At 57.2% G+C, this 57,671-nt stretch carries 48 protein-coding genes and 7 pseudogenes (2 of these 55 cut by a window edge); 24 read left to right on the top strand and 31 right to left on the bottom strand.

The features are described 5' to 3' along the window. A protein-coding gene (locus C484_RS01445; RefSeq protein ID WP_006824201.1) for a sugar phosphate isomerase/epimerase family protein crosses the window boundary here: on the top strand, positions 1–159 show its final stretch. Its footprint begins 591 nt before the window's first position; only the last 159 of its 750 coding nucleotides appear in the window; its start codon lies off the left edge, out of view; its stop codon occupies positions 157–159. Between the two features lie 159 nt (positions 160–318). Here the strand turns inward: C484_RS01445 and C484_RS01440 are convergent, their stop codons facing one another. Next, the gene (locus tag C484_RS01440; protein WP_006824200.1) at positions 319–2,079 is read right to left on the bottom strand and encodes a hypothetical protein; all 1,761 of its coding nucleotides are present in this window, start codon (positions 2,077–2,079) and stop codon (positions 319–321) included. A 481-nt stretch (positions 2,080–2,560) separates the two neighbouring features. Here C484_RS01440 and folP point away from each other — a divergent pair, with 481 nt between their 5' ends. From folP to C484_RS01415, 5 genes and pseudogenes are all read left to right on the top strand, one after another. Then, positions 2,561–3,403: a dihydropteroate synthase gene (gene folP / locus C484_RS01435; RefSeq protein ID WP_049914960.1), complete on the top strand. Its 843-nt coding sequence runs from the start codon at positions 2,561–2,563 to the stop codon at positions 3,401–3,403. Positions 3,404–3,807: 404 nt separating this feature from the next. Then, positions 3,808–4,848, top strand: a complete 1,041-nt coding sequence (locus C484_RS01430; protein WP_006824198.1) for a daunorubicin resistance protein DrrA family ABC transporter ATP-binding protein — start codon at positions 3,808–3,810, stop codon at positions 4,846–4,848. Continuing rightward, the gene (locus tag C484_RS01425) at positions 4,845–5,615 is read left to right on the top strand and encodes an ABC transporter permease (protein ID WP_006824197.1); all 771 of its coding nucleotides are present in this window, start codon (positions 4,845–4,847) and stop codon (positions 5,613–5,615) included. Before C484_RS01430 ends, C484_RS01425 begins: the two co-directional genes overlap by 4 nt. 194 nt (positions 5,616–5,809) lie before the next feature. Then, entirely contained in the window at positions 5,810–6,448 is a 639-nt protein-coding gene (locus C484_RS01420) for a hypothetical protein (protein WP_006824196.1), read from the top strand. A 2-nt stretch (positions 6,449–6,450) separates the two neighbouring features. Further along, positions 6,451–7,074 (top strand): annotated as a pseudogene (locus tag C484_RS01415) (DUF1616 domain-containing protein); the annotation flags it as partial. 44 nt (positions 7,075–7,118) lie between these two features. On the opposite strand, the gene C484_RS24755 reads toward C484_RS01415, so the two are convergent. From C484_RS24755 to C484_RS01350, 13 genes and pseudogenes are all read right to left on the bottom strand, one after another. After that, positions 7,119–7,688: a DUF4350 domain-containing protein gene (locus C484_RS24755; RefSeq protein ID WP_338041825.1), complete on the bottom strand. Its 570-nt coding sequence runs from the start codon at positions 7,686–7,688 to the stop codon at positions 7,119–7,121. Positions 7,689–7,804: 116 nt separating this feature from the next. After that, entirely contained in the window at positions 7,805–8,110 is a 306-nt protein-coding gene (locus C484_RS01405) for a hypothetical protein (protein WP_006824193.1), read from the bottom strand. A gap of 627 nt (positions 8,111–8,737) precedes the next feature. Next, positions 8,738–9,916 (bottom strand): ABC transporter substrate-binding protein, encoded by a 1,179-nt coding sequence (locus tag C484_RS01400; RefSeq protein ID WP_049914958.1) that lies wholly within the window; start codon positions 9,914–9,916, stop codon positions 8,738–8,740. 1 nt (position 9,917) lies between these two features. Continuing rightward, a complete protein-coding gene (locus tag C484_RS01395) occupies positions 9,918–11,081 on the bottom strand; it encodes an ABC transporter substrate-binding protein (RefSeq protein WP_049914957.1) in 1,164 nt (387 codons plus the stop codon). Between the two features lie 62 nt (positions 11,082–11,143). Next, a complete protein-coding gene (locus tag C484_RS01390) occupies positions 11,144–12,151 on the bottom strand; it encodes a HEAT repeat domain-containing protein (RefSeq protein ID WP_006824190.1) in 1,008 nt (335 codons plus the stop codon). A gap of 531 nt (positions 12,152–12,682) precedes the next feature. After that, positions 12,683–13,837, bottom strand: a complete 1,155-nt coding sequence (locus C484_RS01385; protein ID WP_006824189.1) for a cobalamin-independent methionine synthase II family protein — start codon at positions 13,835–13,837, stop codon at positions 12,683–12,685. 288 nt (positions 13,838–14,125) lie between these two features. Beyond that, complete coding sequence (locus C484_RS01380) at positions 14,126–14,551, bottom strand: hypothetical protein (protein WP_006824188.1); 426 nt, start codon at positions 14,549–14,551, stop codon at positions 14,126–14,128. Positions 14,552–14,554: 3 nt separating this feature from the next. Further along, positions 14,555–16,081 (bottom strand): aldehyde dehydrogenase family protein, encoded by a 1,527-nt coding sequence (locus tag C484_RS01375; RefSeq protein WP_006824187.1) that lies wholly within the window; start codon positions 16,079–16,081, stop codon positions 14,555–14,557. 193 nt (positions 16,082–16,274) lie between these two features. Next, positions 16,275–16,694 (bottom strand): annotated as a pseudogene (locus C484_RS01370) (IS6 family transposase); the annotation flags it as partial. Between the two features lie 245 nt (positions 16,695–16,939). After that, entirely contained in the window at positions 16,940–18,115 is a 1,176-nt protein-coding gene (locus C484_RS01365; protein WP_006824185.1) for a mandelate racemase family protein, read from the bottom strand. Between the two features lie 1,101 nt (positions 18,116–19,216). After that, positions 19,217–19,888, bottom strand: coding sequence for a fumarylacetoacetate hydrolase family protein (locus C484_RS01360; RefSeq protein ID WP_006824184.1), 672 nt, complete (start codon positions 19,886–19,888; stop codon positions 19,217–19,219). 174 nt (positions 19,889–20,062) lie between these two features. Continuing rightward, a complete protein-coding gene (locus tag C484_RS01355) occupies positions 20,063–20,245 on the bottom strand; it encodes a hypothetical protein (protein ID WP_006824183.1) in 183 nt (60 codons plus the stop codon). Between the two features lie 448 nt (positions 20,246–20,693). After that, positions 20,694–20,873, bottom strand: a pseudogene (locus tag C484_RS01350) (F420-dependent oxidoreductase); the annotation flags it as partial. Between the two features lie 883 nt (positions 20,874–21,756). Between C484_RS01350 and C484_RS24110 the strand changes: the two are divergent. Further along, positions 21,757–21,993 (top strand): annotated as a pseudogene (locus C484_RS24110) (IS6 family transposase); the annotation flags it as partial. 569 nt (positions 21,994–22,562) lie between these two features. Here C484_RS24110 and C484_RS01345 read toward each other — a convergent pair. The 6 genes from C484_RS01345 to arsD form a co-directional block, all read right to left on the bottom strand. Further along, entirely contained in the window at positions 22,563–22,985 is a 423-nt protein-coding gene (locus C484_RS01345; RefSeq protein ID WP_006824181.1) for a CoA-binding protein, read from the bottom strand. 371 nt (positions 22,986–23,356) lie between these two features. Continuing rightward, entirely contained in the window at positions 23,357–23,725 is a 369-nt protein-coding gene (locus tag C484_RS01340; RefSeq protein WP_006824180.1) for a cupin domain-containing protein, read from the bottom strand. A gap of 191 nt (positions 23,726–23,916) precedes the next feature. Beyond that, positions 23,917–24,099 carry a halo-CC-star protein HcsS gene (hcsS, locus tag C484_RS01335; protein ID WP_006824179.1) on the bottom strand — a complete coding sequence of 61 codons (183 nt, stop codon included), beginning with the start codon at positions 24,097–24,099 and terminating at the stop codon, positions 23,917–23,919. After that, positions 24,090–24,458, bottom strand: a complete 369-nt coding sequence (hcsL, locus tag C484_RS01330) for a halo-CC-star protein HcsL (protein WP_006824178.1) — start codon at positions 24,456–24,458, stop codon at positions 24,090–24,092. The genes hcsS and hcsL overlap by 10 nt, the downstream gene beginning before the upstream one ends. Next, the gene (arsA, locus tag C484_RS01325; protein WP_006824177.1) at positions 24,455–26,380 is read right to left on the bottom strand and encodes an arsenical pump-driving ATPase; all 1,926 of its coding nucleotides are present in this window, start codon (positions 26,378–26,380) and stop codon (positions 24,455–24,457) included. The genes hcsL and arsA overlap by 4 nt, the downstream gene beginning before the upstream one ends. 3 nt (positions 26,381–26,383) lie before the next feature. Then, on the bottom strand, positions 26,384–26,713 hold the full coding sequence (gene arsD, locus C484_RS01320; RefSeq protein WP_006824176.1) for an arsenite efflux transporter metallochaperone ArsD: 330 nt from the start codon (positions 26,711–26,713) through the stop codon (positions 26,384–26,386). A 254-nt stretch (positions 26,714–26,967) separates the two neighbouring features. Between arsD and C484_RS01315 the strand changes: the two genes are divergently transcribed. The 7 genes and pseudogenes from C484_RS01315 to C484_RS21920 form a co-directional block, all read left to right on the top strand. Beyond that, positions 26,968–27,369, top strand: a complete 402-nt coding sequence (locus tag C484_RS01315) for an ArsR/SmtB family transcription factor (protein ID WP_006824175.1) — start codon at positions 26,968–26,970, stop codon at positions 27,367–27,369. Beyond that, a complete protein-coding gene (gene arsB, locus C484_RS01310) occupies positions 27,362–28,522 on the top strand; it encodes an ACR3 family arsenite efflux transporter (RefSeq protein ID WP_006824174.1) in 1,161 nt (386 codons plus the stop codon). Before C484_RS01315 ends, arsB begins: the two co-directional genes overlap by 8 nt. A gap of 13 nt (positions 28,523–28,535) precedes the next feature. Next, positions 28,536–28,982 (top strand): low molecular weight phosphatase family protein, encoded by a 447-nt coding sequence (locus tag C484_RS01305; protein ID WP_006824173.1) that lies wholly within the window; start codon positions 28,536–28,538, stop codon positions 28,980–28,982. A gap of 441 nt (positions 28,983–29,423) precedes the next feature. Continuing rightward, positions 29,424–30,344 (top strand): ABC transporter substrate-binding protein, encoded by a 921-nt coding sequence (locus C484_RS01300; RefSeq protein ID WP_006824172.1) that lies wholly within the window; start codon positions 29,424–29,426, stop codon positions 30,342–30,344. Beyond that, on the top strand, positions 30,341–31,183 hold the full coding sequence (locus tag C484_RS01295) for an ABC transporter permease (RefSeq protein WP_006824171.1): 843 nt from the start codon (positions 30,341–30,343) through the stop codon (positions 31,181–31,183). Before C484_RS01300 ends, C484_RS01295 begins: the two co-directional genes overlap by 4 nt. After that, positions 31,174–31,962, top strand: coding sequence for an ABC transporter ATP-binding protein (locus C484_RS01290; RefSeq protein ID WP_006824170.1), 789 nt, complete (start codon positions 31,174–31,176; stop codon positions 31,960–31,962). Before C484_RS01295 ends, C484_RS01290 begins: the two co-directional genes overlap by 10 nt. 187 nt (positions 31,963–32,149) lie before the next feature. Beyond that, positions 32,150–32,314, top strand: a pseudogene (locus C484_RS21920) (IS5/IS1182 family transposase); the annotation flags it as partial. A gap of 232 nt (positions 32,315–32,546) precedes the next feature. On the opposite strand, the gene C484_RS01285 reads toward C484_RS21920, so the two are convergent. Next, positions 32,547–33,587, bottom strand: a complete 1,041-nt coding sequence (locus C484_RS01285) for a S8 family peptidase (protein WP_006824168.1) — start codon at positions 33,585–33,587, stop codon at positions 32,547–32,549. A gap of 593 nt (positions 33,588–34,180) precedes the next feature. Continuing rightward, positions 34,181–34,612, bottom strand: coding sequence for a HalOD1 output domain-containing protein (locus tag C484_RS01280; protein ID WP_083867270.1), 432 nt, complete (start codon positions 34,610–34,612; stop codon positions 34,181–34,183). A gap of 294 nt (positions 34,613–34,906) precedes the next feature. Here C484_RS01280 and C484_RS01275 point away from each other — a divergent pair. Both C484_RS01275 and C484_RS01270 read left to right on the top strand, forming a co-directional pair. Next, a pseudogene (locus tag C484_RS01275) lies at positions 34,907–35,585 on the top strand (class I SAM-dependent methyltransferase). Between the two features lie 167 nt (positions 35,586–35,752). Beyond that, positions 35,753–36,166: a VOC family protein gene (locus C484_RS01270; RefSeq protein WP_006824165.1), complete on the top strand. Its 414-nt coding sequence runs from the start codon at positions 35,753–35,755 to the stop codon at positions 36,164–36,166. 46 nt (positions 36,167–36,212) lie between these two features. Here C484_RS01270 and C484_RS21915 read toward each other — a convergent pair whose 3' ends face one another. From C484_RS21915 to C484_RS01245, 4 genes are all read right to left on the bottom strand, one after another. Next, the gene (locus C484_RS21915; protein WP_152422643.1) at positions 36,213–36,656 is read right to left on the bottom strand and encodes a VOC family protein; all 444 of its coding nucleotides are present in this window, start codon (positions 36,654–36,656) and stop codon (positions 36,213–36,215) included. 677 nt (positions 36,657–37,333) lie between these two features. Beyond that, positions 37,334–38,272, bottom strand: coding sequence for a 1,4-dihydroxy-2-naphthoate polyprenyltransferase (locus tag C484_RS01255; RefSeq protein WP_049914953.1), 939 nt, complete (start codon positions 38,270–38,272; stop codon positions 37,334–37,336). 238 nt (positions 38,273–38,510) lie between these two features. Next, positions 38,511–39,752, bottom strand: a complete 1,242-nt coding sequence (locus C484_RS01250; RefSeq protein WP_006824162.1) for a S8 family peptidase — start codon at positions 39,750–39,752, stop codon at positions 38,511–38,513. A 630-nt stretch (positions 39,753–40,382) separates the two neighbouring features. Beyond that, positions 40,383–41,321, bottom strand: coding sequence for a PrsW family intramembrane metalloprotease (locus C484_RS01245; RefSeq protein ID WP_049914952.1), 939 nt, complete (start codon positions 41,319–41,321; stop codon positions 40,383–40,385). 232 nt (positions 41,322–41,553) lie between these two features. Between C484_RS01245 and C484_RS21905 the strand changes: the two are divergent. The 3 genes and pseudogenes from C484_RS21905 to C484_RS01225 all read left to right on the top strand — a co-directional run bounded on the left by C484_RS21905 (position 41,554) and on the right by C484_RS01225 (position 45,006). Then, positions 41,554–42,323: pseudogene (locus C484_RS21905) on the top strand (IS6 family transposase). A 137-nt stretch (positions 42,324–42,460) separates the two neighbouring features. Continuing rightward, positions 42,461–43,210 carry a rod-determining factor RdfA gene (rdfA, locus tag C484_RS01230; RefSeq protein WP_006824158.1) on the top strand — a complete coding sequence of 250 codons (750 nt, stop codon included), beginning with the start codon at positions 42,461–42,463 and terminating at the stop codon, positions 43,208–43,210. A 2-nt stretch (positions 43,211–43,212) separates the two neighbouring features. After that, positions 43,213–45,006: an archaea-specific SMC-related protein gene (locus C484_RS01225; RefSeq protein WP_006824157.1), complete on the top strand. Its 1,794-nt coding sequence runs from the start codon at positions 43,213–43,215 to the stop codon at positions 45,004–45,006. 161 nt (positions 45,007–45,167) lie between these two features. On the opposite strand, the gene C484_RS01220 is transcribed toward C484_RS01225, so the two are convergent. Both C484_RS01220 and C484_RS01215 read right to left on the bottom strand, forming a co-directional pair. Continuing rightward, positions 45,168–45,395, bottom strand: coding sequence for a DUF7860 family protein (locus C484_RS01220; RefSeq protein ID WP_049914951.1), 228 nt, complete (start codon positions 45,393–45,395; stop codon positions 45,168–45,170). A gap of 71 nt (positions 45,396–45,466) precedes the next feature. Beyond that, a complete protein-coding gene (locus C484_RS01215) occupies positions 45,467–46,684 on the bottom strand; it encodes an inorganic phosphate transporter (protein ID WP_006824155.1) in 1,218 nt (405 codons plus the stop codon). 393 nt (positions 46,685–47,077) lie between these two features. On the opposite strand from C484_RS01215, the gene C484_RS01210 reads away from it, so the two are divergent. From C484_RS01210 to secY, 3 genes are all read left to right on the top strand, one after another. Continuing rightward, positions 47,078–47,977 carry a DUF106 domain-containing protein gene (locus C484_RS01210; protein WP_006824154.1) on the top strand — a complete coding sequence of 300 codons (900 nt, stop codon included), beginning with the start codon at positions 47,078–47,080 and terminating at the stop codon, positions 47,975–47,977. A gap of 344 nt (positions 47,978–48,321) precedes the next feature. Then, positions 48,322–49,011 (top strand): hypothetical protein, encoded by a 690-nt coding sequence (locus C484_RS24855; protein WP_394295292.1) that lies wholly within the window; start codon positions 48,322–48,324, stop codon positions 49,009–49,011. 206 nt (positions 49,012–49,217) lie between these two features. Further along, positions 49,218–50,684 (top strand): preprotein translocase subunit SecY, encoded by a 1,467-nt coding sequence (gene secY / locus C484_RS01200; protein WP_006824152.1) that lies wholly within the window; start codon positions 49,218–49,220, stop codon positions 50,682–50,684. A gap of 750 nt (positions 50,685–51,434) precedes the next feature. Here secY and C484_RS01195 read toward each other — a convergent pair. Further along, complete coding sequence (locus C484_RS01195) at positions 51,435–52,025, bottom strand: TetR/AcrR family transcriptional regulator (RefSeq protein ID WP_006824151.1); 591 nt, start codon at positions 52,023–52,025, stop codon at positions 51,435–51,437. 371 nt (positions 52,026–52,396) lie between these two features. Here C484_RS01195 and C484_RS01190 point away from each other — a divergent pair, with 371 nt between their 5' ends. Continuing rightward, the gene (locus tag C484_RS01190) at positions 52,397–53,170 is read left to right on the top strand and encodes an SDR family NAD(P)-dependent oxidoreductase (RefSeq protein WP_049914950.1); all 774 of its coding nucleotides are present in this window, start codon (positions 52,397–52,399) and stop codon (positions 53,168–53,170) included. A gap of 97 nt (positions 53,171–53,267) precedes the next feature. On the opposite strand, the gene C484_RS01185 is transcribed toward C484_RS01190, so the two are convergent. Further along, on the bottom strand, positions 53,268–54,497 hold the full coding sequence (locus C484_RS01185; RefSeq protein ID WP_049914949.1) for a cytochrome P450: 1,230 nt from the start codon (positions 54,495–54,497) through the stop codon (positions 53,268–53,270). Positions 54,498–55,152: 655 nt separating this feature from the next. Here C484_RS01185 and C484_RS01180 point away from each other — a divergent pair. Further along, on the top strand, positions 55,153–56,898 hold the full coding sequence (locus C484_RS01180; RefSeq protein WP_006824148.1) for an L-lactate permease: 1,746 nt from the start codon (positions 55,153–55,155) through the stop codon (positions 56,896–56,898). Between the two features lie 271 nt (positions 56,899–57,169). Here the strand turns inward: C484_RS01180 and C484_RS01175 are convergent, their stop codons facing one another. Then, positions 57,170–57,671, bottom strand: partial view of an FAD-binding and (Fe-S)-binding domain-containing protein gene (locus C484_RS01175; RefSeq protein WP_006824147.1) — the 3' end only. The gene runs 2,495 nt beyond the window's last position; the window shows 502 of its 2,997 coding nt (coding positions 2,496–2,997); its start codon lies off the right edge, out of view — the gene reads right to left on this strand; it ends in the stop codon at positions 57,170–57,172.

Here is a 57,671-nt window from a genome sequence, read left to right as displayed (position 1 = left end):
CCGGTCGAACTCGGCGAGGGGGAGGTCGACCTCGAAGCGTGCGTGACGGCCGCCTGCGACGCTGGGGCCGAATGGATAATCTACGAGCACGACGAGCCCGCGGATCCTGTCGCCTCGCTCGAACGCGGTGCGGAAGTGCTCGAATCGCTGCGTCCCTGATACGGTCTGCCGTGCCGATTTCCCGGCACGATCCGGACAGTCGCGGGTGCGCCGGAACTGACTGACGGCTGCTGTACGAGTCGTCGCTGGGCCGAGGTTACCACCGGGTCCGATCGTCCCGTAAACCGGGTGGAAACGCAGGGACCGTTGTGGCCCGGCTCAGGGGGAGAGCGAAAGCGTCTTCGAACCGGTTGTGGAGTTCCCGTCATCCAGGTAGTAGTCGATCGTCAACGCGACCGTTTCACCGACCATGTCTACGGGGGAACCGTCGTTTTCGAACTGGTAGAGATTTAGTTCGCCTGTCGACCCTGGCGAGAACACGGCCCACCGGCGGTCGCTGTCGTCGTGTCCGTCGTTTCGCAGGTCGATCGAGCCGGGAAGCGAAAGGCCGTTGTTGATATCGGCGGCGCTGTCCTGAATGTCGGCGTCGACGTACAGTTCGCTTTGCCACATTCCCTCTTCCATCGAGTGATCCGAGAGTTCACCGATGGCTGCGTTCGCCGGCTCGATCGTCACGTCGGTGATGTTCAGTTTCGAGTCGAAGTTGTTCGTGACGCTGAGTTGCAGTCCGGACCGTTCGTTGTGCGAGTCAACCGGCGCGTTGACGGCGGTCACGTCGTCGTTGTACTCGAAGTCCGGCGTTCCACCACCGCCTCCACCGCCGTTCCCAGTACGCGGCGCGCCGATGTCCGCGGCCGGTTCCTCGGGACCGAACGCGTTGTTCGATTCGTACATGTTCGTCCACGAGGAGACACCCGTCTGGGTGTACGCGTACTGATCGCCGCCGGTGGTTCCGGCCGGCGGTTTCTCCTTGTGTTGGAACCAGTTGTTGTCGATATCGCACCGATCGTCGGGCGCTTCCCGTATCTTGATGTACTCCTGCGGGCCGCCATCGCGATACTCGTCCGGCTCGCCCTCTACTTCGTTCGCGTACCGGAACGTGTTGTGGTGAATGGAAATCGTGCTCCCCGCCACGTTGCGATCGCCGCGATTCGTCGCCCAGTTGTGCATATCGAAGGCGTGGCTCACCGTCCTGTCGTCGACGATGTTGTACCGGGCCTCGTAGCCGTTTTCCGGGTTTCCGAACCCGTCGATACAGTGACGATTGAGGTCGAAGTAACAGTACTCGATCAGGTGTTGGTCGCCGTTCAGCAGGTCCACGCCGTATCCGAGGTGTTCCATCGCGTTCGTGTGGATCGAACAGTGGTGGACGTGCGTCCCGGTCGGGCAACTCGTGCCGCCGTTCGCGTTCGCGCCGAGACGAACCGCACCGCTCGTCCACCCCCAGAGGTGGCAGTTGTCGATCTCGACGGTCCTGCTCGATTCGGTGTTGTACACGAAGATTCCGGCGGACTCTTTCTCGGTGTATCCCGGTTCGTCCGGATCTTCCGGCGGATCGAAGTAACCGCCGGGGAACGGGCCGCGAAGCTGTATCCCCGTGACGCGAACGCCCGTTTCGTAGGAACACCGGAACAGCGATTCGCCGTTCATGCCGCTATCGACGTGCAAGAGCGCCCCCTGTGAGCCGTCGATTCCGCGCCCGCTTGCCAGGGTTACGCCCGAGGGAATCTCGATGTTCGACTCCCCGGTCATATCGATCGTCGCACCGCTGTCGACCCAGACCACATCGCCTGCACTCGCGTTCTGCAACGCGGTTTTCAGTCCGGAGCCGGTGCCGACCGTCGTCGTCGCATCGTTTTCGGTAACATCAGTGGAGTACGCCGCCCCACCGCCGATTTCCGAGTCGGCTGGTGATGGATCGGCCGTCGAAACCGCGCCAGCGGACCCGGTATCGGTATACTCGTCTACCGCTGTGAGCGTCCCGACACCGACGGTCGCAACGGCACCCAGGCGGAGGTATCCACGCCGCGAGACGGTACTTCGAGCTGACTTCTCGGGATGGCGGTCTTCCGATGCCATGGATGATCGCAATACAATCTCGAACTTCACAGTTTCTGTTCCATTGAAAGTAAAATATTTACGTGGTTTATATATTTTGTATAGCGGACACAACGGTGAGAATATGGCCATTCGTTTCGCCTCTCGTATACTGTGAACACCGAAGTCACTCGTCATCCCGGACCGAGACCGTTTTCGACAACCGGTATCTACTCCGAGGCAGAGACGAGTTCACGCCGCTGCTCTCGAAGCAATCGCCTGTGACGGGACGGATCGTCGCAGCGAAGCGCCGACCGGCACACGGCGCAAGCGGTCATCGACAGCTGAACTCGTACTGGAGAAGGAGGGCGAATGCCGCGAGTGAGCCGTCGGTTGAACGCTTCTCTCAATAATAGTACTACCAGCGATATGAATATGGGACTGACAATTTTGTTGTTATCGCGACGGATACGAGCGAATCCACCGCACTTATCCACGTCAATCATCGAGGGACAGTATCGACATGACTTCGACGCAGGCAGTGGGTCGGACGCCCAAAACGCAGGTGATGGGTATTCTGAACGTAACGCCGGATTCGTTCTCCGATGGAGGCAACTATACTGCGGTTTCGGACGCGATCGCACGCGCCCGAGAAATCGACGAAGCGGGAGCAGCTATCATCGACATCGGTGGCGAAAGCACTCGTCCTGGTGCCGATCCTGTTTCGATTGACGAGGAACTCTCGCGCGTCGTTCCCGTCGTCGAGCGGATTGCCGACGATCCCGATATCGAGGCGATGATCTCCGTCGATACGTACAAACCGGCGGTCGCCGAGGCGGTCCTCGACGCCGGTGCCGACATCATCAACGACCAGAACGGACTCGATGATCCCGATATGCGATCACTCGTCGCGTCCCGGGATTGTGCGGTCATTCTCATGGATGCGGTCAATATCCCCGTCGAGCCCGAGTTCACCCCAACCGCCGCCGATATCGTTGCTGCGGTTTGCGAGCGGCTGGAGGAACGCGTCGAACGTGCTCGGAACGCTGGTGTTTCCGACGATCAGTTCGTTCTCGATCCCGGTGTCGGGTTCGCGACGGGCCCGGGTGACGATCTCGAACTCATCGCTCGAACCGACGAGTTCAGCGCGCTCGGCTATCCGGTTCTCGTTGGCGCGTCACGCAAGTCGTTCACGAAAGAGATCGTCGATCAGCCGCCACAGGAGCGGGTTGCACCGAGTCTCGCTGCTCACCTCGTCGCTGCGAAACACGGTGCTGATATTGTTCGCGTTCACGATGTCGCGGAAACAGTGTCCGCCCTCCGCACGGCGGAAGCACTGTGGGAGCATCGACCTCGCACTCGCTGAGCCGATATGATGTGTTTGAAACGCGGTAAGTGGCCCAACCACTAACGAGTCGTTCACTTCTTCACTTTTTCACTTCAGCCGAACTCGTCGGGGCTCGCCGGAACTCGGTTTCTTCCCATCCGCACCTGTCGACGTGTGCTGGTCGGATGTTGTTTCCACCGATTTTCACAGGAAAACAGGACGAATACCTCGGCCTGCGCCGCCTGTAGATCATCTTCTCTCTCTCTTTGCGCACTACGGGGGCAACTTTCCTCTAAACTCTCCAATGGATACTTANCCTCGGCCTGCGCCGCCTGTAGATCATCTTCTCTCTCTCTTTGCGCACTACGGGGGCAACTTTCCTCTAAACTCTCCAATGGATACTTATGTATTGAACGGCTAATTAGGAGTACTAACATACTATCATGGTTGCGATACAGGTCGATGGCTTGTCCAAGACGTTCGGGGAGACGACTGCGGTCGACGACCTCTCCTTTCGCGTCGAAGACGGTGAACTGTTCGGGTTGCTCGGTCCGAACGGCGCAGGGAAGTCGACGCTCATCAACATGCTTGTCACCCTCCTTCGTCCGTCATCGGGGACCGCAACCGTCAACGGCCACGATATCATCGAAGAGACCGCGGCCGTTCGCAACAGCCTCGGGATCGTCTTTCAGGAACCGGCGTTGGACGAGGAGCTGACCGGTGAGGAGAACCTGACGTTCCACGCACAACTGTATGGACAGCACAAGGCCGACCGCGACGAGCGCATCGACGAGGTGTTTGAACTCGTCGGCCTGGAGGCGGAACGCGACGACCCCGTCGGATCTTACTCTGGGGGGATGAAACGCCGTCTCGAAATCGGACGCGGACTGTTGCACGAACCGTCGGTACTCTTCCTCGACGAGCCGACGGTCGGACTCGACGCGCGGACGCGGAGAGACACGTGGGAGTACATCCAGCGAATGAACGACGAGGCTGGGGTTTCCATCGTCCTGACGTCCCACTATATCGAAGAAGCGGAACAGCTCTGTGACCGCGTCGCCATCGTCGATGACGGTGAAATCGCGGCCATCGATACGCCCGCCGCTCTCAAGGACTCGCTCGGTGGTGATGTCGTGATCTTGGAGGTCGACGGATCACTGTCATCGTTTTGCAGTCGATTGGATGCCTGTCCGTGGGTCATGGAGTACACCACCAGTCCAACTCAGGTACGGATCACGGTAGAGCACGGCGAGACTCGCATTGCCGATCTCGTTCGACTGGCCGATGAGACCGGTGTTGCGATCGCGTCCGTCGATATTCACAAACCGAACCTCGAAACCGTCTTTCTTTCGCTGACCGGTGCAACGATTGCGGAACGCGAGTCGAACTCGTCCGGTGATGCGAACGATAGCGCTCTTGAGGGTATTCACCCGTCTACGACGGCTGATCGACACGCGTCGACGACACCGGAGGATGACGAATGAACCTCATCGACCCGCGTAGCATTTATGCGCTCTGGCGACGCGATGTCACGCGATTCGTACGGACACCCTCTCGAATCATTGGGTCCATCTCGATGCCGCTTTTGTTCCTCGTGTTTTTGGGATTCGGCTTTAGCGATGCCGCTATTCCCGGGTTGCCGGCGGATGTCGACTATCTCCAGTATCTCGTCCCTGGAATGGTGGGGTTTACGATGCTATTTGGCTCGTCGTTCGCCGGGCTTTCGATCCTCTCCGATCAGGACGTTGGCTTCCTGAAGGAGATTCTGGTCGCCCCTGTGAGTCGCACGTCCATCGTTCTCGGACGGATCGCCGGTGGATCCACGACGGCTCTCGTACAGGCGGTGCTCATTCTCGTCCTGTCGGTTCCACTCGGATTTCGATTCGACAGTTTACTCTTGTTGCCGCTCGCGGCGGTTTTTCTCGTGCTCATCGCGGTGACGTTCGTCGGATTCGGGGTGGCGCTCGCCTCGCAGTTTAGCGATAGTGAGGGATTCGGACTGATCATCCAGTTCGTCATCTTTCCACTCTTCTTCCTTTCGGGCGCGCTCTACCCGGTCGAGAGCCTTCCGGACCCGATTCGAATACTCGCGTTCATGAATCCGCTGACCTATGGTGTCGACGGATTGCGAGCGGTGTTAGTCGGCTCCGCAGCGTATCCGCTTTTCCTCGATTTCGGCGCACTCGTCGTTTCGTCGGTGCTGATGGTCGCCATCGGAACGTATCTCTTCGAACGCGTCGAAGCAGTCTGAGTTACGTCTTATCCGTTTGGTGCCGCGTATCGCTCAACCGGTAGTCACGACCCGCTTACGACCTGACCTTCCGCCGGTATTCAGACCATAGTATCCACACGTGTCGTTGTACGAGACTGTTTCGTCGTCCCACTGATAATCACTATCGAAAACGAAAACAATAGCTTTTAGGTATCAGCGTAGAGGATACGGGCGTGAGTCGTCTCGATACGCGCATTCTCCTCTGTGGCTTTCTCGTGATCGGGTTCACAATCGGTCCCTCCAGCCTTACTGGAGCAACGATCACCGGTCACGCAGACGCACAGACGGCCTCGATAGGACCCGCCTCGCAGGCACAGTTTGCACAGATCGAGGCCGACAGTGCGGATAACGACACGGTCCGCCACGAAAACCCCGACGAGTACAGGGAGTCCGGAAACCCGGCGACACTCGAAACGTGGCTGATGGATCGGATGGTCGAAAACATCGACGAAAGCGCCGTCCAACTCGAGGACGGAAACTACGACCGCGCCGGCCGATACGTCGGGGACGACTACGATGCGTACCTCGACGTTGCCGCCCAAACGGAGGGCGAGGACCACGCCGAACTGTTCGAGGCCATACGCGAAGACCAAACTCGGGTCACCGATGCGGCACAACGGTATCAGGAGCTCAGAGACGAGTACGAGCGAGCACGAGACGCCGGTGACGAGGCTCGCGCTCGCGAACTCGCACGTGAACTCGACAGCGTCGCAACCACTGCGACCGAGACGGGGACGCAGTTGCGCGACCAGTACGACGAACTCGAGGAGTCGACCGACGCGACCCTCTCGGAGTCAGAGCGCTCGCGCTGAGTGTGTCGGTCGTGTCGCTGGTCGGGCTGGTCTTGTACTTCGGCTTGGGAACGGTGGCCGCCCAACCGCTCGTCGGTACGCTCAGTGCGATTACGCTCGTCGCGACGCTTATTGGGGCCAAGCGACGGCACGCGCTCCCTCCAGCCGAGCGTTTTCAGCCCCCCGTCGAACGGTGGATCGCTGCCGTTCGCGCCCCAGCATCCGCCGCGGAATCGCGGCCCGCCGCGGCGATCCACATCTCCGTTGCGATCGTCCTCCTTCTGGCCGTAAGCAGCATCGGGTACGCCGTCGTGGGTCCCCAAACGGGCGAGCAGTTCTCGGAAGTGTCCATCCTCACGGAGACGAACGACGGCGAACTCGTCGCCGGTAACTACCCGACGACGTTCGATGATGGAGAGAGTCATGAACTCGTATTCACCGTCGAGAACCGGGAGCGACGGACCGTCGGCTACACCGTGGTCGTCATCGAACAAGCCGTCGAGAACGACTCGGTCGCCGAACAGCGCGAACTGAAGCGGTTCGAAACGGAACTCGAACACGGGCGGACGTGGAACCACGCTCACGACGTACAGCCGACCGTGTCCGGGGAGACCGTTCGTCTCGCCTGGCTCGTCTATCTCGACGGAGACGTGCCTGAATCGCCATCGCTCGAGAACGCCGACTATTCGACTCATCGGTGGGTCGAGGTGTCGGCTCCGGCGGAACCCGAGGAAGGGGACGGAGGGTTTCCGGTATCGCCACCATCACCCTCGAGAGACGCGATACTGCTCGTCGTGACGAGTTCGGTCGTCTCGTTTGATCCGGGATTCACTGCCGTTCCGTGGTTCAACGTCAACTGCTCGACGTCGGCGGTTATCGAATGGTTCGCGACGCCGGTCGCGATCGGCATCTTCGGGCCGCGATAGTAGTGTTGTTCGTCGCGAAGCAGCCGTCCATCGACCCGAGCGTCGGCGTCGACGGCTTCAAGCAGGGCGTTCCCCTCGGCTCCAACGTTTTCGAAGACGACGAGCGTTCCGCCCTCGTCGACGAACGACCGAACTCGCTTTGCGTCCGCGCCGGTGTACGGCTCGTCAGGTGCGATGACGATCGCAACCGTTTCGTCCGGATCTTCCGTCTCGTACGAGTTCGTGTCGCGAACCAATTCGCTCTCTACATCGGGATCGGATTCGAGGTGGTTTCGGAGGTCTGCCGTCCCGTTCCATGAGGGGTTGAACGGATCGAACGCCGCCGTCGATGTCACGGCGGCTAGCAGCAGCGTGCCGCCTACCGCGACTCCGAGGGCCCACGCAAGGAGCGTCAGCCACTCGAACCGTCGATCGAACACTGCTGGTCCGGATGTCGATCGCCCAGCATCGTTCACCACGGTATCACCTCCGGCGGCAGAACTTCGACGAACCGGTAACCGACGGCGAGGATGAAGGCGACGAAACCGATGAGAACGACCCACATCAGTCGTCGTCTCCACCGGGGCCGGACAGTGACCGGCGCAGTCAGTTCGACGATGAGCAGAAGCCCGAGTAGCGACCCGACAAAGAACAATTCGTACGAGAACAGGCTAACGGCCGACAGGGCGATGACGAGTGCCAGCATCCACGCGAGCTGTCCGCGAACGAACTGTAGTCGACGGTGTGCCACTGGTACTTCGAACTGATAGCGCATCATATCTAAACCTATGGGTCGTCACTCCGGTAACAGCGTCCTATCATCGTCGGACCGCTGGGGAACCTCCCGATACAGGCGTCGCCTACGAGTGCCGACGAACCACCACTGAAATCACCAGCTACCGTCCAGTATCCACTAGGTATTACCACTGGACCAAACCGGTGTTCGCTCTGATGGCCTCGAATTCGACGGCCAGTCTACTGTCTCCGCGTCGGTTGTTTTACGCCCGAATTTATAACATATGATAATTGTATTTCTATTTTTGTAATGGTGTGCGAGTACGGCTACAGCGGAGTCACTCCACGAAGTAATCACGGCTACTATCGCACACCACGGTATCGCGCCGGATTCTTACCGCGATTTTGACGGACTCTTTCCTACTGATTTTCCCTCAGAAGACCGGTTTGTGGCGAAAGACACCGCTCTCAAACGACCGCGGCCGCGAGCTGACTCACTCCAACACCCGACAATTACACGCACTGAACTCGTCGAACGACTAGTGCTGGCGTTCACGACATTTACGGTAGTACGTATGTAAATATCTGAGCGGCAGAACGAACCTGAATCGGCTGTAACCGGCGATCTCGATAGCGATCGCGGTCACACCCGGCCGTTCCCACAGATCGGTTATGTATCACCCGTAATGATGTCTGCAACCCGCTGGCGATCGAAGAGTTGTTCGTCGTCCGGGATTTCGGGATACGCTCCCGCTTCGTAGGTTGGCCAGTCTCCAAACTGGTCGGGATACAGCTGTTTCGCCGTCATCTCTATCTGAAAGAGATTCAGAATCGGCCCCTGGTAGCGCGCGCCCTGTGCATACACGCGGTTGTTCTCGACTGCAGCGAGTTCTTGGCCAACTGCGTGCTCGCGCAGTTCAGTTCGTAACGTCGCCATATCCGTATCCGGAACCATCCCGCCGAGTGTGAAGATCACGTCGGGGTCAGCGTCCAACATCGCTTCCATATCCACCTGGTCGCCGGAGCCGATGGACGCATCGAACGCGTCCAACGGATCGAACGGCCGCAGATGTGCGGTTAGAAATCCGGGCGCATCGGTGGTATAGACGTAGGGGCTCTCGATTTCGCTCAGTCCAATCAGCGCGACGGTCGGACGGGCCCCATCCGATGGAAGACCCGCCTCGATCGTGTCGAGCAATTCCCGCCGTATCGTTGCCAGTTCCCGATACCGCGCTTGCTCCTGGAAGGCTTCGGCGACGATTTCGAACTGCTCCCACAATCCGTAATACTGGTAGCCGTCCGCCCACTCTCCAGCCGGTTCTTGATGACGATCGCTAAGCGAATTTCCGAACCACGGCGCGATGTTCGCGGCAATCTCGTCGACGTCGTCACGAGTCCAGCTACTGAGTTGCGTGATCCCCGCAACATCAGCGAGGTGGATATCACTGTCCAGTTCGTACAACGTCTCCTTGTCGGGCTCCCACGAGGAGTACAGTCCCGTCCAATCGAGTGACACACCCGGAAGGCGCTCGACGAACTGATTCCACAGTGCATCGTAATACTCGGGCGAGTGCATCGCGTTAACGGTATTCCCATGCCCGAGTGCAAACGCCATTCCAGCATGGTGTGTCAACCGAGTGAAAACGGTTTCCGGCGGTGAGTCGAAGGAAACTTCTCCCACAGGCGATATTTCGACGGTATAGCCCGTCTCTCCTGCCCCCTCCGATTGGACCGGCCCACTATTGAGGCACCCGGCGAGTACCCCAGCCCCAACGACTGCACCGCCATATCTCATGACATCTCGTCGCGTCGACTGTCTCGTCGTTTCCGGATCACTATCGGCCGTCATGTTAGAACTCCCCGTTGATGATAGCCGAAACACGCTGTCGGTCGAAGAGTTCTGTCTCGTCGGTTACGTCACCGAACTCGTCGGGATAGAGTTGTTTTGCAGCGCGCTCCGTCAGAAACAGGTTGTGAATCGGTCCCTGATGTAGATATCCACCACGATATACTCGGCCGTTCTGGACGGCTGTGAGTTCGCTTCCGACGGGGTGGTCCTCCATGTAAGCGAGGACAGTGTCGCGAAACGCTGTCGGCGATTTTTGCTCGTGACCTCGAATGAGAATTACGTCCGGATCGACCTCCAGAAGGTTCTCGTAGTCGAGTTTACCGCGGTTCGTCGTACTGAGGTTCTCGATAGCCGTCCCGGCAAGCGCGTCCGCAACGCCGAGATCGCGCCACTGTTTCTTGCTCGTCCCTGCGTCGGTGAGTCGATACGGGGAAAACGTCGTGGGCTCCTCCATGCCCGCGAAGGTAAGAAGCACGTCGGGACGGTCCTCGACGGGTGGGAGACGAGAGCGAATCGAAGCGATGAACTCGTCGTGGAGTGTTGCAAACGCTTCGAATCGCTCCTCGCGTTGGAACACACGGGCGATCATTTCGAAGGCTTCATAGAGCGTGTAATACCGGTAGTCGTGCCACGAATCGGATCGGCGAAAGATCAGATTGCCGAAGAACGGAGCAACGTTCGAAGCGATTTCCTCGACATCCGAACCGTTCCACCCGTACCAGTTAATTAGCATCTCCGGATCGTACAGATGGATATCTGCGTTGAGTTCGTAGAACTCTTCTTTCGTCCGAACTTCCGGATGTGATTCGATGATACTTCGATCGATATCGACGCCTGGAACGTCATCGTAGACGGACGTGTAATACCGGTCCGCACCACCGAGACCACGTAGCCCATCGGCTTTCCCGAGGGCAACGGCCATATCTGCATACCCGCCGTCGTAGGCGACAAACCGATCCGGTACCCGATCGAAGGTGACGTCGCCAACCGGTTCCATCGAAACGGTGTACGAGTCCGTCGAATCAGTTGAATCGCTCGACCCGTCCCCCATGTTTCCCGTTCCGCCGGTACAGCCGGCGAGAACCCCGCCGACCGCAACTGTCCCACCGTACATCACGTACTCCCGCCGCGTCGGCCCCTCACATGCCGCGTTGATGCTTGACATACTATTTAGGCTAACCTAAAATATAATAACTGCTTCGTTTTTGGCCTGCCTAAACATCTGGCTCAATATGGCGTCCCGCAGCGCGGGCACATCGGCGGCCCACTCTCGGGAAGTGAACACCCACACTGAGTACATTCACCGTCAGGTGCCGCGATTGCGTCGGCAATTTCATCCACCTGATCGCGGATCGATTCGAGTGAGGCGATCCCGTCACCGGAGTCGACTGAACTCTCGCTCTCGAGACGAGCAAGCGCAAACCGTGTGCGATCGGTCACAAACGGTTCGTCACTCGCCGACCCGACGGTGACAAGCCGTTCCTCTGGAACTATCGACGTGTCCGAAGTAGCACCCGCGAGCAACCCAAGTGCTTCGGCCGCACGTCCACAGACGTACGGACACTCGTCGTCGAGACGGGAACCGAGTTCGCCGACACTGTCGGACAGTGCAGCGGGTTGCTCACAGCCGACTGCCACAATCGCCGTGCTAAGGTAATAGCGGACGAGTTCGTCCTCGGCATCGAGATGGGCTGCGAGATCCGAAATCCAGTAGCACAATCGACGGGGGTTGCCGAGTGCGACGTAGGCGAGCGCTTTCGCCAGTTTTTCTTTTACCTCCGGCTCGTCGAACGAGAGGCCAGTCCGGAGATCTGCGAGCAGGTCCGGTGTTGTGGCTTTCTCGGGATACTCGACTGCAACGTACCCAAGTGTCTCGGCCAAGCGCGCCCGGACGTAGTAGAACTCTGACTTGTCAGCGAGTCGAGCAGCTAGTGCGTCGGCAGTATCGACCATTGCGTCGGGTCTCGTCTTCGATAGGGAAACGAATAGCTTCGCGGTCGTCAGTCGAACCGATCGTTCTTCAGCAGTGAGAAATGGGAGCAGTTCGGGAACGAACGGAGTGAGTACAGCCGGCTGCTCGACTGCGATCGATTGCAACGCTCGAAGGAGTTCTTTCTGTGTGTCGGCATTTGCCTCGCGGTACCCCTCGAGTCGATCACAAACCTGCTCGCGGCTACTCCCTCGAAGTTGTTGGATCAGTTCGTCACTTGGTGGTTGGTCAAGGAATTCATCCATTGTCAATCGATACGTGTTACAAACACGTACAGAGTAACACAGGAAAAACGTTCTGACAGTTCGGCTGAAGCAGCAATCGTGACCGCTTCAGGAAATCCTCGTAGTTGTCCGCAATCAACCGCGACCCCGTGGATATCTCCGGTTTCGAGTTCGTCGTTCGATGGTGTCGTTCGATTTTAATTGGTTCATCTTCACGACCGGTGTCGATCACGATTATCCTTTCATCTAGTATTTTCGTGATCTGGTATTTCGAACCCAATTTCCGTCTGTGGAGGCGGATACCATAACGACGACTGACTCGTTCTACTGTCCGCGACGTCCAACTGAACTCGCATTCGTGGGTAGTATCTATAGACGGCAACTGCCGCTATGATCGCCTTCAAATGATCTTGTGACTATTGACGAAGCGAACGGGCAAGACAGTACCTCTGAAGGAATGTGAGTAAAGACGAATGCGTCTTATTGCCTCGGTGTAAATACGTGTACTTCGAACTATTACGAATCATAAATACTGAATGATATAGGCTTCTGTCAGTAGATACGTTCGGTCGCGATCTCGGCACCTTCGACGAGCGCCTCGAGTTTCGCCCACGCGATTTCGGGGTGGACCATGCCGAGTCCAGCCTGCGTCCCAAAGCCGCAATCGGGTGCGGCGACCAGCGGCGTCTCGTCGTCGACCGCATCGGCGGCGCGTTCGAGACGGTCCGCGATCGTCTCAGGGTGGTCGATGATGTTCGTCTTCACATCGACAACACCTGGTAGCAGCGTCCAACCGTCTGGAAGTGGATGTTCCGCAAATGCACGGTACTCGTGCTGGTGGCGAGGGTTTGCCTGTTCGATACTTAGTCCCGTAATGTCGGCATCGTAGATTTCTGGAAGGAGGTCAACGAGATCCGTATCGAGATGGTGTGGGCCCTCGTAGCTTCCCCAGCAGGTGTGAAGGCGAACCTGCTCGGCAGGGACGTTCTCCAATGCCTTGTTGAGCGCCTCGACGTGAAGGCGAGTAGCGTCCCTGATTTCTTCGAGGGATTCGTCCGCATAGGCCGACGTTTGGCCGATGGTGAGCAGTTCGGGTGCGTCGAGTTGAAGGGTCATTCCGGTCTCGGCAATCAGTTCGTACTCCTTTTGCATCGCATCCGCGACGGCGAAAAGGAACTCCTCGTACGAGTCATAATACTCGTCGACGTGTGTGGTTGCGACGATACTCGGCGATGCCGAGGTTACGAACGTTCCATCGAAGTCGGTGTCAGCGGCTTCGAGCGCGTCGCGGAATCCGTCGAGTTCAGCTTCGGCCTCCTTGTGGCCGGTATACTCGACGGGACCGGTGACGACAGGCTGCATCGCGAGGTCGATGATATCAGTCTCGAACGTCTCCTCGGCGTACTCCGGAAACGCTTGCAGGTCGGCCCAGAGATCCTGCTCGCGCGTGCCGTCAATGCCACTGAGTCGGTCCGCGACATACCAGTTGAACGAGACTCGCGGCTGTTCGCCGTTATTGACGACATCGAGGCCGACCTCGGCCTGTCGTTCGAGGACAGCATTCGTGGCGGCTGCGACGGTTGTGGTCCACTCGTCTTCGTCGATGTCTTCCCCGTCCTGGTGGGCTTTAAGCAGTTCCAGCAGTTCTGGCGGCCGCGGGAGACTACCGATATGAGTCGTGTGGATCCGATCTGTGGTCTTCGTCATTGTACTCACTAGAGTAATAATTCCATCTAATAATATAACTGTTGGTATTACTCTATCGACGGAACGCGTGGCGGCTGCGCTGAACCGATGGTGCTGAAGGAACCGCAGATTGTCGTTCCGTCACTGCTGGCACAACATCGTGCAGTTTGCTCAAAACGATGGCCAGTGGTACACCCGTTCGCCGGGTTCGAGCCAGTTCTCCGTCAGCGGGAGCATACTCCTACCGATTCGAGTACGTACATGTCGGGTTATACGCTCGATTGAACTCGAGGATTCAGCCGACCGGTATTAGTTCCCGTCTCCCAATGAAACCGGCACGCGATCTCCGATACCGGGAAGGGATAGTTCGGGGATCGTGCACGTCCGTACCTCCCCGGACGGATGGAGTGCGACGGCGATCGATCCGGCCTCGTGCATTTGAGCGAACGTTCGGACGAGTTCAGTGTCGTCGAATCCGTCGGGGGCGTCGACGTTGACTCGATCGATCAGCTGATCGCTCTGGAGTTGCACCCAGCCCGCAAGCGCGAGTTCGACCTTCGTTCCGATCGGCCCGTCGAACTGCGCTCCGATAGCCGAGTTCCCAACGACGAGTTGATGCAAGCGCTCGTGGGCTCCCGACGGGACGACGTAAACACTGCCGTCAGGTGCAACGGTGAGATGACGGGCGTGCTCGCCGTCCCATTCGGGAAATGGGACCGAGACCGGATCACGCATCGCCTACTCCAACGCGACGTTGATGGTTTTCGTCTGCGTATAGTGGTCGGCGAGCGCTTCGTACCCGATCTCACGACCGATACCGGACTCTTTGTAGCCGCCGAAGGGTTGCCCGGCTGGGAAGGAGTTGTACTGGTTCACCCATATCGTCCCGGCTTCGATGTCTTTTGCCGTCCGATAGGCTTTCGTGAGGTCGTTAGTGAGGATCCCGGCTGCGAGTCCGTAATCGACGTCGTTCGCCAGTTCGATCATCTTCTCGTAGTCAGTCCACTCGAAGACTTCTTGGACTGGACCGAAGATTTCCTCCTGGACGGCACGATTGTCGTGGTCGATGTTGTCGATCAGCGTCGGCGAAACGAAGCTTCCCTCTTCGAGTGCTTCGTCGTCCGGCACGTCTCCACCGGTGATGAAATCGGCACCGGCGTCGCGCGCTTCCTGGATGTACTCGAGCGTGTTTTGGGCTTGTTCTTCGGTCACCTTCGGTCCCAGGGTTGTCTCTTCGAGGAGCGGATCGTCGACAACGAGATCCTCCGCGGTGGACGCCAAGGCGTCGAGGAACTCGTCTTTAATGTCGCTGTGGATGAACAGCCGCGAACCCGCGGAACAGCACTCACCCGTGTTGTAGAAGATGGCTGTTATCGTCGTGTTGACCGCCTTGTCGAGATCAGCATCGGGATAGATGACCAACGGGCTCTTCCCGCCGAGTTCGAGTGTGATGTCGTGGACGTTCTCGGCGGCCTGTGCCATTACCTGCTTGCCGATTTCGGTCGAGCCGGTGAACGCGAGCTTTCGAATATCCGGATGCGTAGCCAGCGGTTCGCCGGCCTCGGGACCGAACCCGGTGACGACGTTTACAACTCCGTCGGGGAGCACGTCATCGACTTCATCCATGAGTTTGAGGATCGTCAACGGTGTCTCTTCGGCCGGCTTGAGCACGGAGCAGTTTCCGGCGGCGAGTGCTGGGCCGAGCTTCCACGCCGCCATCAACAGCGGGAAGTTCCACGGGATGATTTGGCCGACGACGCCGTACGGTTCAGAAATCGTTTGGACGTGTTGGCTATCACCGCCGCTCGGGATCGTCTCACCGCCGTTGACGCGGACCGCGCCGGCGAAATAGCGGAAGTGGTCGGCGACTAGCTCCATATCGACCCTGGACTCGCTGATCGGCTTCCCGTTATCGAGCGTTTCGAGAAGGGCAAACTCCTCTTTATTTTCCTCGACTCTGTCCGCGATTTCTTCGAGAACGCGCTGCCGGTCCGCCGCTGTGTAGTCCGACCACGTTTCGTCGTAGGCGGTCCACGCCGCCTCGACCGCTCGATCGATATCCTCGTGATTCCCCGCTTGGATAGTCGCGAGCGAGTCGCCGGTCGTCGGGTCACGGGTTTCGAACGTTTCTCCCGACGAACTCGTTGTCCATTCGCCGCCGATATAGAGCTTCAGGTTCGGCGGAACGACATCCGCTGCGGTCTCCTGATGGCGTTGTTCGATGTTGCCCTTTCGATCGCTGACTGGCTGAGATTCAGTAGACATTCCATGTGAACAACCAGCATCCAGCACATAAAACCATATGAATATAAACTCACATAATAACTAGTATTGGTTACGAATGGCCGGTGAATTTTTGATTAGAACACAGAGTTAACTGTGTATGGGTAACACAGCTGATTTATTACACGTCCCTTCTAGGCCCGGCACTGTCTAGTTTAGCATCTCCGCGTTTCATCTATCTGTTTCGTGACTGGTTTGTCCATTCTCTGTTAGGGTAGTGTGCGAACTGGGCAAGCAGACCGCTGACGGTCGCCCGACTGCCAACCTACGAGTTCTGGAAACGATAAACGCGTGTTTTGAGCCTGTGAAACCACTTTTCGATGCGGTATCGGTCGGCGTCGTCGAACTGACCGCTCCTACTCGAGAGGGCAGTCAACGAGCCGTCGCCATCGACGAGAAACATCGTGCCGCTAAGATCGCGTTTCTCGGTCAATCGGTGCAGAAATGCAGCGGCTGGATCAGCGCCTCGACGACCACAGACTGCGACATCACGGATTCGCTTTGATTCCATGTCTGTTGCAGTATACACCCAAGACTACTCGTCATTAATCCAGACAGTGATCTTATCAATAGCGACCCGCGACGGCTTCGCCGTCCGCTCACGTTCCCACGGTTCAGCAGATTACGCCGCGTCACACTCGTTGAGTAGGTCTGCGAGCAGCATAGCCAAACTAGCGCTCCGATCTGCGCGCCTCTCAAACTGGCCTCCTCTTGCTGCAGATCGGTGCCACTGCACAGCGGAGTCCCTCAACGCGCTCCCGTCCTCGTCGTCCACGCCGAGGAGCCCCTCCCCGGCGATCCCGCGGTCCCGATGATGCCTGCAGTGTCCGTCAACGAGGTTTACTCATAGACGTGGACCGAGCCCGTCCCGTTCTCCTCGATGTAGTCCCAGTCGTAATCGACGCCGAGACCCGGCCCGTCGGGCACGGTGACGTGGCCCCGGTCGTCGACCGTGTCGATCATATCCGAGTAGCCGCCCTCGTAAACTGGCGGCTGCGTGTTTTGACAGCGGGGATGGAGCAGCGCGAGTTCGTAGTAGTTCGTGTTGCGCGTCGCGGCGATACAGTGGCGCTGGGCCGGCCCCGGCGCGTGGAACTCGATGTCGAGGCCGAAGGACTCGGCCATGTGAACGATTTTCATCGCTCCGGTGATCCCGCCGTCGTACTCCGGATCCGCGCGGACGAAATCGGTCCCGTCGCCGACGACGAAGTCGGCGTGGGATTCGAGGCCGCGGATGTGCTCGGTCTGCAAGATTGGAGTATCGAGTCGATCGCGGAGCCGACGGTGTCCCTGCTGGGAGATGCCGCCGTCACGATAGGGGTCTTCGTACCAGAAGAACTCGTACTCGTCGAGCGCGCGCCCGACTTTGAGCGCGTCGCCGAACGTTTCGTACTCGCAGGCCGGATCGAACATGAGGTCCATGTCGTTGCCGACGCGCTCGCCGACGGCTGCGATCGCATCGAGTTCGCGGTCGATCTCCCGGCTAGCGTCGCTGCCGCCCCATCCGTGGATTTTGTAGCCCGGGAAGCCGCGTTCGAGACACGCCTCTGCGAAGTCGGCGAAGGCCTCTGGCGAGTCCAGTCCGCCGTTTTCGTCGCCGTGGTACGTCGAGGCGTAGGCTGGAATCGACTCGCGGTAGGTTCCGAGCAGTTCGTGAATCGGCGCGTCGTAGTACTTTCCCGCGAAATCCCAGAGGGCGATGTCGATCGGGCCGATTCCCATTCGGTCGTACTTCCGGAGCGCCCGCTTGATCTCGCTCCAGTGTTTCTCCCGCTTGAGCGGGTTTCGTCCGACGAGGTAATCGGCGAACATGTTGATCTGGGCCGCACCGGGCGAGTTCCCGCCCACGTACTCGCCGGTGATGCCGACGTCTGTATGGATCGTGATTCCGAACAGTTTGCGCCACGTCGTCTCACCGGGATCGTAGACGAGGTTGAAGCCGTTTTGGTCGGTTCCGACGTCCTCGAGCGGATACTCGAACTCCCGGCTCTCGATTTTCGTTATCGTCGGTGCCATACGACGGTGTCTGATGACCAGCACTATAAATTTCCCTGAACGAGCACCGATCGCGCGAACTCGGGCGTTATACAGTGGAACTCTCCTGGATGCGCTTTCCCAGTCGGGCGAACGGCCGAATTGCGTCTGTCGTCGGATAGCGTGACACTCCCATTCTCGATGCTCCATCAGGCGATATCCTACTCGAGAGCGACTATCAGCGTCCGACTGTGAAATTTCGAATACACGTCATCGTCGAGTTCTCTAATACTGAACAACGGACACCGTGTGCCGGATAGCGGTTCGAGGGGAGCGACTCCCGTTCGGCCACTACCGTCGAGATTTCCCCATTATTTACGGTTGTATGTCTGTAATTCGAGATCGATCGATCCCGGCTTCCCGACGGTCGTTGACCCACGTTCCGTCGCGACAGTGTCGAACCAGCGGAACATGTTTGGGGTGGTGTTCAGTATTGGTGACGGCGATTGTGAACTCGCAATCCGCGGTAACTGTCACGCTCGCAACCGACGCATATCGGGTTGATCCCGTAAAGAACCCCGCTGTTCTACAGACAATCGACATTCTCGATCGTATTGTCTACCGTATCCTGCCTACGATGAGGGTGTCTTTGTTCCGGTATTACCGGAAACTGAATCGCTCACCAGTCGAAATTCCACCGGCGTGCAACGTGCCCCATGCTCCGCCATGCTGGGATCCAAGAGAGTATACTGTCGATTGCGGGTCGCAGAGATCGATTTTGGCCCGTTCGAGCGAGCGTTCTCGTTCAGTGTAATCGAAACGGCTTCCGATAGGAGCGAACTCGGAGGAACGGTCGCCCTCGAAAGAAGAGTTCGAGTGGCGTCACCGTTCGTCTGTGTTCGCTGTCGAACTGTAATCGAAATCGCCACCCAACTGCGTGATCCACGTTCTCGCGTAGATCACGTATTGACGAGGGAGTATAGAGTTCCGACTGAAACTGTTCACACGCTACTCGTACAGCCGTCGTGCGATCGGGTGTCATCGCCTTTCAGACGGTCCCCTGTATCGATTTCCGGCGCACTCGCAGACGGTCGCGGGTGCGCCGGCACTGACTGACAGCAGTCCGTCTCGGTGGCGACTATACTACTCGCGTTCGGCGACGACGGGATTCGCCAGGGTTCCGATTCCATCGATCTCGACTTCGACCGTATCACCCGGCTCGAGCAGTTCAGGCGGGTCCCGGAAAATGCCGACACCGCCGGGTGTCCCGGTCGAGATCACGTCTCCCGGGCGAAGCGTCGTGATACCGCTAATGTACTCGACGAGTTCATCGATGTCGAAGATGAACTCCTGCGTGTTCGAAGACTGCATCGTCTCCCTGTTGACGCGACAGGCGATGTCCAACTGTGACGGATCGAGTCGAGCGTCGGGCCCCATCGGGGCGAACGTATCATAGCTCTTTCCGCGGAAGAACTGTTCGTCCGCGAACTGGGCGTCGCGACCGCTAACGTCATTTATCGCCGTGTAGCCGGCGATGTAGTCCGAAGCGTCGTCCGCGGAAACGTCTTTGGCGGTCCGCCCGATGACGACGCCGAGTTCGACCTCGTAGTCGACCTCGTCGAGTGCCGAGGGATAGACGATTGGATCGCCGGGATTCGTCACGGCCGTTCCGACTTTCCCGAACAGGAGCGGACGGTCGGGAACCGCCTCGTTCTGTTCTTCGGCGTGATCGTGATAGTTCAATCCGACGCATACGATCTTGCCCGGCCGTGGGACGGGAGCAAGCAGGTTCGCCTCGGCCGCCGGAAACGCCAACTCGTCGGCTTATCGACGCAGGTAGCCACTTCGGAACCCCCCGCTCCGTTGCGTTCGCGGAGCACCTCCACGATTTCCAACGAGATCTTCGTCGCCTTGACCGGAACCGTGCTCGATATATGCGAACTGTTCGCACTAGTCAAGAAAAAGCTTCCGGTAGTATCGGACACCCTCTCACCAGCGACGCCCGTCTGGAAGGAGTTCGTCGTCACCCGTCCGTTCGACCGATTTGGCCGAGTAGTACTGGGTCCGCGCATCGCGAACCGACGGTTGTTCCTCGATCAAGTCCGCGTGCTCGAGTTTCCCGAGCGCGTATCGGACAGTTCGTTTCGGGAGCAGCGTTCGCTCGGCGATCACCGTTTCGCTTGCCGGGCCGTGCTAGATTCTGCTCGGAAAGGACGGCAGCGTCCCGATCACGCCGCCGTATTTCAGATACTTGCGCCTGTCTACGAGCGGTATCGAACCATCTTGGTCGATTGTCGTCTCTGTCCGTTCGTCGGTCGGGTTGTGCGAATCGTTTCCAGTCGTGGAATGATAGTTTCGCCACTAATCGGTCTGTTAGCGGTACTGGCGGCGACTTTCGCTCACCTACGTTCTCGTCACCGCAACCCCATTCCGAGCCGAGGTAAATAACGAACTCCCGCTCATAATATGTGTGATCATCACAATCATGTTCGACCGGTCGTAGCGAACTCAGGGGGCAGTCACCATCCGCCGATCCGACGATTGTGACTGCGACGAAACCGGCAGGGAAGCGAACCCAGGGGGGCAGCGAGCGACCGCCGTGTCGCGTGACGGGCGCGGCTCACCTGAACTCGGACATCACGTCGTCCGCGAACAGTTCCATTCCGGTCGTCTCCGGGAAGTCGATGAACCAGCACTGGAACTTCGTGACGCCCGCTTCGATCCGTCGTTCGATCGCGTCGGCACACTCCTCGGGCGAGCCCATGATGAAGTACTCGCGGGCGTCCGCTTCAGTCTCTACTGCGACGATCGTGAACCACTGTGAGCCACATTTCGGCACGCAACCGGGCAAAAATTCCTGCCGAAGAAGCGACTTACACCGATTTATCCGATAATACCGGACCAAGGTCAGCGAAAGAGCAGCCTGGTATCCACTGAAGGCCCTCGACCCGAATTAATCGAATGGGCTGCACTGAAAGACAGGGGCCACGTTAACTGTGATCGCACAACCGTCCTGCGACGGCCGAGATCTTGCGATCCGAATCTGCTCTACAGCGAGTTCAGAATCGATTACGACCTATTCCGATCCAGTGAACTCTCGAGACAACCACTATCGCCACTATCGAGCAGTAGACGGAGCCTGACCGTGCACTCTATCAAGACAACCGCTTCTCTTCAGTATGGCACCACATCATTTACAGAAGTGCATTTGTAATCCACTAGGTAGACGGTTCGCCCTTCCTAAAGAGGCGGTACAAGTATTCAGCAGCGATATTCCGGAAGGAAGCTCAGAACCAGCGTTCAAGAGTGAAGAACCCCATTCCGGCAATATCGGACTAGGGTGATAGGAATGCGAACTCCATTACCTGTGTACAACGTGACTCGGTGCGCAGTTGAGGCGCAGTTTCCGGTGACGGAGGAGTGGTGGGGGACTGGCGTAGATATCCCCATGTCGACGAGAGCAAATCACGCGAGACGGCCCGGTGTATCGAATTCATCGAGATCGATATATCTCGGCACGAATCGCGGATTGTAACTCGCTAATAACTGGATACCGACACCTTGCCTAGCGATCTCTCTTGCTCAACATACACAATACAACCGCCTCGAGATGAACTCCGACTAGTGAGTACGGCACCGTCTATGTCGGCCAGTTTGAGAAGCGAGCAGGTGGGAGTGCTAGTTTGGTCAGGCCGTTCGCAGACCTGCTCAGTGAGTGTGACGCGGCGAAATCTGTCGAGTTGTGCAAGCGTGAGAGGACAGTAACCCCCGCCAAGGTATTCGTTATCCGGCTACACGCGACCGGTTGTCCGCTCCGAGCGATACATGCTCTTCTTCGCTTGGTTGGCATAAAACGCTCTCACCAAGCAATCTGGCACTCTATACATCGATTCACTGCTAGTGTTCCAGACCCGCCGACGCCCACGGGAACAGTGCTCTTGTGCGGCCATTTGGAGAATTTCGTTCTCCAATGTTCGGCGAGCTCGGATTCGCCTCGACAGCAGAACGCGGAGCGTTCTGCAGACGGCGATGCTACCGCGGGTGGCCATTGATGAATACCCTGTTAAGAGAACCGGCAACTAGTCTTGGATGTCTGCTGCAAGAGGTGTCGAGTCAACACGTATTCTTGACATCTACTCTTCGAACGGCGAAGCACTGATTCAGTTACCGCGTTCCCGCACCGATTCGACGGATCGCTCTGAAACTGTGTCGAGACGTAATTTCGCAACCTCAACGGACGGACCGCCGTTTTCATACGAGTTCAGTGGACAGCCGACCGACTGGTAGACGGTGGTTCCAGCAGTTCAGCAAGTCTTCTAATCAACAGCGACCGAATCACGCACTTGATGAACGAATACCTGCGGAGGGTATCTAGTCAGTGCCGACGAAATCTGTGAATGGAGATAGATCAACCACCGCTACCAACAGTGAACTCGACCACCGTAGATCAGGGGACTCGAAGGGAGTAAGACGGAGTGAGTCTCTCTGGTCAGTCCATAGGATGGCGAATAAGTCGGCCATGTTCGACCTTCATACAGTGATCTTGAACCACTTCTAACCCGGCTGCTTCTGCCGTTTGTGCAGCCTCATCGTGCCGTATCCCAAGTTGCATCCAGATCACCTTCACGTCGTCCCGAGCGAGCGCCTGTTCTACTATTTCCGGAACCTCCGCGCTTGGCCGGAAGATTTCGACAATATCGATAGGCTCCGTAACGTCGGCCAGCGAATCGTACGTCTGTTCACCGAATATCTCGTCCGCATTTGGATTGATAGGAGTGATTTCGTAGCCGTGACGCTGAAGATACGCTGGTACGATGTGTGCTGCCTTCTCGTACGACGTCGACGCTCCGACGACTGCAACCCGGTCGTACTCAAGGATTCGTCGGAGTTCGTCCGTCTCTTCGATTGGCATACCTGCACTACTGGAGTCGGAACAATCAGTCTATCGCCACAACTCGCCCCATACTATCCGTTTGACCGGATATAGGATACATAGCAACTGATTGGTGCTGTCTTTCGATCAGCTCTCGGTCTTCTTCGAGCCATGGGGAGCACAACGAGCGCCCGAGCGTATCGTGATCGCCATCGACTGTAGGTCCTATAGCAGCCACTGCAAGTCACTGCACATCCGATCGCACAACTCTCGTGTGATCGGTGCGGAAATCGTTTCAGTTGTTACTATCGCTGTTCTGTCGCGAGTTCAAACGGGATGCCGCCGGGTTCGCGTTCGGACAGCGAGGGAAGGAGTGAGCAGTAGATCTGAACGCGGTCTGATTGTACGAATCAAATATCGTCGGGTTTGGTGATTTCGTGTGTGCCAGATGGGCCCTGATCCTCGGTTGGGCGAGCGGGTGCGATCAAACACAACGTCTTCGATGGTTCGTCCCCGACCACCTCGAATTTGTGCTCGGTGTCTGGCGGCGTAACGATCGTGTCACCGGGCGTGGCATGGAACCCCTCGTCACCAACTTCCCAGTACATTTCTCCTGTCCGCATGAAGATGATGTGGGTTTCATCGTGCGTGTGGAGTTCACTGGCCTTGTCCGACTCGTGAGTCCGTGCGTCGATCTCACAATCTTCGAGGATGGTGTGTTCGCCTGCTGCCTCTCTTTCGATGAACGGGTGGTACGCTGTTGTGTTGGAATCAGCCATTGTGATGTCCCCGGTTCGTAAACCCAGTACAGCACTCGTGCTGTGGAGCATTAGTTCTTCTGTCGGGGGAGCAGACGGTGTCGAGTTTTGAAGTCGCCACGACGCTGTCCGGCGAGCCGCACCGGTCTTTTTCTCTCCATTTCGGAGCAGAAAATTAGATGATCGCCGGCTACTCGGTCACGGGATGACGGTCAACAGCAGTCACCCGCCCCGCAGGCGTCGCCGTACTGGATCCCGATCTCCTGACTGATCGTTTCGTTGCACTGTCTCAGCACCGTTTCAAATTCCGCCGAGGTCGACTGCGTGTCGGCGAGTTCTTCTCCGAGTGCTTCGGCGGCAGCCAGCACGGCTTCGTCGGTTTCGCTCAACAGCACTCACCTCCGATTGACTGGGCGAACTCCCGATCGATCTGTTCGCTGATCACGTCGTTGGTCTCCTGGAGGAGTTCTACAACCTCCTCCTGGGCGGCTTGGTGTCGCTGAATGGTCTCGTTGGTCGACATCTCTGACTTGAGGTCTCGAAGCTCGCTCATAAGCGATTGGTCAAAGCCGCCGCGTTGCATTCGTTTCTGTTTCTGTTGGAATTCCTGGAGCAGCGCCATTGCCTTCGTGTCGTTCTCGAGCGCCTCGCTGGCCTCGGTGAACTCCTGATAGGTCGAAGACTCTTTGAGTGTCTCCACGAACGCCTGGAGTTTCGCCTCGACAGCTGCGTCCGCAGATTGAATTTCGCTCATGAAACCGTCACCCCCTTCTGTTCCTTCAATACTCCCGAGAGCCCAGTGAGATCGTCGCCGAACGCGTGGAGTTCCGCCAGTCCGACCGGCTCATCCTGACGCAGCGGTGCCAGCATCATCGGCGCGTCGAACCGGTCATTGATCTCCTCGAGGTACTGCTGCTGTTGGGCGCGGCGGTTCGCGAAGAAGTCGTTGTCTCCGTACTCCTCCGGCAGCAAATAGTTCGCGACGACCAGTGAGGTTTCGATACCGACCTGCTCTTTGAGGTCCTCGGCGGCCCGATGGGCCTCCATCATCGGTGTGTACTCGGGATACATGACGAAGGCAAACGAACTCTTCTCGGGGTTTTGCATCGTCTCGATGACTTCCTCGTACTGGTCGCCGTTCTCCGGCGCTGCGCCTTTCGTCAGCGAACCCAGGTCCATGAATCCCTTCCAGTCGGAGGGGAGCTCTAATAGCCGGAGCGTGTGGCCGGTCGGGGCGGTGTCGAAGACGACCACATCGTAGCCGTCCTCCTCGAAGTAGCTGACGAACTTCTCGAGGGCCGCCATCTCCTCGGCACACGGCGACTCCAACTCCTCCTCTACGTTGGAGATGGCCGCCTCGACGTCGATCTCGGTATCGTCTTTGTCCTCGTACATCTCGGTGACGTGATCGAGGACCTGCGTGCGGTACTCCTCGAGGGCCTGAGCTTGATCGATTCGAGCCGCGTCGAGGTTCGCCTGGCTCACTGAGGTAGGTTCGTGGCCGACCGTCTCACCGAAAATGTCCGTCAGGTGGGCGGCCGGGTCGGTAGTCACGATCAGCGTCTCGTAGCCGCTTTCGGCGAGTTTCGTGGCGGTCGTCGCAGCAACCGTGCTCTTGCCGACGCCGCCTTTCCCGGTGAAGAATAGATACCGGGTGCCGTCGACCGGCTGTAGCTGTTCGGCGACGGCGTCGGAATCGGCCAGCGAGTCGAAGTCGATAGCGCTTCCCGCGTCAGTCTCGCTCGTCGAGCCGACGTTGACGGTCGCTTCCGCTCCGTCGTAGATGACGCCAGCGACGTCGGACAGCAGATCGATACCGGTGATTTCGCCGGGCTGGAGCGGATAGGTCGCAATCGCCTCCTCCGAAAACTCGCTCTCAACGCGGTCGATGACCGTCCGCTCGTCCTCGCGTTTCCCCTCGAAGAAGGGATCGTCACAGACCGTTTCCGGGAGGTAGCCATTGACGACGAGTAACTGTGACTCGATGCCGAGTTCACCGAGATCGTCCGCGCTGCGTTCGATTTCGTCTATCGAACTGTCCTCGGGTTTCCCAACGAAGGCGAAGGAGGTCCGCTCAGCGTCCTGCAGCGTGTCGATGGCCCGCTCGTACTGGGCCTTTCTGTCCTCCATCGAGGCGGCAGGGCCGATACACGTCGATCCGCCCTTCTCGAGCTCGGCGTTCCAGTCGGATGGCAGCTCCATCAACCGGATCGTGTGGCCGGTCGGGGCGGTGTCGAAGACGACCGCGTCGTACGCCGGGCTGTCCATGAAGTCGACGAAATTGTCGAACGCAGCAATCTCCTCGACGCAGGGACTGTTGAGTTGCTCTTCGACCGTTTCGAGCTGTTCGTCATCGAGCAGTTCACGCATCGGCTCGATCGTCTCCTGTCGGTACTCTTCGGCCGCCGTGTCGGGATCGATTTCGATGGCCGACAGACGCTCGATATCGTCGATTTCGGTCACATCGTGGCCGATTTGCTGGCCGAAGATATCAGAGAGGTTCGGCGCAGGATCGGTCGTTACCAGCAGCGTCTCGTAGCCGTTGTCTGCCAGCCACGTCGCAGTGGCACAGCTGACCGTGCTCTTGCCGACGCCGCCTTTCCCGCTAAAGAAGACGAACTCGGTGTCTTCACCACTCGGCTCGACGAGTTCTCGAGGTGCGGTTCGTTCACCCATCGATCAGGCCTCCTGCGACTGGTTCCGGTTGCGGGTCAGTTCGGCTGTGAGCTCGTCGTAAGAGGGGTACTCCGATTTGGCGACTATTTCGCCGTCGAGGACCGTGATCGGGAGAATCGACGGGCCGTGTTCCTGCACCAGATCGTAGATACGCTGGGTCTCGAGAAACTGGTCGATATCGTGTTGCATGTTTGCTCTCGTCACTTCGACATCGAACTCGTCTTCGAGCTGGTCGAGCGCGGCGCTGACCGCGACGAGTTCATCGTCGGGGTCGGGACCGCAGATACCGGTTGCACAACACATCGCCTCTTCGTATAGTGTAAGTTCGTTCATTTGTGGTGAACTCGTCCAGGCTGGGAGTCAGCCGTCGCACGATGATCGCGTTCAACTCACTTGATTCGCAATTCAATTGAATTGCTACTCAGGCATATCCATAAATCCTTTGGTCGGATCCCAAAACGATCACCGTGTTGTATGAGCTCTAAGCCGGTCGTATGTTGGTGTGGGGTGAATACAGTGTCTTCTCGACGCATTCTCTCGTGGATTATCCGGAAGAGTTAATTGAGAAGATGGTCAAGTCGTTTTCGATGGCACAATCGACGGAACGGCTTCGACGCTATCTCGATGACGAACTCGAAGAGTGTCGGAGCGAGGATATCGAGCGTCGACTCGACGAGTTAGGGACGCTCGAGGCGGGACTCGGGACGGCACAGGCCGAAGCCGAACTCGATGTCCTCTCGGCACTCGGTAACGAGACGCGCTACACGCTCGTGCGCGTACTGGTTGCGGCACAGGAGGAACTCTGCGTTTGCGAGTTGAACGCAGTCGTTGACGTGACCGAGAGCGGTCTCAGTCACGCCCTCTCGAAACTCGTCGATGCGGGTCTCGTCGACGGCCGGAAGGACGGGCGCTGGAAGAAGTACCGGGCAACCAATCGTGCGATAGCACTCGTCACGGTCCTCGAAGGGAGCGTGAACGGTGATGAGTAACGTCGAACACGAACACGGCCCGAACTGCGACTGTCCAGATTGTGGGGGCCCGCGGTCGATGGATTTCCTCGATAAGTATCTCACCGTCTGGATCTTCGCCGCGATGGCAATCGGTGTGGGATTGGGCTATGTCGCCCCGTCGGTCACCGAGCCGATTCAGAACCTCCACTTCGTGGAGATCGGGTTGGTACTGATGATGTATCCGCCGCTGGCGAAAGCCGATTATTCGCAGCTCCGGGCGGTGTTCAGTAACTGGCGAGTGCTCGGGCTCAGTCTCGTCCAGAACTGGCTCATCGGCCCAACTCTCATGTTCGGGCTCGCGGTGATCTTCTTCAGCGGGCTTGTCCCCGGTCTTCCGGCCCGCCCCGAGTTCTTCCTCGGACTCGTGTTTATCGGGATGGCCCGGTGTATCGCGATGGTGCTCGTTTGGAACGAACTCGCTGAGGGCTCGACCGAGTACGTGACTGGCCTGGTCGCGTTTAACAGCCTCTTCCAGATCATTACGTACGGGGTGTACGTCTGGTTCTTCGCGTTGTTCCTCCCGCCGCTGCTCGGCATGGACGCGCTTGTCACCGGGATTACGACCTTCGAGATCACGCCGTGGGACGTATTCAAAGCGATCGTCATCTTCCTCGGGATTCCGTTTGCCGGCGGCTTCCTTACCCGCTACGTCGCCACTCGAAAAAAGAGTGAGGAGTGGTACGATGAGGAGTTCATCCCGAAAATCGATCCCCTCACCCTCGTTGCATTGCTGTTTACCGTAATCGTCATGTTCGCCACGCAGGGGGAGAACATAGTCGCCTCGCCGGGTGACGTCTTGTTGATCGCCGTTCCGCTGACGATCTACTTCGTCGTGATGTTCCTCGTGAGCTTCGGGATGGGCCGCGGTATCGGCGCGGACTACTCGACGACGACCGCGATTGGATTCACGGCTGCCTCGAACAACTTCGAGTTAGCAATCGCGGTCGCAGTCGCCGTGTTCGGTGTCGGTTCTGGCGTCGCGTTCGCGACCGTCGTCGGTCCGCTCATCGAGGTCCCGGTCCTACTTGCGTTGGTCAATGTCTCCCTGTACTTCCAGCGGAAATTTGACTGGAGTGGATCTAATACCGGCAGTCTCGATGCATCAGCGCCCGATCCAGCAGCCAACGATTAACCATACGACAATCATGTCCACTAACAGCGCTTCAGACGACCCGATCCGTATCGCCTTCATGTGCGTCCAGAACGCCGGCCGCTCCCAGATGTCCACGGCCTTTGCAGAGCGCGAACGGGACCGCCGTGGTCTCTCCGACCGCGTCGAAATCCTCACCGGCGGGACCCATCCGGCCGACCACGTCCACGAGGGAGTAATCGAGGTAATGGACGAAGCGGGATTCGACCTCTCCGATCGAACGCCCCGTGAAATCACGATCGACGAACTGCAGTCCTGCGACTACGTCGCCACGATGGGCTGTTCGACACTCGACGTCGGCGACGTTGGCGAAGCCGTCGACGTCCGTGATTGGGCGCTTGCAGATCCCGATGGAAAGGATTTCGACCGAGTACGCGAGATCCGTGATGAAATCGAACAGCGAGTCATTGCACTGTTCGACGAGTTCAGTACGCCGTCCTGAGCAACAGCACTACCGCGCCTAGTACCCGGTTTTTGATGGGGTCGAACAACTATCGCAAGCATATTCGTGACCGCTATCGCGGAGATCCGTGAGATGTGCTGACGGGCTGACGACAGGCTGTTGAACGAAGTCGTCGACGGTCACGAGTTCGTCGTCGACAACTGCTGTCGCGGGAGTCGCTCGACGGTCTGACTCAGTGACCGCAGTTGCTGTGACGTTCCGATACCGGGTGTATTCTCAAACTAGCACTATTCCAATAGTTCTGGATCATATTAAAGATGGAGTATGAGATCACAGTAGTTATTATATTCGAGGAATAAGTTATCAACATCGATGGTCCAAACCACGCGACGAAGACTGCTCCAGGGGGCAGGCGCGAGTACGGTTGCTACAACGGGACTCGCCGGTTGCCTCGGTCGAAGTAGTAGGTCCCTCGACTCCATGACTCTCGCGTACGTCCCAATCTATCCGAACATGCAACACTACGTGATGGAACAGGAGGAGTATTATGAGAACGTCCCAGTGGATGTCACTATCGAGCGATTCAGTTCCGGACCGAACGTGGTCAAGGCGTTCGCCAGCGGGGATGTCGACGCTGCGCTCTTCGGGATCACCCCTGCGATGGTCCTCGTCGACAAGGGCACCGACGCCGGTATCCTCGCGGCGAACTCGAAAAACGGCTTCAAGATCATGGGGACGACCGAACTCGTCGATCTGTACGACCAGGAAGGGACGGACACGTTCGAGCGATTCAAGCAGGAGAACGGCCGCAAGATACGATTCGGCGCTCCACCGGATGGGAGCGTCCCCGATATTGTGCTTCGGTACTGGATCCAGGAGGACCTCGATGTTGGCGACGTGGCCGCCGCCATCAACAAGTCGAAAGTCCCCCCGGCGAAAGCGGTCCAGACGATCCAGTCGGGTGACATCGATGCGACGATCATCCAAGAGCCGTTCGCGACGATCATCGGCCAGGATGACGACTTCGGTGAACTCGTCTGGTCCGGGAATATTCTAGAAAACCATCCGGTCACGGTGCTGTTTGCGAACCAACAGGTGATCGACGATAGCGACGTCTCGCAGTCACTGATCGAACAGCATATGGTGGCAACCGAGTTCACGGCGAACTCACCGGATGCAGCCGCGGCCGATGCTGCGTCGGTAATCGGGTCCGGAGTGAGCGAGGATCTCGCTACGGCTGCCATGGACTCACAGGCGTCGGATTTCATTTCGGACCCCCACGCGATCACCGACCAAACCGAAACGATGGGTGAGTTCGTCGCGAACGTCGGCAACATCGAGGAACCGATCGCGACCGAGAACCTGTTCGCGTTCGACCCCTACGACGCTATCCAAGAATGAGCCACCAAACCGACACCAATACCAACACGATGGTCACGGCCAGATTTGAAGGAGACCTGCAGCGGTATCTTCGCGGGCTGGGCGGTCTGCTCGTGTTCCTTCTCGTCTGGTGGGCCGGAGCGATGACGACCCAGCCGTCGTATTTGGTGCCGGGACCGGTCGATTCGGTGCACGCCTTTTTCGACCTGTTCGCAACTTCAACTGCGATTGTGGTCCCCATCTTCGGGTCGGAGTTGGTGCTGCCGACTGGGCCCGCACACCTCGCAGAGACGTTGTTCCACTACGTTCCTGGCCTCCTCCTCGGTGCTAGCTGTGGGATATCGCTCGGGTTGGCGATGGGCTGGAACGGTGCACTCGACGACTGGTTACGGCCACTCGTCCGAGTGCTCCGGCCGATCCCGCCGCTAGCGTGGGTCGTCTTCTCGATCGTCTGGTTCGGCATCCATCACACCGGCGCGGCGTTCATCGTCTTCGTCGGCGCGTTCTGGATCAACTTCTATGGCGCCTACGGTGGCGTCGAGGGCGTTTCGAGCGAATTGACCGATGCCGCGTCGACGCTCGGTGTGGAACGCGACCTCTCGATGTTAAAACTCGTCGCTCTCCCGAGCGCGGCTCCCCAAGTGTTGACGGGGTTCCGGACGAGCATCGGCCGGTGCTGGATGATCGTCGTCGGCGCTGAGTTGTTCGGCGCACCCGGCGTCGGCTACGAGATCATCAACGCTTCGAACAATCTCGCGATGGCGACCAGCGTCGCTTACATGTTTCTGATCAGCCTGGCGTTCCTCTGTATGGACGTTGGGTTCCGACTCGTCGAACGGAGTGTACTTTCATGGCGATGAGTGAGATACCATCCACCGACCAGGAGTTCAGTGAGAAGATCAGCATTCAGAACGTTAGCAAGGCGTACGAGTCGACGCAAGCACTCGATACTGTCTCGTTCTCGGTTTCAGAGGGCGAGTTCTGCTGTGTCGTCGGACCGTCCGGGTGTGGAAAGACCACGCTGTTGCGAGCAATAGCCGGCCTCGATGACCCGGACAGTGGCTCGGTCCTAGTTGGCGGTGACCCGGTTACTGACCCGGGTCTGGATCGGGGAATGGTCTTTCAGGAGTATGCACTGTTCCCTTGGCGAACCGTCCGCGGGAACATCCGATTCGGTCTCAACCGGCCCGCGTGTGAGTGTGCAGACTGCGTGGCACGAGTTCGGGAGTTGATCGATCTCGTCGGGCTCGAGGGTTTCGAGGACGCCTACCCGAAGGAACTGTCCGGCGGCATGAAACAGCGCGTCGGGATCGCCCGCGCCCTCGCCGTCGACCCGGAGATCCTGTTGATGGACGAACCGTTCGGCAGTGTCGACGCGCGGACGCGAGACCGCCTACACGCCGAATTACTAGATATCTGGGCACAGACCGGACAGACAGTCGTGTTCGTCACCCACGACATCGACGAAGCGGTGACACTGGCCGACCGCGTCGTCGTCATGGACGCTGACCCAGGAACCGTGCAGTCGACCATCCCTATCGACGTAGAACGCCCGCGTGAACGGACGGCGCATGATTTCGTCGACTCTGTCGCGGGAATCAGAGCTGAACTCGGGAGTCCGGTGGACACTCGTCACTGACACCTTCTCCCAGCATTGATATTACCACTATATGGATCTAATGAACCACTAGATGGCGTCGACTTCTGCGGTGTGATCCGGTAGTTTGCGGCGCTACTCTGAGACAATGTAGCTTCAGCATCAGTTGTCCGTCGTTCCTCAACCGGAGGGAGCTCGCGGCGATTCTGGATCACTGTTGCTCACCAATATTGACGACGATCGGTACGCTCAGCGCTCACTGACCGAAACCGTCAACTCCGCCGTCAAGCGTTCGCTCGGCTACGCCGCGCGAGCGCATAGCTGGTATCGAGAGTTCAGTGAAATTGCTCTGATGTGTGCCGTCTACAACATCAAGTGTGCCATCAAACAGTGAAACCCACCGCCTTACAGCGATTCAACAAGGCCCACTATTGGTATTGCAGCCAACTGAATGGGGTAACCCACGAATCCGAGCCGAATCTCGTGCTACATTCGCACTATCTCCCTCCCAGGAGAGAATTCCGCCCCTCCCGTGAGTGAGGAGTGTTCCGACGCGCTGTCGGAACCGCCGAACGAACAGGGCGGGAGTGAATCCGACAACGCGGACATAAACCAATATCGAGGGGTTACTTGGCCAGTGCCTTTCCTTCCAGTCTCTCGAGTTCCTCGGTGGCAGTACTCGCGTTGACAAGCCCGGATCCTTGCTGGTCGGGCGCGAGGCTAACGTCTTCTGCGGACGTGGTGAGGAGTTCGCGGATTTCATCGATAGCGAGGCCATGTGCGGCCAGCAACGCTGCCGAACCAGTCACGTGCGGCGTCGCCATCGAAGTACCTTCCATGACTCCATACTGACTGCCAGGAATCGTCGATAACACAGCGGTCCCTGGAGCGGCCAGGTTCACTTCCGAGCCCGTGTTCGAAAACGATGCGAGCGAATCGTCTTGCGCGATCGCACCCACACCGATCACTTCCTTGTGTGCCGCAGGGTAGTCCACCTTCGGGAGGCCCTCGTTGCCCGTCGCTGCAACGAGCAAGAGCCCCTCCTTGTGGGCGAACCGTACAGCTTCAGTCTGTGTCTGCGATGTCTCCTGTTCGGTCACGCTGATATTGGCGACATCATAGCCTTGGCGTGCCGCGTACTCGATCCCAGCAGCGATATCCGCATCGGTTCCCGTTCCCTGGTTATCGAGCACCTTCACCGGATGGAGCGTTGCGGATGGACTCACACCGACGACCCCGATGTCGTTATCGAGTGCTGCGATCGTCCCCGACACGTGCGTGCCGTGGCCGAAGTCATCGGCCCACTCTTCACTGCTCTCTACTGTGGTCTCAACGAAGGCAACACCCTCGCCGATGTTGGCATGTAGGTCTTCGTGCGTGGGGTCGATACCAGTATCGATGACCCCCACGTGGACGCCACACCCGGTCTCGCCGAGTTCGTGTGCAGCAAGAGCACCAACTCGTTCGATTCCCCAGCGGTTCCATTGCTCGACTTCGAGTTCCTCTGGCAGTTGGTGGTCAGGATCGATGTCAGGGAGATCGATACTCTGCGCGGCGTTCGCTTCGACGAACCGGATATCCTCATGGTCATCAAGGGCATCGAGGTTGCTCTTTGCGACTTCGACCGTGGTGATATCCAGCGCTTCGAACTCGTGGTGTACCTCCACCGCAACATCTCTCGCGTGTTCTCTTCCTACCTCAGTCTCATGGCCGACATTATACTGACGCGTCGTCTCTGTGTCGTCTTGTGCTGCAGCCGTTCCGATGCTTCCAAGTGCTACACTTGCGATTCCTGCTGTGGTAGCTGTTCGGAGATATGACCGTCGTCTAACACGTGTTTCGAATTGCGTTTCAGGTGGTTGGTCCATAGACGAACCAATCGCTATATCACCTGAGTAGGTGTTCGTTCACTCACCCATACGTAATAAATATATCATGGTTGGTGTCTATAGGTAGTGTTAAATCCAACGGAAATTGCAATCTAAGAGTGAGATTGTTGGGGAATCTCATCGTGCTCACGGCAGTCATAGTACAGACCTACTACAATCGGATTTCCTCACATGATTGAATCTGACTCACTTAATAATCACAGTTATAATTTACTAGGGGTATCACTCGAGAGTAAGAGCGTTCCAACCGATGAACTGTGCATTTAGTGAGACCGTATCTCTGAGCACCTGAGTGCCACACCCTGTGGCTTCTCGGTGAGTATGTTCGCGCCAGACACTAACTCACAACGTGATCTCAGAGATCGCGAGATCTATCGTTGCTCGGCATAGTTAATGGTATCCTCCCACGCTTCCGTAGCATCGTCCGCCTCCTCCACGATTTCGTGGAGTGTCTTCAATTCGTCGTCGGTGAATGCGTGTCGTCCATTTTCAGCGGATAGTACGACCATTTGATCGTCAGTTGGTTGCCCTTCACTATCGGTTGGAACGTCGTCAACGGCTGTGGTCGCGGCGTACTCCATGAATACATCAACGGTTCTGTCGCCGTGAACTATCACCCAGACATCACTGTACGGAAACACCAGATATGCGCCGGGAAGTGATGTGTCCTCGTGGAAGAGGTTATTGAGTGCCTCACTACTGATCGTTTTTTCGAGCGACGGAAGATCCACGGGATCCGTGTCAATTGCCTCTGCAACAGTGAATACCACTCGAGTTGACAGACTGGCATTGCTATGAGCCATCGTCTGCATACGCACCACTCGAAAATGTAAATAATTTACATGGGAGCGCCAGGGGTTCGTCCCTCCGATCAGTTGATGTCAGCGGTAGGAAAAGCACAGTCACAGTAACTCGTGTATGGCCGAGATTGGTGGAACAGAAAGCAACACCTGTTATTTCAACAGGTAGAAGTGAATGTATAGAGTAGCGATCTGTATGGGAAACCGGTCGAGAAGACCGCGAACAAGTGGAATTCCGATAGCTATGACGAGGGACACTCCTTCGTCTTTGAGTACGGTGAAGGGGTAGTCGATCTACTGGAGCCAGAGCACGGGGAGCGGATACTCGATCTTGGGTGTGGGACTGGACACCTTACAGATCGAATTGCCGAGTCAGGAGCAACTGTCGTCGGTCGCGATGCCTCTGAAGAGATGGTTGAGACGGCCCCACGAAACCTATCCCGAGTATCCATTCGTCAACGAGGACGCCCGAGACTTCTCGTTCGACAATCCGTTCGACGCCGTGTTCTCCAACGCGGCCCTCCACTGGATCCCTGAGCAGGATGCCGTTCTTGAATCGGTCGCCGACGCACTTGTTCCCGGTGGTCGGTTCGTCGCGGAGCTTGGTGGAACAGGAAACGTCGCTGCCATTGTGAACGCAGTTCGTGACGAAGCGGCTGCACGCGGCTACGATGTTGAGAGTCCATGGTACTTCCCGAGTGTCGGCGAATACACCTCGAAACTGGAATCACACGGTTTCGAAACGCGCTACGCGACACTCTTCGACCGACCGACTGAACTCGATAACGGGACCGATGGACTTGCGGACTGGCTCGGTATGTTCGGTGACAGTCTATTGTCTACGATCCCCGATGATGAACAGTCAACAGTCATCTCCTCCGTCGAGGATCGCCTTCGAGAGGACCAGCTTCAGGACGGGACGTGGATCGCGGACTATCGGCGGCTTCGCGTCGTTGCTCGGAAGACCCGCGAGTAGTGACGAACGGCAACAGCGGTTCAAATGGGTTCACCACATATGAAGGGGGTACACTGTTGACAGCCAATCAGTAAGGGAGAAGGTCTTGTGAGCAGAGCAGCTATCACTTTCAGTGTGCTAGGTGAACGTATTTGCCGGCACGCGTCGTCGGTACAGATGGAGGAATTATGATCGAAAAGCTCCGTCTCACCACTCGTCTCGTCGATGACCAGGACGAAGCGCTGCGTTTCTACATCGAGAAGCTCGGCCTCGTGAAGAAAGCGGACGAACCGTTCGGACCCGATAACCGCTGGGTCACTGTCGCAGCTGAACAAGACGACACTGCAGAGATCGTCCTCGAACTCCCCGACTGGTCTGAAGACGAGGAAGAAGCCGACCGTCGAGCCGCGATGGTCGGTGAACAACCAGCACTCGCCTTTACCGTGGACGATTGCCACGCAACCTACGAAACCCTGCGCGAGCGCGGTGTCGAGTTCACGGCCGAGCCTGAAGAACAGCCCTACGGCATCGAGGCCGTCGCACGTGACCTCTATGGGAACGGCGTCGTCTTCGTCGAGCGACCACCAGACGGCGGCGAGTGATTCTCTCGATCCGCTTTCCACTTTCTGACCTACGCGTTTCAACCGGTCATGGTTTACCTATCTCCTGCGACCATTCAGACTCAGGGGAACGGATCAACCCGTCCGGAGGTGCCATCGTTGCGCCTATGGAGGAGATTGGATTACCGTCCGGATCAGCAATTATTGACATATGGCACACACCACTGTCGATGGGGTCCATCAGGATAGTTACCCCTTCATCTTGAAGTTCATCGGTGGCCGTTTCGACATCATCAACTGCCATTGCGACACCACTGCCACTTTCTCCCGGTGTGAAGGGCATCTGCGGGCTTTCCTCTCCGAGTGCGAGCGTGGTCGGTGGGAGAGAAAACTCCGCCCATCCATTTTCGTCATCTACCAACTCCGGCTCTAGTCCGAGTGTATCACGATAGAACGGTACCGATGTGCTGAAATCAGTCACGGTCTGGAAAACGAAATCTGTAGCTTTGACATTCATGGCTTTGGTCTGCAATGTTGTCAACGGAACTCTCACCCAAATATGCGATCCTAGCGAAGCGAAAGTGATCGCTCCCGGCGATAATCCGACAGCTCAGGCAGCACTGCGCGTCTATGCTGGCGCAACAGAGAACGGCGAATTGGCCGCCGATCTTCGCAAGTGGGTCACTGAACTTGAGTAATGATGTCGGCTATTTGATGTCTGCTCGCTGTTGAAGTGCATCCTCAAGCGTGAGTCTGTGCGATTCGGTGACCACTGAACTCGTCGACGAGTCCAGCACGATGGACGCGATCGGGCTGTTCTCTATGTGATGGTCATTTATTCGATAAGTGACTCGATCACGAGAAAGACCTCTTGAGGAGTGGGAGAAGGGATTGCCGCTGTTTGGCCTCCTTATCGTACTAAAAATCATCAGTATGTAGTAGCCCGATTTATTTATGCAGAATGATACCTGAAAGTGAGTCGGGCAGTTCGCTAACTACGTGTGCAAAGTTACCGAGATGGTGTCAGAGTCGCATTGCTTTATTTTGTATCCTCGGCTCTGTTGAATCGCCATACTGCGTTGGATTTCACTGTTTAATAGCACGTTTGATGTTGTAGACGACACACATCAGCGTAATTTCACGAAACTTCATTCTCGATTGTTGATCTGCCCCAACACAGGTCACGTCTCCAGGAGGTCGAGGTCGAGCTTACATCACCAGCCCTACGGCAAACAGCACCGCGTAGAGCGCCAGAAGTTTGCCGGTCGCCTCGAGCGCCGGGTTGAGCGCCTTACCGTCGGTTCTGGACCAGACTGTCCGTGAGATCATCACTGCGTAGGGAAGCGAAACGAGCGGGAGCAAGATGCTCGCGCCGAACCCCCCACCGAGCCAGAACCAGATCGGCGTGAGGTACGCGAGCGAGAGCATCGCGGTGAACTCGATGCGACTCCCACGGTAGCCGAGGCGGACGGCGAGCGTGCGTTTGCCGGTCTCGGCATCAGTTTCCATGTCGCGAACGTTGTTCACGACGATCATCGCTGTGGAGAGCCCGGCAATGGGAAGGCTCGCGAGGAACGCCTGCCGGGTGACGGTTCCGTCAGGAATCGTCATTACAAACGGTTCGACCGCGGAAACGACCTGTATGTAGTAGGTGCCGACGACGGCGACGATACCAAAGAAGATGAAGACGAGGAGATCACCGAGACCGTGATAGCCAAGCGGATACGGACCACCGGTATAGGCCCATCCACAGAAGACGCTTATGAGTCCGAAGACGATGATCGGCACACCGCCGATGGAAACCAGATAGGAACCGGAGCAGATCGCCAGCGCGAACATCGCGAACGCTGCAAGTTTGACCTGCCGAGCAGGAATGATCCCCGCTTGCGTGACACGAGTGAATCCCTCCCGATCCTCGGTGTCCACACCTCTGATCGCGTCGTAGTAGTCGTTCGCGAAGTTCGTTCCAATCTGGATCAACGCGATACCGACGAACGCCATCAGCGCGGGCAACAGTTCGAAAACGCTCTCATGGGTTGCGAGTCCCGCACCGACGATAACTGGTGCCGCGGCTGCGGGCAAGGTCTGCGGGCGGGCAGCCAGCAACCACGCCCTTGTCCGTGACACGTCACCCTCGCCCGTACTCATGTGACAATCATCCGACTCGTATACATGTCAATATTGGCATTGCAGCCAATCGAATGGGGTAACCCACGAATCCGAGCCGAATCTCGTGCTACATCCGCACTATGTATGCAGCAGGTCAGCTGAAAACCATCACTGAGAAGGCTTCACTAAGACTACTCAGTTTCCAGCCAATGTGAGGAGACCTCCGGTCAATAGCAACCGCAAACCGCGAAAAATGATTGTATCACAGGTGGCGTTGTTACTTGGCCAGTGCCTTTCCTTCCAGTTTCTCGACCTCCTCGAGGGCAGCATTCGCGTTGACAAGCCCGGACCCTTGCTGGTCGGGCCCAAGTCCGATGTTTTCTGCGGATGCGGTGAGGAGTTCGCGGATTTCATCGTTAGAGAGGCCATGTGCGGCCAGCAACGCTGCCGAACCCGTCACGTGCGGTGTTGCCATCGAGGTGCCTTCCATGACCCCATACTGATTTCCAGGCATCGTCGATAGCACGAGAGTACCAGGAGCGGTCAGGTTCACTTCGGGGCCCGTGTTCGAAAACGATGCAAGCGAATCGTCTTTCGCGATCGCACTTACACCAATCACTTCATCGAGGTCCGCAGGGTAGTCCACCGGCGGGTGACCGTCATTCCCAGTCGCCGCAACGAGCAGGAGCCCCTCCTCGTGAGCGAACTTGACAGCCTCGGTTTGTGTCTGCGTTGTCTCTGGTTCGCCCACGCTAAGATTGGCGATGTCGTAGCCTTTTCGTGCCGCATGCATGATACCAGCAGCTATGTCCGCATCGGTTCCAGTTCCCTGGTTATCGAGCACCTTCACCGGATGGAGCGTCGCGGATGGACTCATGCCGACGACTCCAAAGTCGTTATCGACTGCGGCGATCGTCCCCGAGACGTGCGTGCCGTGGCCGTCGTCATCGGCCCACGCTTCATCGCTCTCGGCCGTGGTCTCGACGAAGGCAACACCCTCGCCGATGTTGGCATGCAGGTCCTCGTGCGTGGGGTCGATGCCGGTATCGATGACCGCAACGTGGACGCCACACCCGGTCTCATCTCGTTCGTGCGCCGCAAGCGCACCAACTCGTTCGATTCCCCAGGGCTTCCATTGCTCGGCTTCGAGTTCCTCTTGTATTTGGTTGTCAGGATCGGTGTCAGGGAGATCGAGGCTCCGCTCGATGTTCTCTTCGACGAATCGAATATCCTCATGGTCACCGAGGGCGTCGAGGTCGCTCTCTGTAACTTCGACCGTGGTGATATCCAGCGCTTCGAACTCGTGGTGAACTTCCAGCGCGATATCTCTCGCATGCGCTCTTCCTGCCTCGGTCTCGTGGCCGACGTTGTACTGGCTCGTCGCCTCTGCGTCGTCCTGTGCCGCAGCCGTTCCGATGCTTCCAAGTGCTGCACCGGCGATTCCTGCCGTGGCAGCTGCTCGGAGGTACGATCGTCGTCCAATGCGTGTCTTGAGTCGCGTTTCAGTTGGGTTGGTCATAGTCGAACCACTCGCTATGTCCACTGGGTAGGTATTCGTTTAGTAATGAATACATGTTCGGTATTCGATAAGTAGCATCTATAGGGAGTACTAAATTCAACAGAAATTACAACCTATGAGTGAGATTGCGGGGAGTATTATCATGCTCACGGCAATCATAACAACGACCTAATAGCATCAGGTCTACTCACGTGACTGAATCGGGCTCATTGAGCGATTACAGTCCTAGTTCACTATATAGGTCACTCGGTGGAAAGGACGTTCCAACCGGCGACGTGGGATGCGTAGTGACGCCGTACCCGCTGGTCAGCTGATTCTCACACTGCACGGCCACTGAGTGAGTCTGCTCTCCTCACGGAGTTTCTCTGCTCGCCGGGCAATCTGGTTGAGGAACGAAAGGCGTTGTTGGTACTGGGTTTCGTAGGCGACACATGATCGAAGAGTCTCCATACCGATGGTCATCGCGATTCCCGTGTCAATGAGCGGGGGATTCGAGCGACTCGAGGCGTTGTTGTGGCGTCAGTGACTCAACAGTGCAAGCAGTCTCTGACATCGTCGGATCCTCTCACCTCTCTGAGGAGCAAACAACACCACCATCCTTTAGCCGGGTTCGCAGTACGAGGGTATGACCTACGAACCCGCCGTCGTCGGTGCAGGTGAGCCATCACTGGGTGCCTGCTGCTGGTACCGAGAGAGCTTCTTATACAGCAATAGTCCGATACCACCAACGTAGACGACTGCGACGACAAGTCCGACGACGCCCGGGAGGTACGTCACGAGGGTATCGTAGATTCCGTGGAGGACCGCGGCGATGAGCAATCCCTTGATGACAATGGGAGCATACGACTCTGGATTGGCCTTCGCGAGGCCGAGGTAATACCCGGCCAAGGCAGTAAGGAACACGTGGAGCGGCACAGCGGGCACCCGCCCGATCGCCCCGCCCACGGCCAGTGAGAGTGCTGGATCGCTCGCCGAGCCTTGTGCAACTGCCCTTGCGATGTATTCCGAACTCTCTAAGGCAGCAAAGCCCAGCCCCGCGGCGGCCCCGTAAAGTGCCCCATCAAGAGCTGTCCGAAAGCTCGAACGCTCGAAAGCATATAGCCGGACAGCCGCCCACTTCACGAGTTCTTCGACCGGCCCGACGACCAGGAGTAAGGTCAGAGCCGTCCCAATGAGAGGAATATGGTCGATGATAGACTGAAGACTGCCCTCAACCAGGATGGCGATGCCGGCGAATGCCCCGCCGAGGAGGAACGTTACGACTAGCGCTTTGCGCGAGACCGTCGTCGGATTAATCCGTCGGATATACCAGACGATAAGCAGACCTCCCACCAGAGAGAGCACCATCACGCCGCCGAGCCACGGATACTGGACCAGCTCGGTCCCGACGGCCCCAAGTGGGTGTGCGGCAAAGAGTATGGCGATCACAGCCGCGAGGAAAACCCACCACCGACCAATGAATCCGGAGGCCCTGACCGCAAGATGATCGAGTCTCGTTCGCTCTTCCCAGGTCGTCACGTCGTACTGCTCCCTGTCGTCAATGCTGTCTTCTGGATCATCTGAGACCATGCACCAACCGCGAGAATAATCTATAAAAATATTCTCGATGGTAATCGGAAACACTTACTTATTGATGAAGATAATGAGGGAATAATCGCGTGAAAAAGTCTGTGAGTTATATGTGAACTACCCTATTTGATCACGGCTGACGCCGCTCGCCGTGAGGAGTATGAGTACGACATGGCACCGTCTAGTTAGCGCAGTTTGAGGAACGAGCAGGTCGTAGAGTTAGTTTGAATCCATGCTCGCAGACCTGCTCAGCAAGAGCTACGCGGCGGAATTTGATGAATGTTGGGAGCGTTCGCCGTCCGGCTCCACGCGACCGGTTGTTCGCTTCGAGAAACACAAGCGATTCTTCGCTCACTCGGCGTTGAACGCTCTCATCAAGCAATCTGGCACTGGGTACATCGCCTGGCTGACAGCGTCCCAGACCCGCTGACGTCCACGAGAGCGGCGCTCTCGTGCGGCCCATCAGAACGCTTTGCGTTCTGAGGACGGCGCAGCCGTCGCGGGTCGCGGTTGATGAAACCGCTGTCAGGATTACTAGCATCCGATCTTGGGTGTACGCTGCAATAGACCTTGACACGAAGCTCATTCTCGATGTAGCGCTCTTTGGACGGCGAGGCACCGATCCANGCAATAGACCTTGACACGAAGCTCATTCTCGATGTAGCGCTCTTTGGACGGCGAGGCACCGATCCAGCTGCTGCGTTTCTGCATGGACTTACCGAGAAACACGATCTCTCCGACGCTGAATTTCTCGTCGATGGTGCTGGCTATCTGACTGCCCTCTCTCGATTAGGATTGAGCAGTCACCTCAACTATGTCGATCGAAACCACATCGAAAAGTGGTTTCATACCCTCAAAATGCGGATTGACCGCTTCCATAACTCATGGGTCAGCAGTCGGGCGAGCGTCAGAGAATAGCTTGAACAGTTCGTACACTACTATAACACGCAGCGGCCGAATCAGTCACTCAACGGACAGACGCTAGCGGAGGGGCTAAACTAGACAGTGCCCCGCGAGCGATACGTAACTTCTCGAACGGTTGGATACGCAGATATCGGTGAGTGTCGCGGATCGTTCATCCGTTCCCCAGTAATCACGTTTATTAACTGGCAGACCCACCCTTCGTGTAGACCAAACCAATGGGTTGCAAGATCGATTCTCTTATTGAACGCCACGGCCTGACAGTGCCCGACGTAGGACACGAATCTGTCGATGAGTATCTTGTAGCACGATGGACTGGATCCGATGGCCGGTCCGCTGACGGATACAAAGCCCTCACCGAGTGGTTCAACAAACGACTCCTGAAACAGTTGTACGAAGAGCACGGACGCGACACGGTGTCTCTCCATATAGACCGCGAATACGAGGTTATCACCGGTGACGCGGACATTCAGCGTGACGAGCTAGCTGCTGATCTCGCTACTGATGGGCTTGATATTGACAATATTACGGATAAAATGGTGTCGTGGAGCACGATGCGTCACCACCTCAAAGGCTGTCTTGAGGCCGAAAAAGAGACGACGCCAGCTGAAACGGATTGGGAAGCGAACACCGTCCAGATGGCGCGAGATCGAACTGTCGAAAAAGCACGGTCCGTGCTCTCATCGCTTGCGTCGAAAGAGCGTCTCCGAGATGCGGAGCAAGCCGAAGTCGACGTGCAGGTCAAACTGAGTTGTCCGGACTGTTCTGTCCGGGTGCCCTTTGAGGATGCCGTCGAACGCGGATATGTGTGTGATGCACACGCCGAAAATGAGCCTGAAGAGCCAGTGAGAGAACGTCTCAGCAACAAGTTGTCAGTTATTGCAGCCCCCTACATGGTCGCCGAAGCGCTTCAAACGACGTTCCTCGGTGAATCCCTCTTGGAATCGGCTGTCGTTGTGCCGTTCTAACCATGACGTGGCATCTTTCGCTCGAGAATATCGCGGGTATTCGAGAGGGTGCGGCCTCCATTGAGCCCGGGGTCAATGCAGTCCGCGCGAGTAATTGGCAAGGTAAATCGAGCTTTCTCGCGGGAATAAAGACCGCCTTCGGCACCGTGAAGCCGTTGACCGAAGGACAGTCAACCGGTCGAGCCGTTTTGGAAACTGACGATGACAACGACGAAGTCGTTGTCGAGTTAGAACGAACGAACGGGACCGTCTCGCGGTCTGGCAACCCCTACCTCGATGAGGAATACGATCGCATCTGTGCGTCATTATTTGCCTTCCTCGGCGAGGAAAACGAGATTCGACACGCAGTTCGAGTCGGCAAGAACGTAGAGTCGGCTCTCACGCAACCCCTGGATTTCGAGAATATCGACGAACAAATAGCGGATCTACGGGCTGAACGCGATCAGGTCGAACACGAACTCGAGCGGGCCGCACAAGCCGCTGATCGCCTCCCACAACTCCAGCAGCGAGTCACTGGTCTAGAGGGTGATCTCGAGGAGTTGCGGACTGAACGCGAGAACCTCGATTCTGACGCTGGTGCCGAAAGCGACGCTCGCGAACAACTCAGTGACTTCCGAGCGGAACGGGACCGACTGACGGCGAAAATCGACCGTCTCGAGACGACCGCCGAGCGCGTTCGCGACACCCTCTCGGAAAAACGCGCCGAACTGGAGTCGCTTACCGTGCACTCGGGTGATGCGGTCGAGACTGAACTCGAACAACTCAACGATGATCTCCGCGATATCGAACGAGACAGGGAACTATTGCAGTCGGTCTACGAGGCGAACAAGCGGGTGCTCGATGAAGGGCGTGTCGAACTACTGACGGCGGTCTCTCACGATATGCTAGCGGATTCAGTGACGTGTTGGCTCTGCGGAAACGACGCGACACGCGACGATCTCGAGGCGCAACTATCCGTACTCGATGATCGGATCGCTGAACTCCGCTCACAAGCTGCCGAGATACAAGATCGCGTCGACGAACTCGAAGCGAAACAAGACGAGTTCAAGACGGCACAGCGCCGGGAGACCGACTTGACCGACCGCATTGGAGACTTGGAATCCCGACTTGCTGAGACAGAAGAGAGCCTCGAATTAGCACAGGAGCGACGAGACGACCTCGACTCTCGGATCACCGAACTCGAGGCGGAAGTCGATTCGACTGACGATCGCATCACCGATCTCGAAAGCGAGATCAAGTACACCGAGGCGGAACTAGCTGATGCACGCGCTGAACTCGACGAATCGGAGTCCTTTGCGGAACAACGCGATACGCTCGAAGAGGAGTATGACGCGTTGGCCGCCGATATCGCGGACCTCCGTAATCGCAAGGAAGAAATCAAGCGTCGGACGCGTGAGGCTTTCTCGTCGGCGCTTACGGATTTGCTCGAACAGTTCGATACAGGATTTGAGACGGCACGTCTCACGAGTTCATTTGATCTCGTTGTTGCACGCGAAGGACGCGAGGCTCAACTGGACGCGCTGAGTGAGGGCGAACGGGAGTTGCTCGGAATTGTCGCGGCGCTTGCCGGTCACGAAGCGTTCGAAGTCGGCCAGCGGGTACCGGTGATGCTTCTGGATGGTCTCGGTGGGCTCGCAAGCGACAATCTACAAATCTTGGTCAAATACCTGGCTGACCGGGCTGAATACCTCGTTCTCACGGCGTATCCCGAAAACGAAGGGTTCGATGCGAACGAGCTTTCGCCGTCCAATTGGCAGGTTGTGTCGCGTGAGTCGGATGTCGAAGCAACACCCTGACGGCAGTCTCTGATTGACGGAGCAGAGATTGATCCGTTGAAGCAGTCTGGATACGGCTCTTTGGAATCATCCCGATCATATTGACATCTGATCTGTTGAATAGTAGTCGGTAGGGTGTGGGAGCTGTATACATGACCCCAACGAACTGCTCTCTTCGGGACTTAGTCCGTAAGCGGGAGGAAGATTCCGAATCCGAAGACGGAGAAAAACCCTGTTGCGATACCGATCACCATCGAATCGAAGAGTGCAGTCTGTTCCCAGCCGGGGAGTTGTCCGATGAGGGAAGGGCCGACTGCAGTTCCGATCGCACCGAGGAGAAAAAGGGCGACCCCGAGAAGGAACCCTCGCTTGGTATACGTTGCGTAGTCGAGTCTCATATTGTGCCCCATACTGCGGAATGAACGGAGGCTCAATAAAATCGGTTTCGACTCAGAGACCATCGATCGACTCGTTTTCTGACCTATCCACCGCCAAGCAGCGCGTTCAAGAGGAGGTAGAGTGCGTAGCTAATAATTCCAGCCCCCAGCATCGATCCGACCCAGGATCCGACCGTAATGCCCACTTTTCGTGGTGAGACACCGCTCCCACTCGACGAGTCCGCGGCGAGTCCGCTCCCGACGATACTCGCGATCATCACTTTGTTGAACGAGATCGGAATCCCCAGGACGATTGCGAGCTGTGCAATTAAAAACGCGGGTATGAGGGCTGCAATCGAGCGCCTCGGCCCGAGTGTTGCGTACTCGTTCGAGACTGCCTGAACGAGTCGCGGACCTCGGATCCATGCGCCCAGGAGAATTCCGCCGCCACCGAGCGCAAGTAAGAAAATTGCGGGCATCTGCAGGGTCGTTTCGAAGATCGTCTCGAGTGGCCCGGTCGCCAACCCGACCTGCGTGCCTCCACTCGTGAACACGACGATAAGCCCCAGCGCGACGAGGAACTGATTGATCCCGGTCGCCTCGTCTCGCTGTAGTAGGGCCCGTGTAGCGGCAAGTGCAACGAGGCCACCGATGACGCTTACGGCAATCATCCCCAGCGTGTAGGAGCCGACGACGGGAGTTGGGAGTAGATCGTACGTGGTGGCGAGATATCGAGCGACCGATCCCTGTGCGCCGCTCGGTGATGGGATGATTGTTAGCTGGATGTTCGCCAGCGCGTAACCGACTGCGCCAGCAAGGAACGGGATCCCGACGGTTTCGGGAAGACGGTCGCTTTGGAGGCCGCGTGCGAGCCCGTATGCGAGAACGCCCTCCACAATGGGAATCGCAAACCAGAACTCGAGAATGACGATGTATTCGTGGACTGCGAAACCACCGCCCAGTGCGATTCCGACACCGACCATCGCTCCGGTAACGGTGAATGCAGACGGGATTGGAATCCCATACGAGTTCCCGATCGTGATCAGGCTTGCAGCGGTCAACAAGGCCGCTGTTGCTGCAAGCGGTGTGATCGTGACATCGGTGACGAGATCTTTGCCGATCGTCTCGGAGATACTGCCGCCCTGTAGTATCGCGCCGAATCCGGCTACCACGCCGACCAGGAGAGCTGCTCGGAGAACCGAAAGTGCGTTTGCACCGACGGCGGGAGCCACGGGTGCCGAGTTGCTGTTCCCGCCGACTGTGAACGACATGAATAGGGCCGCCAGTAGTGCGATCGGAAGAACGAGGATCGCGGACGCCATCGATCTATGCGTGCCCCACTCGTACTCGCCAGTGATGCATCGAGATCGTTTGATGACGACTCGGTGTTCTCATCTCTTCGGGATCACGCTGCAAATCGGATGAATCCATCGAAACCACGCATATCGGCGCTCGTTGTGCCAATGTTCTGTATAAGTAATGGAACTCCAATGCGTTTCAACGAAGGTGACGGCACCGCAGCATTCCAAAGCGTCTTTTGAACCCCACCGACGCTCCGATGGTCAATTCGAGCTAACCGTGAGGTAACAACCACTCAGTGGTTGTCAGAGAAACGGTGGTCGACGCTGCGACTGTTCACCTGCTTGGAAGGTCTATCTGGAACGATCTAAACGGAAGAGTTGATAACCGTCCGATTCAACCATCGAAGTAACTGTATGCCCGGAGAGCAGTTAGAGGAGTTTATTGGGAATCCAGCGATGCGTGAGTCGATCGCTATTATCCTCGAGCGGAGCGACGGCGGTACTGAAGAGCTTCAGTGGAGTGACGTGAGTGATGCAGTATCGAGTAGTCAGTGGGGACGGTTGATCCGAGAAGAAGTGCTTGTCGCGGGGGGAACCGGATTTACACTGGCGAACCCCGACGAACTGGAACAGCGGTTAGGAGTAACCGATCGTTCCGTCTCCAACGAGAGCAGTAGCATCGACATTGAGTCCGTGTCGTGGGACTGGTACGATAAAGCGGCGGGGATAACTGCGCTGGCTCTCTTCACCGGCTATTGGAACACTGGTATTCGAGATTTCATCGCATCGTTCGATAACGTCCTGCTTGCGCCGATCACAGCGCACCTTCCGTTTCATATTGTGATACTGTTGCTTGCTATAGTGACCGGACTCTATTCGACCCTCTTGCAATCGAGGCTGATGGATACCGAGAAACTCCAGCAGTATCAGGAACGGATGAACGACTTGAAAGAACGGAGGGAGGCGGCCAAGGAACGCGGTGATGAGGAGGCGCTTGAGCAGATCCAGGAAGAACAGATGGAAGCCGCGAGTGACCAGCTGGGGATGTTCAAAGTGCAGCTTCGACCGATGGTCTGGATAATGCTGTTGACAGTTCCAGTGTTTCTCTGGCTCCGATGGAAGGTGCGGGGCGGTCACTTGGGAGTTTCAGAATCGGGAATGGTCGTTCCGATTGCTGGTGCTGTGTCGTGGCAAGAGGCTCTCTTTGGGCCGATGTCGACGTGGATCGTCTGGTACTTCCTCTGTTCGATGGCTTCCCGGCAGATCATCCGGAAAATATTCAACCCCCGATCCACCTCCGCAGCCACATCGTAACAACGACTAAGTGATTGTTTCCGAAGTACTCTCTCCCGGCTCGGTAGCCCTGATTACTCGTTGTATCGGTGAGGTGCTCATTTTCACAGATACGGATCGTTCGGCGGCTCAGCGTCGGATGCCAACGCCGTTTGAAATCAGATGGGGGTCTCGAGTGCGGCACCTGCAGATGGTGTCACGTGAACGGTAGCTTAGCCTTCCCTTGCTGGCTCTATTCGTTTCCGCAGTCACCGGGACCCACAGCACCATCTCACATTGTACGTTTTCGCGGCCTTGTCAACGAGCAGGTGTTTTCGCGAGTGTGAACAGGAACGTATAACTCGCACCGTTAGGTTGGTTTCACTATGCCCTCGATCAGTGACCGCTTCGAATCACCCCTTTCAACGACCGTATTTCTCGTTGGGACGCTCCTCGTGATTTCGGGAGCGATCGGGATTCTTCTCGATATCGTGTCGAAGCAGACCGTGTCCGGATTGGGAATGTGGACTGATCTAGACCTCGGAATAGTCGGTGTAATCACCGTCACTGGTGCTGTTTTCAAGAACCATACACAACAATCTGCAGAACCAGTATCGGATACCGACCACCTACCCACCCGTCCCAAACGGGAAATCTACATCACACGGTCTCTTCTCGAGACGCTCTTTCAACTTGCCCGTCAAGCTGAGCCGAACTCGCTTTCAATCGGTCTTGCAACGACACCTGCAGGCGAGTTGAACGGTGCTGATGGCGTATTCGACATGACGCCAGTTTTCACCCATCTGTATCTGCCAGAACAGCCGAACTCGGTCAGTTCCGTCTTCGGAGTTGATCTGCATACACCGCCTCAGCGCACGCAGGGACGATTCGTCACGCACCCGTTTTCGGAGCTTCGATTGACCAAACGTGACGACTTGCATGAGATCGTCTTCGTTGCTGTCCCGCCGTGGGATGAAACATCCGTTGGGGCATTTGATCGAGCCGGTCGCCGTCACTCACTACGCATACTAGAAGCAGTGCCGCCCGAAGAACCGCTGCCACAGCCAAAACAGTAGTATTTTTGTCCCCGACTCATCAACCTCTATTCGAACGTCACTCAGTCGTATTAGCTACGGTGGCAGGGAGCGAATAGTCTCGTTTCGCTGTCGCCCAACCGCGCTAGAGTGACAACGCTATCACAATCCATGAGAGGAAACAGTACTGCCGTCTGTCTCCGACGGTCGCATTGTTGTGAATTACGTTGCCACGCTGAACGGGATTTATGAGTTGGAAAGAAACCGCTGAGCCTATCCTTGTCCGGATGCCGGCCGTTCGTAGCCCTGAGGGCCACGTTCCTTTTCGACGGAAACTCGCGTGGACGGCGGGAACACTTGTGCTGTACTTCTTCCTGTCTAATATCTACCTTTTTGGTGCAAACCAGGGAAGCGATATCTTCGCTCAATTCCGATCGATACTCGCGGGCGGTCAGGGGACGGTTCTTCAACTTGGAATCGGTCCGATCGTGACAGCGAGCATCGTCTTGCAGTTGCTTGGCGGGGCGAATTTGCTCGGGCTTGATACGGAGGATCCCCGCGATCAGGCGCTGTACCAGGGATTACAAAAGTTTCTCGTCCTCGTAATGATCTGCCTTACCGGACTGCCAATGGTATTCGCTGGCGGGTTCCTTCCCGCAGACCCGCAACTCGCTCAAACACTGGGGGTCTCACTGGGAGTGATCAAGTGGTTGATCTTCTTCCAAATCGCTGTTGGCGGCGTTCTCGTCCTGCTTATGGACGAAGTCATCAGCAAGTGGGGTGTTGGGAGCGGTCTCGGCCTGTTCATTGTCGCCGGCGTAAGCCAGAAACTCGTTGGTGGGCTCATCGCGGTCCCCGGTATTACCGGACAGGATTCCGGCATCCTCACGACGTGGGTTCGAATACTGATCGGTGATGTTTCAGTGGGATCCCCATTTACAGCATACGGCCTTCAGTCGCTGATATTCGGGGTTGGAAATCTCCTTCCATTGTTCACAACCCTCCTCATCTTCGGACTTGTCGTGTATGCCGAAAGTGTTCGCGTCGAGATCCCCCTCTCGCATGCACGGGTAAAAGGCGCTCGCGGGAAGTTTCCGGTGAAACTCATCTACGCAAGCGTTCTACCGATGATCTTTGTCCGGGCAATCCAGTCCAATATCCAGTTCTTCGGCCAGCTATTGCACAGTCAGTTGCGCGACGGCTTGCCGACGTGGCTCGGCGTCTATAATTCGAATGGCCAGCCCATCGACGGCCTGTTCTATTACCTCAATCCGATTCACAGCCCTCAACAGTGGATGTGGTGGGCAGGTGCTGCCGGTCATTCCCCGTGGCAGATCTTACTACGTGTGTTCATCGATCTCGTATTCATGATCGCTGGCGGGGCGATTTTTTCGATTTTCTGGGTCGAGACCGCCGATATGGGTCCCAAGGCAACGGCCAATCAGATTCTGAACTCCGGAATGCAGATTCCTGGTTTCCGGCAGAATTCCAAGGTGATGGAACGAGTTCTTGAGCGCTATATCCCGCAGTTAGCTATCATTGGTGGTGTTCTTGTTGGGTTGCTTGCTGTGCTCGCGAATATGCTCGGAACGATCGGCGGCGTCTCTGGCACATCGCTCTTGCTTACGGTGAGTATCACGTACAAGCTATACGAGGAAATAGCCGAAGAGCAGTTAATGGAAATGCATCCGGTAATGCGGCAGATGTTCGGCTGAGTCACGTCTCATTCCGGTCCCCGTTTCTCACGCTGATCGTCATTTCAGAAGCGGTCCGGCCGCAGTTTTGCATTCTTTGGATCTTAGAAACACGCCATCAGAGCTGCGGTAACGGGAAACAGATAGAGAAGGGATGGTAACCGAGACCCGTAAATCAGGGACATCGCTCACACGGTTCGCGCCACTCGGAAACGTTCCACTCCGTGTGTTCGACGAGTTCGACTATGAACTCGGCCGTGAGTAATCACCACCGCTTTCTTCGAACTTGTTGTCGGAAACCACGGTACTGAAGAATACCAAACGCGATTGATGATTTCGAATAACAATGGCTTAGGGGGTTGTTATTGCCGACGCTGTAGGGCGACCCCGCGGCTGGAGTCTTTCAGATACCGTCCGAGAATATGATTCCTCTGTGTGTATCCGGTTTTGGACCACCCCCTACGAACGTTCAGCACCGATAGTAGCCACTGAAAGTCAGTGCACATCTGACCGTACGACAGCTGTACGATTAGTGAGTAAACCGTTTCAGTTGCTACTATAATTCAACGACATTGGTAGTGACTCCTGAACGGGCACCCCATTTCGTGGAGACGAATGGCAACGCTCGTAGCGTATTCTCCGTCCACTTGTTTTCCCATGGTTCTCCTAGATAGCCGCTATAGCTCTCGTTAAGCAGGTTTTCAGTATTCCCCAAGTAACACAACGACTGTTCGGTCCTCAAACAGACGCAGATAGACAGTGCCGAGTTCGTCACAGTAACATCGCGTCGACATATTCACTCGCAGTCTGACGCGCTGTTTCGAGTTCCTCGATATCGTTTAGAACGACTGCTCGAGTACGGGCACCGTCAACGATGGTCATCAACGAGTGGGTCACGTGGGCAGCGTCCACGTCGTTGAAGACACCTTCGTCGATGCCGTGGTTGATAACCGCTTTGAGCGTATACTGAATGTACTCGTCGTTTTGCTGAAATCGGTCGCGAAAGACATCCTGGTAAGGTGCCTGACTCCGCATTTCGAGCAACGCTATCGGAAGGTCCAACCCTTCCTGCGGTTTGACGAGGAGCTGATCGAGCAGTAGTTCAAGCCGCTCTTCTGCGTCAGTCGTCTTGATATCTTGGATCGAATCGGCAAACTCCTTCAGGACGTAATCGAGAAAAGCCGCAAGGAGTTCGTCTTTCGTATTGTAGTAGTAGTGTACTGCAGCCGTTGATTTACCGTATTCGTCTGCAATTCGTTTCATCGTCAGGTCAGCATAGCCGTGTTTGTGAAGGGCCCGATAGACCGCCTGCATGATCTCCTCGTGTCGCTCCGAGAAGGCCTCGTCCCATGGATCACCCATTTGATACTGCTTTACTCTACGGTTTGATAACCGTTATGACCCACCAACGAATTCTCCAGATAATACCAACTAATTAGCCCAAAATAATCCGCTAAATGCCGTTAGTAGCGATATCTCGTAAATATTCCTTGCCCCAATTTATTGACTGACTAATTAGTAATTGAATTGTGAGTACTTCGGATAACGGTGCTGCCACTACAATCCTCAAAACAATGTATTGTTCCCATATCCACTGAATAGGCTGATTTCACTCGTTACGACGAGTACTGCTGGACAAGTGAGCGGTCAGTGCGAGTGGAACTATTGTCACCGATCACCCACAGCCAAAGGGACTTATTTACTGAACAGTTAGTTAGCCCCGAGGTATAATCGTGAATGGATTAGATGGGAAGACAGCCGTGGTAACGGGAGCGGGATCCGGAATTGGACGTGCGTCGGCAAAACGTTTCGCTGCGGAAGGAGCAAATGTGAGTGTCGCGGATATCGCTACGGAAACCGGTCGTGAAACAGTCGACGTAATCGAGGACGCCGACGGTGACGCGACCTTCGTCGAAGTGGATGTCTCCGATTTCGAGTCGGTCAAGCGAATGGTCGATATCGCAGTCGACACGTACGGAAGCCTCGATTTCGCGCACAACAATGCGGGCATCCTCACGGGGTTTGCCGAGGTAACCGACATCGGAGAAGACCAGTGGGACACACTCCTCGAGATCAATCTGAAAGGCATCTGGGCGTGTCTGAAGGCCGAGCTCCCCGTCATGGAGGAGCAGGGAAGCGGTGCGATCGGTAACACAGCATCCGAGTCCGAATTAGTAGGGATGGGCGGACTCGCCAGCTATTCGGCCAGTAAACACGGCGTCGTCGATCTCACCAAAACGGTTGCCCTCGAGTATGCCTCGAGAGGGATTCGGATCAATGCGATAGCACCAGGCCCGACGAAAACGAACATCCAGACCAATTCGCCGGGAACCGATACCGACCCTACGTCGATGCCGTTCGATACGTCGGCAATGACCGATGTCCCGATGGACCGCGTCGCAAAGCCGGCGGAGATGGCCGGTGCGGCTGCGTTCCTCTATTCCGCTGATGCGTCGTATATTACTGGTCATACGCTCCCCGTCGACGGCGGCCAGACAGCCGACTGAGAGCCGCCTCTCTGCGTTTCGTCCTGCCCGGTTAGTGCGGCGATCGCTCGGAAACGGCGTGGTAGTGGGTGTAGAGTACGCGAAGCCGTCGAGAGAGTTATTTTGCAGGTGAAGCGGTTCTATTCACCTCACAGGGGAGCGATTTGAGACCGTATAGACTGTATAGCGGATCGAGATTCGAGAGATCCGCATCCAGCCGGTCGAAGCGTTCGAGCAGTTGCTGCATGGCGACGTCTGCTTCCATCCGTGCGAGATGTGCGCCTAAGCAGAAGTGAACGCCCATTCCGAACGCCATGTGCCGGTTCGGACGCCGCTCAGGCCGAAATTCTTCGGGTGTATCGAAGACCTCCGAATCGCGGTTTGCGGCTCCCAGCCAGAGCGTGACGGCATCTCCGGCCTGAATCTGTTTTCCGTTTAGCTCGACATCCGCTATGGCAATACGATTTAGTGATTGGACCGGAGACCGGTATCGAAGTACCTCTTCGATGACCTGTTTACGGCCGATCGCTCCCGTACGAACCGCATCCGTCAATCCCTGTTCTTCGAGGGACCAGATCGCGTTGGTGAGGAGATTCGTCGTGGTGATGTTACCCGCGAGGAGCAAGAGTATACAGAATCCGACTTTCTCCTCCCTGGATAGTTCCTCCGTGTTCGCTGCGAGCGTGATAAAGTCGTCACCGTCGCCTCCGCGTCGCTCTGCCACTAATTTCGTGAAGTAGTCACTCATCTCCTGTCGGGCCTGCTGGCGCTCCTGCTGAATCCGCTGTATCTCCGTTTGAGTGCCGTTTTTAGGCCGCGCAATGAGCGCATCCGACCACGCTTTGAACTGATCGCGACGTTCAGCAGGGATGCCCAGTAATTCGGCGATGACTGTAACGGGAAACGGAATCGCAAACTCGTCGACGAAGTCGAACTGTTCCTCGCCCGCAAGCGCGTCTAATACGTCCTCGGTCACCGCCTCCACTCGAGGTTGGTACTCCCGGATTGACCCCGGCTGGAATCGCTCGTCGACAAATCCTCGAAGCCGGTTGTGTTCCGGCGGATCAGCCGTGATCATCGTCTGGAGCATTCCCGTATCGTCTTCGGCGTCACTCGAGAACTCGTTGTCTTCCCGCGTTCGGCGAGCCGTAAACGCGTCGTGATCCTTCAGCACGCGGTCAACATCCTCGTACCGGAATATATCCCACATCTCTCGCTGCTCATCGAACCGAACCGGGTCCTCAGCACGCATCTCAGCGTACCAGTCAAACGGCGAGAGTTGCCCTTCTTGACTTCGGATGGCTTCGGGAGGCTGTTCCACTCCGACGGGTAGATCGGAGGACTGCATGTGTTTACTGACTATTCAGTCAATCATAGTCTTTTTGGTTTCGTCATCAATTAAAATAACTAAAACAAACTCCTGTGACAGCCACAAGCGGTTTACCTCGTCGTCCACGACCTGGGCCGCTAGCTGGGCGGGTATTGAACTCGTCGGCACACTTGGCACTCGACACTGACTCTTCACCGCTGTCCGCTGAGACGATCCCTTCTGATTTCATACCGAAAACCCTGTTTAGACGGAAGCGAGACGACTCACACTACAGGTCTGTCAAGTCTGGCGGGACGCTGCGTATGTGTCGATTTACTCACTGGTCCGTGGGCTGGTTATGTTCTCAACCGGTCTATTTATGTACTTATTGAATAGTTAGTTAGTAATGGATAGTAATCGAAGGACAATGCTCCGACGACGCAAATACTCTCCGAATAGTGAACTCGAATGAACTCCTCTGTTTTGTCAACGGTTCGGCTCAGGACTACATTTGATCAAGATTGGTGATCATACATTCGATCAGACGAATAACCATCATTTTTATTAATATCATTATGATACGAGAGTGTGGGATGTTTCCAATGTCCAATCCACCTGTGATCTCACCAGACGTAAATCCGGGTATCGGTCGGATAACCGCTGCTTCGATCCGTTCTACGGAGGTGGGCGAGCGATGGTAGTCGAAATCGTCGCCGCGGCGTTGCCGCTGCTCATCGTCGCCGTGCTGATCGTCGGGCTGTTATGGCCGGCGACGCGTGCGATGCCGATCGCCTGGCTGGTCGCGCTCGGCGTCGGCTACGTCGTGTGGAACAATCCGCCAGACTATCTCGCGGCCGCGTCGATTGTCGGAGTGATGACGGCCCTCGAGATCCTTTGGATCGTCTTCGGCGCGCTCGTCCTGCTCTATACGCTGATGCAGGCCGGCGCGTTCGAGCGGATCAATCGGGGTTTCGCAACCATCTCGGACGACCGCCGCGTGCAGGTCGTTCTCCTCGGCTTCCTGCTCGCGACGTTCATCGAAGGAGCCGCCGGGTTCGGGACGCCCGCGGCGGTCGTCGCCCCGCTGTTGCTCGCGCTCGGCTTCCCGGCACTCGCGGCCGTGATCGCGGCCATCATCGGACACATCATCGCCGTGACCTACGGCGCGGTCGGCACGCCGATCATCGTCGGCATTCAGGAACCGCTGTCGAGCGTCTCGTTCACGCAGGAAGCCATCTCGTCCCAGGGGATGACGGTCGCAGAGTACTCGGTCCAGGTGGCCGCGTGGGCGGCGACCTACCACGCGCTGGTCGGCTTCGTCATGCCGCTGTTTGCGGTCGGAATGGTCGTGTACTTCTTCGGTGAGGAACGCTCGATCCAGCCGGCTGTGGACGTCTGGCCGCTGTGTCTGTTCGCAGGGATCTCGTTCGCGATCCCCTATTGGCTGTCGGCCTGGTTTCTCACCGCCGAGTTCCCGTCGCTGATCGGATCCATGGTCGGCGCCGCGATCGTCGTCCCGACGCTCAGGGCCGGTTACTTCCTCCCAGAGGAGGAGTGGGACTTCCCGCCCCGCGAGGAGTGGCCCAGTTCCTGGGTCGGCACGATCGAACCGGGCGAGAACGGCGCCGGCACCGGGACCGCCTCCGGAGCCGCGGCCGCGGCTGACGGCGGGCAGTCGATGACGCTGTTGAAGGCCTGGTCGCCGTACCTCTTTCTCATCGTGTTGCTGGTCGTCACGCGTGTGTTCGATCCCGTCACGGAGTTCTTCAACAGTTCGCTGTTCGTCATCGAGTGGTCGAGCATCTTGGGGACCCCCCATAGTGCGGCGATCGCGTGGGGACACGCACCCGGGATGTGGCTGGTCGTCAGCGCGCTCGTCGCCATCCCGTTGTTCGGCATGAGCGGCGGACAGATCAGCAACGCCTGGCGCGAGGCCGGCGAGAAGATCGTGGCGCCGTTTATCGCGCTTGTATTCGTCATCGCGATGGTGCAAGTGATGCTCCTGTCCGGTGAAGCGCCGGGAGCGCCCGCGGTCGGGAGCATGATCGAGGTGCTCGCGGTCGCGACGGCGAACGCGTTCGGACCGGTCTATCCCGCCATTGCGGCGTTGATCGGCGCTCTCGCTGCGGCGATGACGGGGTCGAACACCACTTCCAACATCACCTTCGGCGCGTTCCAGTTCGAAGCGGCGTCAGAACTCGGCCTCCCGACGCAACTGATCGTGGGCGGGCAAGCTGTCGGCGGCGCGATCGGGAACCTTATCGCAATCCACAACATCGTTGCTGCGCTCGCGACCGTCGGCCTGGTCGGCCAGGAGGGACGGGTCATGCGACTGAACCTAATTCCGCTGGTCTACTACGCGGCCTTCGTCGGCTTCTGGACAATGGTCTTCGTGTACGTCATGCCCGACGTGCTGCCGTCGATCTTCGAGGTCTTCTAGCCATCTGGTGGCTGCCGTTCCGTTTTTCTCCGTTTTCGCCGGCCCCGAGCCCCTCGTCTGTGTCGCCGGAGACTATAGTAGCCACTGAAAGTCAGTGCACACCTAATCGCTCGATAGCTGTACGATCAGCGTGTAAACCGTTTCAGTTGTTACTATAGCGACCCGATCACCGCATCAACTGGAAATCGATGCGCCGGATTCGAAAGCAGTTGCTGCCGACACTATTGCTCCCGTCTTCCGGAAACGTTCACACGGAATCGATGCGGACGAGCTACGAGCCTTGCCCTGTGAGCAGTTCGTTCACCTTCTCGATCGGGTGAGGCGGCCGCTCGTCGCGGGTCTCCCAGTCGCCGATCTGGCTCCGGCAGGACGCCCCCGGCGCGACCGGCGTACCGTCGCTCTCGTCTAGCTTCTCGTAGAGACGCTCGCCGATCGCCTTCGAGAGGTCGTAGTGTTCGGCCTCGTAGCCGAACGAGCCGGCCATGCCACAGCAGCCCGAGTCGATCGGATCGACCGCGTATCCCGCCCGCCGAAGCACGCCGACGGCGTGGTGATCCTTACCAGTCGCCTGCTGATGGCAGTGGCCGTGATACGCGAGAGTTTCGTCCGTCTCGTCGAGCGGGAGTTGCTCGACGAGGCGGTGCGTATCCATGAACTCGCTGATCCCGTACGCATGCGCGCCGACTCGCTCCGCGTCTGCCGTCGACACCAGATCGAGGTACTCGTCTTGAAACGCCACGGCATCGGATGGTTCGACGGCAATAATCTCGTAG

Origin of the sequence: Natrialba taiwanensis DSM 12281 (assembly GCF_000337595.1) — an archaeon.
GTDB classification, from domain to species: Archaea; Halobacteriota; Halobacteria; order Halobacteriales; family Natrialbaceae; genus Natrialba; species Natrialba taiwanensis.
The sequence above is the reverse complement of the archived record's forward strand: the minus strand, read 5'-3'. Positions and strand labels throughout refer to the sequence as shown.

Bases quoted from the DNA above. Each gene is read 5' to 3' on its own strand.
- C484_RS01440 (WP_006824200.1), bottom strand. From the start codon at position 2,079: ATGGCATCGGAAGACCGCCATCCCGAGAAGTCAGCTCGAAGTACCGTC.
- folP (WP_049914960.1), top strand. From the start codon at position 2,561: ATGACTTCGACGCAGGCAGTGGGTCGGACGCCCAAAACGCAGGTGATG.
- C484_RS01430 (WP_006824198.1), top strand. From the start codon at position 3,808: ATGGTTGCGATACAGGTCGATGGCTTGTCCAAGACGTTCGGGGAGACG.
- C484_RS01425 (WP_006824197.1), top strand. From the start codon at position 4,845: ATGAACCTCATCGACCCGCGTAGCATTTATGCGCTCTGGCGACGCGAT.
- C484_RS01405 (WP_006824193.1), bottom strand. From the start codon at position 8,110: ATGATGCGCTATCAGTTCGAAGTACCAGTGGCACACCGTCGACTACAG.
- C484_RS01400 (WP_049914958.1), bottom strand. From the start codon at position 9,916: ATGACGGCCGATAGTGATCCGGAAACGACGAGACAGTCGACGCGACGA.
- C484_RS01395 (WP_049914957.1), bottom strand. From the start codon at position 11,081: ATGTCAAGCATCAACGCGGCATGTGAGGGGCCGACGCGGCGGGAGTAC.
- C484_RS01390 (WP_006824190.1), bottom strand. From the start codon at position 12,151: ATGGATGAATTCCTTGACCAACCACCAAGTGACGAACTGATCCAACAA.
- C484_RS01385 (WP_006824189.1), bottom strand. From the start codon at position 13,837: ATGACGAAGACCACAGATCGGATCCACACGACTCATATCGGTAGTCTC.
- C484_RS01380 (WP_006824188.1), bottom strand. From the start codon at position 14,551: ATGCGTGATCCGGTCTCGGTCCCATTTCCCGAATGGGACGGCGAGCAC.
- C484_RS01375 (WP_006824187.1), bottom strand. From the start codon at position 16,081: ATGTCTACTGAATCTCAGCCAGTCAGCGATCGAAAGGGCAACATCGAA.
- C484_RS01365 (WP_006824185.1), bottom strand. From the start codon at position 18,115: ATGGCACCGACGATAACGAAAATCGAGAGCCGGGAGTTCGAGTATCCG.
- C484_RS01345 (WP_006824181.1), bottom strand. From the start codon at position 22,985: ATGCCAATCGAAGAGACGGACGAACTCCGACGAATCCTTGAGTACGAC.
- C484_RS01340 (WP_006824180.1), bottom strand. From the start codon at position 23,725: ATGGCTGATTCCAACACAACAGCGTACCACCCGTTCATCGAAAGAGAG.
- hcsL (WP_006824178.1), bottom strand. From the start codon at position 24,458: ATGAGCGAAATTCAATCTGCGGACGCAGCTGTCGAGGCGAAACTCCAG.
- arsA (WP_006824177.1), bottom strand. From the start codon at position 26,380: ATGGGTGAACGAACCGCACCTCGAGAACTCGTCGAGCCGAGTGGTGAA.
- arsD (WP_006824176.1), bottom strand. From the start codon at position 26,713: ATGAACGAACTTACACTATACGAAGAGGCGATGTGTTGTGCAACCGGT.
- C484_RS01315 (WP_006824175.1), top strand. From the start codon at position 26,968: ATGGCACAATCGACGGAACGGCTTCGACGCTATCTCGATGACGAACTC.
- arsB (WP_006824174.1), top strand. From the start codon at position 27,362: ATGAGTAACGTCGAACACGAACACGGCCCGAACTGCGACTGTCCAGAT.
- C484_RS01305 (WP_006824173.1), top strand. From the start codon at position 28,536: ATGTCCACTAACAGCGCTTCAGACGACCCGATCCGTATCGCCTTCATG.
- C484_RS01300 (WP_006824172.1), top strand. From the start codon at position 29,424: ATGACTCTCGCGTACGTCCCAATCTATCCGAACATGCAACACTACGTG.
- C484_RS01295 (WP_006824171.1), top strand. From the start codon at position 30,341: ATGAGCCACCAAACCGACACCAATACCAACACGATGGTCACGGCCAGA.
- C484_RS01290 (WP_006824170.1), top strand. From the start codon at position 31,174: ATGGCGATGAGTGAGATACCATCCACCGACCAGGAGTTCAGTGAGAAG.
- C484_RS01280 (WP_083867270.1), bottom strand. From the start codon at position 34,612: ATGGCTCATAGCAATGCCAGTCTGTCAACTCGAGTGGTATTCACTGTT.
- C484_RS01270 (WP_006824165.1), top strand. From the start codon at position 35,753: ATGATCGAAAAGCTCCGTCTCACCACTCGTCTCGTCGATGACCAGGAC.
- C484_RS01255 (WP_049914953.1), bottom strand. From the start codon at position 38,272: ATGAGTACGGGCGAGGGTGACGTGTCACGGACAAGGGCGTGGTTGCTG.
- C484_RS01250 (WP_006824162.1), bottom strand. From the start codon at position 39,752: ATGACCAACCCAACTGAAACGCGACTCAAGACACGCATTGGACGACGA.
- C484_RS01245 (WP_049914952.1), bottom strand. From the start codon at position 41,321: ATGGTCTCAGATGATCCAGAAGACAGCATTGACGACAGGGAGCAGTAC.
- rdfA (WP_006824158.1), top strand. From the start codon at position 42,461: ATGGGTTGCAAGATCGATTCTCTTATTGAACGCCACGGCCTGACAGTG.
- C484_RS01225 (WP_006824157.1), top strand. From the start codon at position 43,213: ATGACGTGGCATCTTTCGCTCGAGAATATCGCGGGTATTCGAGAGGGT.
- C484_RS01220 (WP_049914951.1), bottom strand. From the start codon at position 45,395: ATGGGGCACAATATGAGACTCGACTACGCAACGTATACCAAGCGAGGG.
- C484_RS01215 (WP_006824155.1), bottom strand. From the start codon at position 46,684: ATGGCGTCCGCGATCCTCGTTCTTCCGATCGCACTACTGGCGGCCCTA.
- C484_RS01210 (WP_006824154.1), top strand. From the start codon at position 47,078: ATGCCCGGAGAGCAGTTAGAGGAGTTTATTGGGAATCCAGCGATGCGT.
- C484_RS24855 (WP_394295292.1), top strand. From the start codon at position 48,322: ATGCCCTCGATCAGTGACCGCTTCGAATCACCCCTTTCAACGACCGTA.
- secY (WP_006824152.1), top strand. From the start codon at position 49,218: ATGAGTTGGAAAGAAACCGCTGAGCCTATCCTTGTCCGGATGCCGGCC.
- C484_RS01195 (WP_006824151.1), bottom strand. From the start codon at position 52,025: ATGGGTGATCCATGGGACGAGGCCTTCTCGGAGCGACACGAGGAGATC.
- C484_RS01185 (WP_049914949.1), bottom strand. From the start codon at position 54,497: ATGCAGTCCTCCGATCTACCCGTCGGAGTGGAACAGCCTCCCGAAGCC.
- C484_RS01180 (WP_006824148.1), top strand. From the start codon at position 55,153: ATGGTAGTCGAAATCGTCGCCGCGGCGTTGCCGCTGCTCATCGTCGCC.